Source organism: Sphingomonas faeni, assembly GCF_024273235.1.
Classification (GTDB): Bacteria; Pseudomonadota; Alphaproteobacteria; order Sphingomonadales; family Sphingomonadaceae; genus Sphingomonas; species Sphingomonas faeni_A.
In genome coordinates, this window is the sequence record NZ_JANBVH010000015.1 from 56,724 (window position 1) to 107,173 (window position 50,450).

Annotated in this window: 54 protein-coding genes and 2 tRNA genes (1 of these 56 only partly in view); 31 read left to right on the forward strand and 25 right to left on the reverse strand. The window is 66.9% G+C overall.

Annotated features, from left to right (window positions below; translation table 11 throughout):
* The 6 genes from NLI89_RS10045 to NLI89_RS10070 all read left to right on the forward strand — a co-directional run.
* Nucleotides 1-92, forward strand: the final stretch of a protein-coding gene (locus NLI89_RS10045) for a nuclear transport factor 2 family protein (RefSeq protein ID WP_254686931.1). 457 nt of this gene lie to the left of the window's left edge; 92 of the gene's 549 nt are visible here — the last part of the coding sequence; its start codon lies off the left edge, out of view; its stop codon occupies nt 90-92.
* Nucleotides 93-198: 106 nt separating this feature from the next.
* Entirely contained in the window at nt 199-687 is a 489-nt protein-coding gene (locus NLI89_RS10050) for a DUF6644 family protein (protein WP_254686932.1), read from the forward strand.
* 28 nt (nt 688-715) lie between these two features.
* Nucleotides 716-1,231 carry a DUF6644 family protein gene (locus NLI89_RS10055; protein ID WP_254686933.1) on the forward strand — a complete coding sequence of 172 codons (516 nt, stop codon included), beginning with the start codon at nt 716-718 and terminating at the stop codon, nt 1,229-1,231.
* A gap of 161 nt (nt 1,232-1,392) precedes the next feature.
* On the forward strand, nt 1,393-2,343 hold the full coding sequence (locus NLI89_RS10060; RefSeq protein ID WP_254686934.1) for a VOC family protein: 951 nt from the start codon (nt 1,393-1,395) through the stop codon (nt 2,341-2,343).
* A 91-nt stretch (nt 2,344-2,434) separates the two neighbouring features.
* Nucleotides 2,435-3,259: an SDR family oxidoreductase gene (locus tag NLI89_RS10065; protein ID WP_254686935.1), complete on the forward strand. Its 825-nt coding sequence runs from the start codon at nt 2,435-2,437 to the stop codon at nt 3,257-3,259.
* Nucleotides 3,256-3,744, forward strand: coding sequence for a nuclear transport factor 2 family protein (locus NLI89_RS10070; protein ID WP_254686936.1), 489 nt, complete (start codon nt 3,256-3,258; stop codon nt 3,742-3,744). The genes NLI89_RS10065 and NLI89_RS10070 overlap by 4 nt, the downstream gene beginning before the upstream one ends.
* An 18-nt stretch (nt 3,745-3,762) precedes the next feature.
* On the opposite strand, the gene NLI89_RS10075 is transcribed toward NLI89_RS10070, so the two are convergent.
* The 4 genes from NLI89_RS10075 to NLI89_RS10090 form a co-directional block, all read right to left on the reverse strand.
* On the reverse strand, nt 3,763-4,971 hold the full coding sequence (locus NLI89_RS10075; protein WP_254686937.1) for an MFS transporter: 1,209 nt from the start codon (nt 4,969-4,971) through the stop codon (nt 3,763-3,765).
* Between the two features lie 163 nt (nt 4,972-5,134).
* Nucleotides 5,135-5,899, reverse strand: coding sequence for an SDR family NAD(P)-dependent oxidoreductase (locus NLI89_RS10080; RefSeq protein ID WP_254686938.1), 765 nt, complete (start codon nt 5,897-5,899; stop codon nt 5,135-5,137).
* Nucleotides 5,896-7,212, reverse strand: a complete 1,317-nt coding sequence (hisD, locus tag NLI89_RS10085; protein WP_254686939.1) for a histidinol dehydrogenase — start codon at nt 7,210-7,212, stop codon at nt 5,896-5,898. Before hisD ends, NLI89_RS10080 begins: the two co-directional genes overlap by 4 nt.
* A gap of 50 nt (nt 7,213-7,262) precedes the next feature.
* Nucleotides 7,263-8,252, reverse strand: a complete 990-nt coding sequence (locus NLI89_RS10090; RefSeq protein WP_254686940.1) for a fumarylacetoacetate hydrolase family protein — start codon at nt 8,250-8,252, stop codon at nt 7,263-7,265.
* A gap of 270 nt (nt 8,253-8,522) precedes the next feature.
* Between NLI89_RS10090 and NLI89_RS10095 the strand changes: the two genes are divergently transcribed.
* From NLI89_RS10095 to NLI89_RS10105, 3 genes are read left to right on the forward strand one after another with little or no spacing between them, the layout of a single operon-like run.
* A complete protein-coding gene (locus NLI89_RS10095; RefSeq protein ID WP_368077264.1) occupies nt 8,523-8,885 on the forward strand; it encodes a DUF6152 family protein in 363 nt (120 codons plus the stop codon).
* 13 nt (nt 8,886-8,898) lie between these two features.
* A complete protein-coding gene (locus NLI89_RS10100) occupies nt 8,899-9,849 on the forward strand; it encodes a hypothetical protein (protein ID WP_254686942.1) in 951 nt (316 codons plus the stop codon).
* A gap of 36 nt (nt 9,850-9,885) precedes the next feature.
* Nucleotides 9,886-10,422: a nuclear transport factor 2 family protein gene (locus tag NLI89_RS10105; protein ID WP_254686943.1), complete on the forward strand. Its 537-nt coding sequence runs from the start codon at nt 9,886-9,888 to the stop codon at nt 10,420-10,422.
* A 490-nt stretch (nt 10,423-10,912) separates the two neighbouring features.
* Here NLI89_RS10105 and NLI89_RS10110 read toward each other — a convergent pair whose 3' ends face one another.
* The 5 genes from NLI89_RS10110 to NLI89_RS10130 form a co-directional block, all read right to left on the reverse strand.
* Complete coding sequence (locus tag NLI89_RS10110; protein ID WP_254686944.1) at nt 10,913-13,255, reverse strand: TonB-dependent receptor; 2,343 nt, start codon at nt 13,253-13,255, stop codon at nt 10,913-10,915.
* Nucleotides 13,256-13,565: 310 nt separating this feature from the next.
* A tRNA-Thr gene (locus NLI89_RS10115) sits at nt 13,566-13,641 on the reverse strand.
* A gap of 67 nt (nt 13,642-13,708) precedes the next feature.
* A complete protein-coding gene (locus NLI89_RS10120) occupies nt 13,709-14,608 on the reverse strand; it encodes a hypothetical protein (RefSeq protein ID WP_254686945.1) in 900 nt (299 codons plus the stop codon).
* Complete coding sequence (locus NLI89_RS10125) at nt 14,605-15,201, reverse strand: DNA-3-methyladenine glycosylase I (RefSeq protein WP_254686946.1); 597 nt, start codon at nt 15,199-15,201, stop codon at nt 14,605-14,607. Before NLI89_RS10125 ends, NLI89_RS10120 begins: the two co-directional genes overlap by 4 nt.
* 4 nt (nt 15,202-15,205) lie before the next feature.
* Nucleotides 15,206-16,507, reverse strand: coding sequence for a replication-associated recombination protein A (locus NLI89_RS10130; protein WP_254686947.1), 1,302 nt, complete (start codon nt 16,505-16,507; stop codon nt 15,206-15,208).
* A gap of 378 nt (nt 16,508-16,885) precedes the next feature.
* Here NLI89_RS10130 and NLI89_RS21880 point away from each other — a divergent pair, with 378 nt between their 5' ends.
* The 3 genes from NLI89_RS21880 to NLI89_RS10140 are packed head-to-tail and all read left to right on the forward strand — an operon-like array spanning nt 16,886 to nt 17,756.
* Nucleotides 16,886-17,035 (forward strand): hypothetical protein, encoded by a 150-nt coding sequence (locus NLI89_RS21880; protein WP_368077265.1) that lies wholly within the window; start codon nt 16,886-16,888, stop codon nt 17,033-17,035.
* 8 nt (nt 17,036-17,043) lie between these two features.
* The gene (locus NLI89_RS10135) at nt 17,044-17,469 is read left to right on the forward strand and encodes a PadR family transcriptional regulator (RefSeq protein WP_368077266.1); all 426 of its coding nucleotides are present in this window, start codon (nt 17,044-17,046) and stop codon (nt 17,467-17,469) included.
* Entirely contained in the window at nt 17,466-17,756 is a 291-nt protein-coding gene (locus NLI89_RS10140; protein WP_254686948.1) for a DUF2218 domain-containing protein, read from the forward strand. Before NLI89_RS10135 ends, NLI89_RS10140 begins: the two co-directional genes overlap by 4 nt.
* Nucleotides 17,757-17,889: 133 nt before the next feature.
* On the opposite strand, the gene NLI89_RS10145 is transcribed toward NLI89_RS10140, so the two are convergent.
* A complete protein-coding gene (locus NLI89_RS10145; RefSeq protein ID WP_254686979.1) occupies nt 17,890-19,041 on the reverse strand; it encodes a glycosyltransferase family 4 protein in 1,152 nt (383 codons plus the stop codon).
* 103 nt (nt 19,042-19,144) lie between these two features.
* On the opposite strand from NLI89_RS10145, the gene radA reads away from it, so the two are divergent.
* From radA to NLI89_RS10180, 7 genes are all read left to right on the forward strand, one after another.
* Nucleotides 19,145-20,515 (forward strand): DNA repair protein RadA, encoded by a 1,371-nt coding sequence (gene radA / locus NLI89_RS10150; RefSeq protein ID WP_132897587.1) that lies wholly within the window; start codon nt 19,145-19,147, stop codon nt 20,513-20,515.
* A 427-nt stretch (nt 20,516-20,942) separates the two neighbouring features.
* Nucleotides 20,943-21,275 (forward strand): hypothetical protein, encoded by a 333-nt coding sequence (locus NLI89_RS10155; protein WP_439144505.1) that lies wholly within the window; start codon nt 20,943-20,945, stop codon nt 21,273-21,275.
* Nucleotides 21,276-21,278: 3 nt separating this feature from the next.
* On the forward strand, nt 21,279-21,884 hold the full coding sequence (locus NLI89_RS10160; protein WP_254686950.1) for a YkgJ family cysteine cluster protein: 606 nt from the start codon (nt 21,279-21,281) through the stop codon (nt 21,882-21,884).
* Nucleotides 21,885-21,943: 59 nt separating this feature from the next.
* The gene (locus NLI89_RS10165) at nt 21,944-22,525 is read left to right on the forward strand and encodes a CvpA family protein (RefSeq protein ID WP_254686951.1); all 582 of its coding nucleotides are present in this window, start codon (nt 21,944-21,946) and stop codon (nt 22,523-22,525) included.
* Nucleotides 22,522-22,965, forward strand: a complete 444-nt coding sequence (locus NLI89_RS10170; RefSeq protein WP_254686952.1) for an iron-sulfur cluster assembly scaffold protein — start codon at nt 22,522-22,524, stop codon at nt 22,963-22,965. Before NLI89_RS10165 ends, NLI89_RS10170 begins: the two co-directional genes overlap by 4 nt.
* A complete protein-coding gene (locus tag NLI89_RS10175) occupies nt 22,965-24,725 on the forward strand; it encodes a cation:proton antiporter domain-containing protein (protein ID WP_254686953.1) in 1,761 nt (586 codons plus the stop codon). Before NLI89_RS10170 ends, NLI89_RS10175 begins: the two co-directional genes overlap by 1 nt.
* Complete coding sequence (locus tag NLI89_RS10180) at nt 24,722-25,051, forward strand: DUF423 domain-containing protein (protein ID WP_254686954.1); 330 nt, start codon at nt 24,722-24,724, stop codon at nt 25,049-25,051. The genes NLI89_RS10175 and NLI89_RS10180 overlap by 4 nt, the downstream gene beginning before the upstream one ends.
* Nucleotides 25,052-25,178: 127 nt before the next feature.
* Here NLI89_RS10180 and NLI89_RS10185 read toward each other — a convergent pair whose 3' ends face one another.
* From NLI89_RS10185 to NLI89_RS10195, 3 genes are read right to left on the reverse strand one after another with little or no spacing between them, the layout of a single operon-like run.
* Nucleotides 25,179-25,319 (reverse strand): DUF2256 domain-containing protein, encoded by a 141-nt coding sequence (locus NLI89_RS10185; protein WP_132739257.1) that lies wholly within the window; start codon nt 25,317-25,319, stop codon nt 25,179-25,181.
* Nucleotides 25,319-26,419 (reverse strand): 3-dehydroquinate synthase, encoded by a 1,101-nt coding sequence (aroB, locus tag NLI89_RS10190; protein WP_254686955.1) that lies wholly within the window; start codon nt 26,417-26,419, stop codon nt 25,319-25,321. The genes NLI89_RS10185 and aroB overlap by 1 nt, the downstream gene beginning before the upstream one ends.
* On the reverse strand, nt 26,416-26,979 hold the full coding sequence (locus NLI89_RS10195; protein WP_254686956.1) for a shikimate kinase: 564 nt from the start codon (nt 26,977-26,979) through the stop codon (nt 26,416-26,418). The genes aroB and NLI89_RS10195 overlap by 4 nt, the downstream gene beginning before the upstream one ends.
* A gap of 93 nt (nt 26,980-27,072) precedes the next feature.
* Between NLI89_RS10195 and NLI89_RS21740 the strand changes: the two genes are divergently transcribed.
* The 4 genes from NLI89_RS21740 to NLI89_RS10210 are packed head-to-tail and all read left to right on the forward strand — an operon-like array spanning nt 27,073 to nt 30,941.
* On the forward strand, nt 27,073-27,207 hold the full coding sequence (locus tag NLI89_RS21740; protein ID WP_267904487.1) for a hypothetical protein: 135 nt from the start codon (nt 27,073-27,075) through the stop codon (nt 27,205-27,207).
* A complete protein-coding gene (locus NLI89_RS10200) occupies nt 27,191-29,044 on the forward strand; it encodes a hypothetical protein (protein ID WP_368077267.1) in 1,854 nt (617 codons plus the stop codon). The genes NLI89_RS21740 and NLI89_RS10200 overlap by 17 nt, the downstream gene beginning before the upstream one ends.
* Before the next feature lie 19 nt (nt 29,045-29,063).
* Nucleotides 29,064-29,984 carry a tyrosine-type recombinase/integrase gene (locus tag NLI89_RS10205; protein WP_368077268.1) on the forward strand — a complete coding sequence of 307 codons (921 nt, stop codon included), beginning with the start codon at nt 29,064-29,066 and terminating at the stop codon, nt 29,982-29,984.
* Between the two features lie 9 nt (nt 29,985-29,993).
* Entirely contained in the window at nt 29,994-30,941 is a 948-nt protein-coding gene (locus tag NLI89_RS10210; RefSeq protein ID WP_254686957.1) for an acetyl-CoA carboxylase carboxyltransferase subunit alpha, read from the forward strand.
* 68 nt (nt 30,942-31,009) lie between these two features.
* Here the strand turns inward: NLI89_RS10210 and NLI89_RS10215 are convergent, their stop codons facing one another.
* Together NLI89_RS10215 and NLI89_RS10220 are read right to left on the reverse strand one after the other, a co-directional pair.
* Nucleotides 31,010-31,192: a Flp family type IVb pilin gene (locus NLI89_RS10215; protein WP_254686958.1), complete on the reverse strand. Its 183-nt coding sequence runs from the start codon at nt 31,190-31,192 to the stop codon at nt 31,010-31,012.
* A 126-nt stretch (nt 31,193-31,318) separates the two neighbouring features.
* Nucleotides 31,319-31,528 carry a Flp family type IVb pilin gene (locus NLI89_RS10220; protein ID WP_254686959.1) on the reverse strand — a complete coding sequence of 70 codons (210 nt, stop codon included), beginning with the start codon at nt 31,526-31,528 and terminating at the stop codon, nt 31,319-31,321.
* Between the two features lie 31 nt (nt 31,529-31,559).
* Between NLI89_RS10220 and NLI89_RS10225 the strand changes: the two genes are divergently transcribed.
* Nucleotides 31,560-31,988: a (deoxy)nucleoside triphosphate pyrophosphohydrolase gene (locus NLI89_RS10225; protein ID WP_254686960.1), complete on the forward strand. Its 429-nt coding sequence runs from the start codon at nt 31,560-31,562 to the stop codon at nt 31,986-31,988.
* Nucleotides 31,989-32,391: 403 nt separating this feature from the next.
* On the opposite strand, the gene NLI89_RS10230 is transcribed toward NLI89_RS10225, so the two are convergent.
* From NLI89_RS10230 to NLI89_RS10255, 6 genes are all read right to left on the reverse strand, one after another.
* Nucleotides 32,392-32,535, reverse strand: a complete 144-nt coding sequence (locus NLI89_RS10230) for a hypothetical protein (RefSeq protein WP_254686961.1) — start codon at nt 32,533-32,535, stop codon at nt 32,392-32,394.
* 208 nt (nt 32,536-32,743) lie between these two features.
* Nucleotides 32,744-33,622: a hypothetical protein gene (locus NLI89_RS10235; RefSeq protein WP_254686962.1), complete on the reverse strand. Its 879-nt coding sequence runs from the start codon at nt 33,620-33,622 to the stop codon at nt 32,744-32,746.
* 36 nt (nt 33,623-33,658) lie between these two features.
* Complete coding sequence (locus tag NLI89_RS10240; RefSeq protein ID WP_254686963.1) at nt 33,659-33,964, reverse strand: hypothetical protein; 306 nt, start codon at nt 33,962-33,964, stop codon at nt 33,659-33,661.
* The gene (locus NLI89_RS10245) at nt 33,961-35,511 is read right to left on the reverse strand and encodes a PAS domain S-box protein (RefSeq protein WP_254686964.1); all 1,551 of its coding nucleotides are present in this window, start codon (nt 35,509-35,511) and stop codon (nt 33,961-33,963) included. Before NLI89_RS10245 ends, NLI89_RS10240 begins: the two co-directional genes overlap by 4 nt.
* Before the next feature lie 4 nt (nt 35,512-35,515).
* Nucleotides 35,516-35,881: a CsbD family protein gene (locus tag NLI89_RS10250; RefSeq protein ID WP_254686965.1), complete on the reverse strand. Its 366-nt coding sequence runs from the start codon at nt 35,879-35,881 to the stop codon at nt 35,516-35,518.
* 216 nt (nt 35,882-36,097) lie between these two features.
* The gene (locus NLI89_RS10255; protein WP_254686966.1) at nt 36,098-37,450 is read right to left on the reverse strand and encodes an MFS transporter; all 1,353 of its coding nucleotides are present in this window, start codon (nt 37,448-37,450) and stop codon (nt 36,098-36,100) included.
* A 352-nt stretch (nt 37,451-37,802) separates the two neighbouring features.
* Between NLI89_RS10255 and NLI89_RS10260 the strand changes: the two genes are divergently transcribed.
* On the forward strand, nt 37,803-39,056 hold the full coding sequence (locus tag NLI89_RS10260; protein ID WP_254686967.1) for an arsenic transporter: 1,254 nt from the start codon (nt 37,803-37,805) through the stop codon (nt 39,054-39,056).
* A gap of 61 nt (nt 39,057-39,117) precedes the next feature.
* Here the strand turns inward: NLI89_RS10260 and NLI89_RS10265 are convergent.
* Nucleotides 39,118-39,191 (reverse strand) — tRNA-Cys (locus NLI89_RS10265).
* Between the two features lie 195 nt (nt 39,192-39,386).
* Here NLI89_RS10265 and NLI89_RS10270 point away from each other — a divergent pair.
* The 6 genes from NLI89_RS10270 to NLI89_RS10295 all read left to right on the forward strand — a co-directional run bounded on the left by NLI89_RS10270 (nt 39,387) and on the right by NLI89_RS10295 (nt 48,765).
* Nucleotides 39,387-40,415 carry a helix-turn-helix domain-containing protein gene (locus NLI89_RS10270; RefSeq protein WP_254686968.1) on the forward strand — a complete coding sequence of 343 codons (1,029 nt, stop codon included), beginning with the start codon at nt 39,387-39,389 and terminating at the stop codon, nt 40,413-40,415.
* A gap of 347 nt (nt 40,416-40,762) precedes the next feature.
* Entirely contained in the window at nt 40,763-41,422 is a 660-nt protein-coding gene (locus NLI89_RS10275; protein WP_254686982.1) for a protein-L-isoaspartate O-methyltransferase family protein, read from the forward strand.
* A gap of 5 nt (nt 41,423-41,427) precedes the next feature.
* Nucleotides 41,428-42,960, forward strand: a complete 1,533-nt coding sequence (locus NLI89_RS10280; protein ID WP_254686969.1) for a TolC family outer membrane protein — start codon at nt 41,428-41,430, stop codon at nt 42,958-42,960.
* Between the two features lie 35 nt (nt 42,961-42,995).
* Nucleotides 42,996-43,607: a DUF2497 domain-containing protein gene (locus NLI89_RS10285; protein ID WP_254686970.1), complete on the forward strand. Its 612-nt coding sequence runs from the start codon at nt 42,996-42,998 to the stop codon at nt 43,605-43,607.
* Between the two features lie 136 nt (nt 43,608-43,743).
* Nucleotides 43,744-46,689: a valine--tRNA ligase gene (locus NLI89_RS10290; protein WP_254686971.1), complete on the forward strand. Its 2,946-nt coding sequence runs from the start codon at nt 43,744-43,746 to the stop codon at nt 46,687-46,689.
* Nucleotides 46,690-47,250: 561 nt separating this feature from the next.
* A complete protein-coding gene (locus NLI89_RS10295; protein WP_439144504.1) occupies nt 47,251-48,765 on the forward strand; it encodes an MATE family efflux transporter in 1,515 nt (504 codons plus the stop codon).
* 126 nt (nt 48,766-48,891) lie between these two features.
* Here NLI89_RS10295 and NLI89_RS10300 read toward each other — a convergent pair whose 3' ends face one another.
* The 3 genes from NLI89_RS10300 to NLI89_RS10310 form a co-directional block, all read right to left on the reverse strand.
* Nucleotides 48,892-49,656, reverse strand: a complete 765-nt coding sequence (locus tag NLI89_RS10300) for an NYN domain-containing protein (protein ID WP_254686972.1) — start codon at nt 49,654-49,656, stop codon at nt 48,892-48,894.
* A 10-nt stretch (nt 49,657-49,666) separates the two neighbouring features.
* Nucleotides 49,667-50,047: a DoxX family protein gene (locus tag NLI89_RS10305; protein WP_254686973.1), complete on the reverse strand. Its 381-nt coding sequence runs from the start codon at nt 50,045-50,047 to the stop codon at nt 49,667-49,669.
* Nucleotides 50,048-50,278: 231 nt separating this feature from the next.
* The coding region (locus tag NLI89_RS10310) for a GreA/GreB family elongation factor (protein ID WP_254686984.1) at nt 50,279-50,450 on the reverse strand (172 nt) is incomplete at its 5' end.

Below are 50,450 nucleotides of genomic sequence, written 5' to 3' on the forward strand. Positions count from 1 at the left end.
ATTGGGATGTCGGCACGCCGACCATGCCGTCGCCCGGCGCCGGTACGCTGACCATGCCGTCTCCGGGCGCCGGCGCGCCGCCCAGCCAGTAGCGCGGCACGCCCGCGGCAGCGCGTCGGTCATCAAGCGAGGCTGGGGGCTTTCCGGAGGAGGCGTTCCGGGATTCCCTGGCACGCGCAAGTCTTAGGATAGCAGATCATGTCACTCCAATCGTTTGCCAGTCATCTGTACGGCACGCCGATCAGCACGGCGATCCGCGAGACCAGCTGGATCATCCCGGCGGTGCAGAGCGTCCACATCATCGCGATCGCGGGCGTGGTCGGCGCGGCGATCGTGATGGACCTGCGGCTGGCGGGCGTGCTGGCGACCGACGAGACGCCGCGCGCGGTCGTGAAGCGGCATCTGCCGTGGATGTGGTCGTCGCTGGCGCTGTTGCTGACGAGCGGGTTCGTGCTCGGTCTCGGCGAGCCGTACCGCGTGCTGATGAACGCGGTGTTCTGGGTCAAGATGGCGCTAGTGCTGACCGGTTTCACGCTGACGTTGCTGTTCCGCTACCCGATCCTCCACCCCGACTACCGGATCGAGCATGCGCGCGCCGCCGCGCTGATCAAGCCGCTCGCCTGGGCGTCGCTCGCGATCTGGGTGGTCGTGGTCTTCTGCGGTCGCTGGATCGCCTACTATCAATGATTCCCGCTATTTTTCCGGAGACGATGCCATGATGCCGGACACTGCGCCGCCCAACGCGCTGATGCAGATGCTGTACGAGTCGACGATCGGGACGACGATCCGCGAGAGCGCGACGCTGTTCCCGTGGATCGAGAGCGTCCACGTGCTGATGATCGCGGCGGTGGTCGGCACGATCGCGATCGTCGACCTGCGGCTGATCGGGGTGGCGTCGCACCGTCGCGGCGCGCGCCAGCTGATCCTCGACATGCTGCCCTTCACCTGGGTCGCGTTCGTGCTGGCGGTGATCTCGGGGACGTTGCTCTTCCTGTCGAACGCGACCGGCTATTTCCAGAGCATGCCGTTCCGCTTCAAGCTGCTGACAATCCTGATCGCGGGCATCAACATGGCGATCTTCCACATCACCGCGTACCGCAAGATCGGCGACTGGGACGACCAGCTGCCGACGCCGCGCGCCGCCAAGATCGCCGGGTTCAGCTCGCTGACGCTGTGGCTGGTGATCGTCTTCCTCGGCCGCTGGATCGGATATTCCTACCCGCTGGCCTGAAGGCCGACGGGCGCATATAGGTTGACCATTCCGATCAAATATGACTATGTAGTTCAATAAATGCACGGCGTGGAAACGGTCGCATGTGTCGCCGTTCACGCCCGAACATCAATATCCCGCCCGCTCGAAATGAAGCGGCGGGACCGCGGAGTGGATGATCGATGAGCATCGCGAAAGCAGTCGACGTGGCCTATGTGCGCTTCAGCGCGCCGGACCTCGCGAAGATGCAGAACTTCCTGCTGGATTTCGGCATGGTCGACTCGGTGGCCGAGCAGGCGCCGGATCGCCTGTACATGCGCGGCACCGGTCGTGCGCCGTTCGTGCATGCGACCGAACTCGGCGAACCGGGCTTCAAGGCGCTGGGGATCTGGGTGCGCGATCGCGCCGATCTCGAGGCGCTGGCGGCGCATGACGGAGCCGCGGTCGAGCCTCTCGATGCACCCGGCGGCGGGCTCGTCGTTCGGCTCACCGACCCGGACGGTTTCCTGATCGAGGCGGTCGCCGAGCAGGAGACGCTGCCGCAGGTCGAGCGCACTTTGCCGTATCCGATGCCGTGGAACCATGCCGGCGAACATCCGCGCATCGGCAGCTTCCGTCGCGTCCGGCAGGGGGCGTCGCACGTCCAGCGGCTCGGTCACTGCGTGCTCGGCGTCTCCAATTTCCGGCAGTCCGAGCAATGGTACAAGGCGCGGTTCGGATTCGTCACCTCGGACGAGATCCAGCCCGAGCCGGGTGTCGCGATCGGTGCCTTCATGCGCGCGGACCGCGGCGACGAGCCGTGCGATCACCATACTATATTCCTGTTCGAGCCGCCCAAGGGCCTGCCAGAATTCATGCACTCGGCGTTCGAGGTGGCGGATGTCGATGACCTGATGGCCGGGCACGACTTCCTGATCCAGGCGGGCTGGCATCAGCATTGGGGCGTCGGGCGTCACATCCTCGGTAGCCAGATCTTCGATTACTGGAATGATCCCTGGGGTCATGAGATCGAGCACTGGACCGATGGCGACCAGCTGCGCACGGCCGACGGCGGCGGGATCGCGGGTCTCGACCAGTTGCTCGGCGGGCAGTGGGGACCACCCAACCCGGTGCTCGAGACGCTCGGAAAATAACGCGCAGCGCCGTGGCGGGGCTTTGGTCTCGCGGCGGCGCGGTCGTCATACTGCGCCCGTGACGGGCCATTCTTCATAAAGGACTGCCGCCATGCCGGTCGTATTGATTACCGGTTGCAGCTCGGGCTTCGGCGAGGCGATGGCCGTTGCGTTTGCCGAGCGCGGCTATCAGGTCGTCGCGACGATGCGTCGTCCGGAGGGTGCTTCGGCGCGGCTCAAGGCGCTGGCGAGCGCGAAGCCGACCGATGTCGCGATCGCGCCGCTCGACGTCACCGACGCCGCGATGCGGCAGGCGACGATCGAATTCGTGGTGTCGCAGTTCGGGCGGATCGACGTTCTCGTCAACAATGCCGGCGTCGGCGCGCGCGGTTCGGTCGAGGATACCCCCGACAGCCAGTGGCGCGCGATGTTCGAAACGAACCTGTTCGGCCCGCTCGACCTGATCCGGCTCGTGCTGCCGATCATGCGCGCGCAGGGCGCGGGGCGGATCATCAACGTGACGTCCGTTGCGGCGCTGATGAAAACGCCGTTCATGGGCGCCTATTGCGCGAGCAAGCATGCGCTCGACACTGCGACCGCGGCGCTCAACATCGAAACGCGGAGCTTCGGCGTGCAGGTGGTCAGCGTCATGCCCGGACCGTTCCAGACAGCCTTGCCGCAAAAGTCGCTCGATCGCGTGGCGAGTGCGCCGTACGCGGCGGCGGCGGGGGCGTTCAATCGCAACTTCGATGGGCTGGAGGCCAAGGCGCCCGAGGACATCACGCCGGTGGTGACCGCGGTGCTGGCGGCGGCGACCGATGCCGAGCCGATGCTGCGCTATACCGCGGGCGCCGAGGTCGTGCCGATCCTGCCGCCGATCCTCCAGGCGCTTGCGCCGATGGAGAAGATCGGCCTGCATCTGACCGGGCAGGGGTGACTTTAGGCCCCGATCGCCGCGCGCTCCTGCTCGGCGCGGCGGCGTTGGTGCCGTTACCCGCCTTGGCGATCCCGTCCGCCACGCGGTTCGATCGCGCCGCCTATGATCGCTACATCGGTCTTATGAATGCAGGCGACCTGCGTTTCGTCGATTATTATGCGGACGACATCCGGTTCGTGATGAACATCCGTGGCCGCGCCGCCGTGCTCGAATTCTATGCGCGCCAGCGACCTTACGTGAAGGAGCGGCTCGACGTGACGTTCTTCTGTTCGGACCGCACCGGGGCGGCGGCCGAAGTGCGGAGCGAGGTGCGGTGCATCAAGGACTGCGCGGACACGACGATCTTCGGGCGTCGGCTGAAGGCCGGCGAGGTCCAGACGATCCGCGGCTGCCTGCTCTATGGGCTGGATGCGCGGGGGCTGATCGCCGAGATCAAAGGGCCCCCGCCGGAAATCCTGCAACCCTGGCGGGTCGCCGCATCCTAACGCGACGATAGGTCGGCCTCAGCCTATCGTCGCTGCCTCCGTGCGCGACGATCCGCGGAAGCGGCTGGCGAGCGCGATCGCCGCTGCGACGAGGCACAGGATACCGAGGATCTGCAACGTCGCCGGCAGGTTGCCGCCATTGTGGCCGCGCATGAACGCGACCGCCTGGCTGCTCAGCGGCTGGCCGAGCCACCAGCCGCTCATGAACATCCCCGTGCCGCGACCGCGGACCTCGAACGGCAGCCGGCCCATCGCCGAGACGACCAGCGCCGGCAGCAGCATGCCCGAGCCGATCTGGTTGACGACCAGCCACGTCGTGAACAGCTGCGGCGTCGGCGAATAGTTCATCAGCACGTACGACACGCCGAGCAGGCCGAACGCGATCAGCAGCTGGGTCGGGGTGACGAAGCGCGCGGTGAACTGGCGATAGAGCAAAGTTCCGCCCGCGACGGCCAGTCCGGCGAGGCCGCTGTAGAGACCCAGCGCGCTCGTCGAACTGATGTTGTAATATTCGCTCAGCATCGTGCTGACCTGGATCTGCATCGTGAAGAACATCGTGCCGCCGAAGATCGCGACCAGCGAGATCGGCAGGATCGTGCCCCATGGGAAGCGGGCATCCGACGCGGCGAATTCCTCGATCGGCTCGTCGCTCTTGCGCGGTTCCCAGGTCCAGAGGAGCAGGGCGATCGCGAAGACGATGCTGACGCCGTACGACGCGAAGGCGCCGCGCCAGCCGAAGCTGCCGAGCGCGCCGCCGAGCAGTGCGAGGAAGATCGACGACAGCGAGGCGACCGCGGTCTGGTTGGCGAGCCATTTCTCTCGGTCGCGGCCGTGGAAATAGTCGCCAATCAGCGTGGTGCTGGAGATCACGACCAGCGCCTCCATCGCGCCGAGCACGACGCGGCTGATGATGATCGCGGTCAGGCTTTCGAGGAAGATCGGCAGGACGCCGACGATCGAGTAGATCACCAGGGCGCCGATGCACGTCTTACGCCGACCGAAGAAGTCGACGACGATGCCGGCGACGGGCGAGAGCACCGCGACGCACAGCGCCGGCAGGGTCAGCATGAGCGGGATCAGATATTCGACGCCGGGGACGTTGCGGTAGTGCGCCGTCATCGCGGGGAGGATCGGGACGAGCACGATAAGGCCCATGACCGCCATCGTGATCGGCAGGAGCAGCAATATGCCCTGTAGAGTGCCGGCCTGGCGTTCAGCGGTGATCATAGGCGTGCCTTCCCTCGACGAGGCCGGACGTCGGGCCAGATCGCAAGCCCTGGAGCGCGATCGAGCAGAATCCTGCCATTTGCATCGGGTTGGATTAGGTTGGGCGACCTGCGCGAGTTAGGTGTAAATACTCGGCCCCTAGGTCGGAGGCAGGCGGCAGAGGTCAGTCCGCGGTCCAGCCGCCATCGACGACCAGGCTGGTGCCGGTCATCATCGCCGACGCGTCCGATGCCAGGAACAGGACTGCGCCCATCAGGTCCGTCACTTGTCCGAGACGGCCGAGCTTGATCTTCTGGAGCACGCTCGACTTGAACGCTTCGTCCTCGAAATACGGCTTGGTCAGCGGCGTCTCGATGAAAGTCGGCGCTATCGTGTTGGAGCGGATGCGGTGTTTCGCGAGATCGAGCGCGAAGGCCTTGTTCATGCCCTCCAGCGCCCATTTCGATGCGCAGTACAGCGACCGGTTGATCCCGCCGACATGACCCATCTGCGATCCCATGTGGATCAGCGACCCGGCCACGCCGTCCTCGATCATCTTTCGAGCGACCGCTTGTGCGACGAAGAAGCTGCTCTTCACGTTCAGATCGAGCACCGCGTCGAAATCAGCCTCGGCGACGTCGATCATCGACATCGGCCGGTTGGTGCCGGCATTGTTGACGAGGATGTCGAATGCGGGTCGCTCGGCAAAGAAGTGCGCGACCGCATCGAGATCGGTCACGTCGAGCCGAGCCGCGACCGCCCGACCACCCGCAGCGACGATCTCCAAGGCGGCTGCCTCGATCTCGTCGAGGCTGCGGGCGACCAGAGTCACTTCGGCCTGCGCCTCTGCCAATGCAGCCGCGCTGGCCAGCCCGATGCCCCGGCCCGCGCCCGTCACCACGGCACGGCGGCCATCGAGCCGGAAACTGGGTGTGACGGGGAGGGTCAACGGGGTTCCACCTTTCCGGCATAGGGCACGTTGCGGCCGCCATAGCGGCGTACCCGGATATTGGCCTGTTCGCCATGCCCGGCAAAGCCCTCCAGCGCGCAGAGCCGGCTGCAATATTCGCCGATCATCGCCGAGGCCTCGTCGGTCAGCACGCGCTGATAGGTGCAGGTCTTGAGGAATTTCCCGACCCACAGCCCGCCGGTGTAGCGTGCCGCCTTCTTGGTCGGCAGCGTGTGGTTGGTGCCGATCACCTTGTCGCCATATGCGACATTGGTGCGGGCGCCGAGGAACAGCGCGCCGTAGTTGGTCATGTGATGCAGGAAATAGTCGGGGTTGCGGGTCATGACCTGGACGTGCTCGGAGGCGATCTCGTCGGCGATGCGGACCATCTCGGCATCGTCCTCCGCGACGATCACCTCGCCGAAGCTGTCCCAGGCGCGGCGGGCGTACTCCGCGGTCGGCAGGATCAGCAGGAGCCGCTCGATCTCGCGCATTGTATCCTCGGCGAGCTTCCGGCTGGTGGTGAGCAGGATCGCCGGGCTGTCGGGGCCGTGTTCGGCCTGGCCAAGCAAGTCGGTCGCGGCGAGCTCGCCATCGCAGCCGATCTCGTCGGCGATGACCAAAGTCTCGGTCGGGCCGGCGAACAGATCGATGCCGACGCGACCGAACAGCTGGCGCTTGGCTTCGGCGACGAACGCGTTGCCGGGGCCGACGAGGATATCGACCGGCGCGATCGACTGCGTCCCGAGCCCCATCGCGGCGACCGCCTGGATCCCGCCGAGACAGTAGATTTCGTCCGCGCCCGCCATCGCCTGCGCGGCGACGATCGCCGGCGCGGGCTTGCCGTTGAACGGGGGGGCGCAGGTCACGACGCGGGGAACGCCGGCGACCTTGGCGGTGATGACGGACATGTGCGCGGAGGCGAGCAGCGGGTATTTGCCACCCGGCACGTAGCAGCCCGCGGCATTGAGCGGCAGGTTCTTGTGGCCAAGCACGATGCCCGGCAGCGTCTCGACCTCGACGTCGGTCATGCTGGCGCGCTGGATCTGCGCGAAATTGCGGACCTGCGCCTGCGCGAACTCGATGTCCTTGAGGTCCTGCCCGGAGAGTTGGTCGAGACAGTCCTGGATCTCGCGCGGGGTCAGCAGATAGCTGTCGCGATCCCAGGCATCGAACTTGATCGAGAGATCGCGGACCGCCGCATCGCCGCGCGTCTCGATATCCGCGAGGATGCCCTCGACGGTGTCCCGGACCTGGCGATTGGTTTCGGCCTTGGCCTCCGCGGTCGCGCCGCGCTTCAGATAAATCGCCATGCGAACCTCCTTGATACTATTTGAACTCTGCTGGCCGATGCTGACCCCGGCTAGCCGATGTCGGCCCGGACATAGCTTTGCTCGATCGCACCGAAGATCGATCGTCCGGCGGTGTCGAACATCTCGATGCGGACGCGGTCGCCGAACTTCAGATACGGCGTCCGCGGTGCGCCCTCGTCGACGAGCTCGATCGCGCGGCGTTCGGCGATGCAGGCCGAGCCCACCTCGCGGAAATTCTCGTTCGAGATGGTGCCGGTGCCGATCAGCGTTCCCGCCGCCAGATTGCGCGTGCGCGCGGCGTGGGCGATCAGCTCGCCGAACGAGAAGCCCATGGCGCCGCAATGCGGATGGCCGAACGGCTGATCGTTCCAGTGCACGTGGAGCGGCAGGTGGACACGCCCATCGCGCCACGCATCGCCCAGTTCGTCGGGCGTCACCGCCACCGGCCCGAACGTGGTCGCGCCCTTGGACTGGAGAAAGCCGAAGCCGGTCTTCAGATCCTTGGCCGCGAGCGCGCGCAGGCTGGTGTCGTTGGCCAATGTCAGCAACCGGATGTGGCTTTCGGCCTGCGCGACGGTCGTCCCCATCGGCACCCGGTCGAGGATGACCACGAGCTCGGCCTCGAAATCCATGCCATCGTCTTCGGAAGGCAGGGGGACATCGTCGCAGGCGCCGATCAGGTCGTCGCCCGCACCCTGGTACATCAGCGGTACGCTGCGCTTTTCGGGCGGCGGATCGAGGCCGAACACCTTCTCCAGTAGATCGCCGTGCGAGTGGAACGCCGAGGCGTCGAGCCACTGCCAGGCGCGCGGCAACGGTGCGGCGAGCCTGCGCGGTTCGAGCGCGATCGCGCCGGGCGCGGTGCCGGCGTTGAGCGCGGCGTAGAGCTGCTCCAGCGCGTCGGCGACCAGATCCCATTTCTCGATCGCGGTCTGGAGCGTCGGGGTGATCGCAGTTGCCGCTACGGACCGCGTCAGATCGCGGGATACGACGTGCAGCACGCCGTCGGGCGAACCATCCTTGAGTGTTGCGAGCTTCATCGCCGGCGCTGTCGCGTGCGCGCCCGACGAGAGTTAGGTGCAAAGATTCCAGGCGCTTCGGTTCGCCCGTGCGGGGCGTCCATAGCGGCAATTCTAGCACCTAACTCGCTTGGTCGCCTTGGTCTAAACCGCGGCAACGCTTTGGCTGTGTGCTGCCAGCGAGGATATGCTGTAGCGTCGGCATATCGAGAACTTCGAAAGGTGACTGCGGTGAAAGTGCTGAGTTCAACTCGTGTTTCGGCTGTATTGGCGGCGTCGTTACTTGCCGTAGTGGCAATTCCAGTGGCCGCACATCATTCAGCAGCGCCGTTCGACATGACCCGGAAGATCAGCATCAGCGGCACGGTCGAGAAGTGGGTGTGGTCCAACCCGCACTCGTGGCTGTACATCCGGACCACCAAGCCCGGCGGCGCGCAGGAAATCTGGGGTTTCGAGGCCGGCAGCGCCGGGATGCTCGCGCGCAGCGGCTGGAACTCGGGCGACATGAAAACCGGCGACAAGGTGACCGTCACCGCCAGCCCGAGCCGTAACGGACGGCCCGTGGGGCTGATCAGCGAGGTCAAGCTGGCCAACGGCAAGGTGCTGGGCGCCGGCTTCGGTGCACCGCCTCCCGGCGTTGCTCCGGGTAACTGATCGGGGGATGATCATGAAGTATCACACAGCATTGCTGGCGGCGTTCCTGGGGTCGGCGATGATGACGCTGCCGTTGGCTGTGTCCGCGCAGGCCGGTCCTCCTCCGGGCCCGGGTTCAGGTCCGGGCCCAGGTCCGGGTGGGGCGCAGGATCGTCCGATCGAGATCCCGATGCAGGCGCCTTCGCCGAACACGATGCAGCCACCGTCGACCGCGCTTGGATCGAAATGGTCCGATGTCACCAAGCTGCCCGATTTCTTCACCGGCAACTGGCAGAGCGTCACGTCGTTCCTGGACCGCGAGCCGAAGACACCGCTGACCCCGAAGGCGAAGGCCTATGCGGACACGTTCAAGCCGATCACCGACATTCCGTTTGCGGGTGCAGGCTGCAAGACGCCGGGCATGCCGACGATCCAGCGCCTCGGCTCGCCGCTGAAGTTCTTCTTCGAGCCGGGCATGATCGCGATCTATATCGAAAACAGCAGCATGACGCGGTTCATCAAGGTCAACGGCAAGCACGCCGCCCGCCCGAACCCGAGCTATCTGGGTGACTCGATCGGCCATTTCGAGGGCAACGAGTTCGTCGTCGAAAGCATCGCCTTCGCCGACGACATTCTGTTCCAGTACACCAATTTCCCCGGCAAGGGCACGAGCCGCTTCGTCCTGCCGATCGAGTCGGTGTTCGGTCCGCATGGTCCGAACCTGAAGATGGTCGAGCGGATGAAGCTGCTCGATCCCGACACGATGGAGATCAAGCTGACGATCTACGACGATACCGTCTGGACCGAGCCCTATGTCGCCAACACGCAGATCTTCAAGCGGAACCGCGGCGATGCCGGCCTGCCGGCCGAATGGGTCTGTGGATCGGGCGCCGATCCGCTCGAGTTCGATCCGGCGACCAACGAGTCGGTGATGCAGGATCCGGCCGAAGTGCTCAAGAAACTCCAGGCAAAAGACGCGAAGTAACGCGCGGATCGCCGTCAATCAGGTGGGGAATTTACGATGAAATATATGGCTGGATTGGCCGTCGTCTGCGCTTTGGCGACGGCGGGCATGGCGAGTGCGCAGGGTCCTGTGGCGAGTGCGCCGGCCGGCGGTTTCAAGCCGACGGTCGAGGACTGGATGGGCGTCAACGCCGCGGTCGACAATTACACGCTCGGGCTCGAGCGGCAGGACATGGCGCGGTTCGACAAGGCGTTCTGGCCCGAGGCGACGATCGTCGCGCAGCCCGAGCCGGGCAAGAGCTTCACGATGCCGTACCGCGCCGCGGCGATGCCACCGCCAGCCCCACCCGGCGGCGGGCCGCTGCCCAACGCGATCGGCAACGGTAACCCGCCCTGGCATCTGTCGCTGAGCCATCACTTCGAGTTCCAGAGCCCGACGCGGGCGACGCAATACGGCTACTTCGTGAGCGTCTATCCCGACCTGAAGACGAAGACGACGATCGTCGGCCTGCCCGGGCATTACGAGGACGTTCTCGAAAAGCGCAACGGCGAGTGGCGTATCCTCCAGCGTACGACGGTGATCGGCGGCAAATAGGCGCCAACACCGGACGTTTTCGACGACCGGTTTGAAGGGACACAGCGCCGGGACTGCAACGCGTGGCGACACGCAGTGCAGTCCCGGCGTTTTTCGTCGTCTCGCTCCGGGGGGCGTCGCGGACGGTGACGGAGGTCGCGTCAGAAGTCCCGCCGGACTGCTCGATGCCGACATGATGGTCGCGCCTGCAAATGGCGGCGGGCGGGGAGTTCGGGCTTCGCCATCCAGCTCGGCTGGAGAGATCTATCCTGGTCCGTCATGCCGGAATTGTTCGCGCATCCACGGTACCGTTAAATCGAGAGATTGCGGTTTGTGGAACGGTGGACCCCGGAACGCGTCCGGGGTGACGGAGCGATCGTGACCCGCAACGGCGGGGTCGGACTCCACCGCGCTCGATACGCGCTGCACGATCGGCGATTATCAGCGCACAAACGCAAACGGGCAGCGACCAGGGGATACCCGATCGCTGCCCGTCCGCTGCGTCGTTGCCTCAGTATCGGAAGGTGACGATCATGCCGAACGTGCGCGGATCGCTGAGCGCCGAGCGGTCGGTGCTGACCTGGAGCGGACCGCCGGGCGTCGTGCTCGGCGTGACGCTGCCGATCGCCCAGCCGTCGGGCAGGAACCGGTTGTCGGTCAGGTTGCGGACATAGCCGGTGATCGAGAATTGCGGGTTGATGATCAACGTCGCGTTGAAGTCGGCGAGTGCCTGCGACTTGACGCGGCCATAGGGGCCGGCACCGAGTTCCGCCCATTCCTCGGTCAGGCGCGAGCGGTCGTGCGCGGTGAAGAAACGGACCACGCCGCGCAGCGCCAGGGTGGCGTCGCCGCCCAGCGGAATACGGTGGTCATAGGCCACGTTGCCCTGGAGGGGCGGCACGCCCGACACCTTCTGGGTCGAGTAATATTTCTTGTAGATGCCGAAATCGCCGTAGCGGGCATTCGTGTACGACGCATTCAGGCTGAACGTGCCGTTCGCCCAGGGCCGCGCCTGAACCTCCAGTTCCGCACCATAGGATTTCAGCGGTACCGTGATGGTCGCAAATGTCGGGTTGCCGGGATTCTCGGGCGTGAGGTTGATCTGCGCAGTCTGGTATCCGGCGTAATCGTAATAGAACAACGCGCCGTTGATCTGCAGGCGATCGTTGAGGAACCGGTTCTTCGACCCGACCTCATAGGCGGTCAACGTCTCGGCCTGCAGGGTCTGGACCACCGGCTGGAAGTCCTGGCCGGTCGTCAGGGTGATGTCGCCCGGCGAGAACCCGGTCGAGATCGACGCGTACAGCAGATTTCTCGGTGCGACGTCGTGCTCGATACGCGCCTTGTAGGTAAAGTTGTTGAATTTCCGCACGCCCTCGTCGCCGCGCAGGTACGCCGTCGTGCCGAGGACGCTGGTGTAATCCTGGGTCACGGCGACCTTGGTATAATCATACCGGACGCCGGCGGTCAGGCGGGTGGTGGGCGCGAAGGCATAGATACCCTCGGCAAAGACGCCGATCGCGGTCGTCGCCTTGTCGGTGACGTCCTTGTAGAGGAACCGGTTCAGGTCGAGGTTGAACAGGTTGTTCTCGGTGCGAAGCGTGTTCCGGTAGTACATCGCCCCGGTCTGCCAGCTGATCTTCGAATCGTTCGGCGTGCTGTGGATCCGCAGTTCGTGCGTCACGAACTTGTCGTCCGGCGTGAGAATCGTCTGGTCCGCGTTGAAGACCGTGCCGCGCGCGACGATCGTCGCGTTCTGGTACCAGGTGCGGACCGCCGGGATGTAGGTGATCTCGACTGGACCGAGGTCGAGTTTGAAATTCGCCCAATATTGGCGGAAGTGGTTCTTGCCGGTGCCGACGTCCTGCGGCGTGTAGATGAAGTCGGTCGGCGAATCGCCTTGCCGGATCGAGACGCCGCCGGAATGCGTCACGTTGAACTCTTGCGCATAGCCGATCAGGGCGGAGAAATTGTCGGTCGGCGTGAACAGCGCCTTCACGCGGAAGGCTTCGCTGGAGACGGCGCCACCCTCGGCCGAATAATAGCCGTCGCGCTTGTAGAGATTGCCCGACGCGCGGATCGCCAGCTTGTCGGTGATGATCGGGATGTTCACGTCGCCGGTCAGGTGGCGAAGCGCGAAGTTACCGACTTCGCCGGTTCCTGCCATGCTGATCGCGGAGGCATCGGGCGCGCCGGTCTGGATCGCGACGACGCCGGACGTGGCGCTGCGTCCGTACAATGTCCCCTGTGGCCCGCGGAGCACTTCGACCCGGTCGATATCGTAGTTGCCGCCGATGCCGTTATAGACGTCGTCGACATAGATGGCGGCGGTCGACGAGGTCGACGTCGCGCTGCCACCGGCGCCCGAATTGGGCTGGACGCCGCGAATGACCAGGCCTGCCGCCGGATTGTCCGTGCCGCTGCCCTGCGACGTCGCGACGGTGGCGGCGGCGCCGCCGACCACGCCCGGCACGTCCTCGAGGATGTTTTTGAGTTCGTAGCGGCCCTGGCGAAGCATTTCCGCGCCTGGCCGCACGGTGATCGCCGCGGCGGTCTTCTGCGCGGTGTTGAACCGGCGCTCCGCGGTGACGATGATGTCCTGAAGCGCCGAAGCATCGGCCGGCGCCTGATCCGCCGCGGGTGCTTGATCTGCGCCCGCCGCCGGCACGGCCTGGGGGCTGGCAGCGGCTGCCGGAACCGATGCGTCCTGCGGAGTTGTGGCCGTCGCTTCGGTCGAGGCCGCGACATCCTGGGCGAACACGGGCTGGCTGAACACGGGCTGGGCGGACACGGGCGTGGTGGCGGCCGCACATACCAGCAACGATGTCGACAGAAGTAAATTGAACTTGTGCATTACGTTCCTCCCCAACTGCCCAATTTTACTTGGGTCGGTTACTTGGTCGTGCAATTGGCTTGGCCGGGCTCTTAATGGCATGCAGATCAAACTGACTGTATCGACGGTCGTCAGGCCGAGTTCATGGTTCTCGTACTCCCGTTGAATTCGTCGAGATCCACATTGAACGCCGGACGTCGCCGCCGATATTGACCATTAACAGGCTTGTGGTGGCCAGCTAGGTGTCTGAATTCGCCTTGGAGGACGGGCGGGTGGACGGTCGGACGGCTGGGTGATCGACGCGATGCTGGTCGAGACACGAATGCGAGGGTGGTGCCGGTTGCAGGAATCGAACCCGCGACATCCAGTTTACAAAACTGGCGCTCTACCAACTGAGCTAAACCGGCCCAACGCGTGCCGCCTTCAGGCGGCGACCCCGTGTGTGCGGCGACACCCTGCGCGGCACCCAATGCGTCAGGAAACGCCGAAGGTCCAGCCCTCGGTGCGTGCGATATGGGGAGTCATCGCGGTCGGTGACCAGAGTTCGGGGCGGTGCGCGTTGGCGCGCAGCCAGGCCGCGGTCAGGATCGCGTCGGTCGCGTGATCGTCGTAGCGCGCGAGCGGCAGGTGAGGGGCGCTGCCGAGGCCTGCCAATGCGGCGTCCAATGCTACGGCGTCGCGCATCTTGCTGAGGCCCTTGCGGATACCGGCGGCGCGTGCCGCGATCGTGGTATAGATTTCGACGATCGCCGGGCCGTCCTCAGGGTGAGGATCGAACGGCCATACGGGAATGCGGCCCGCCAGCCGGTGGAGCACGCGCATCCCGGTCAGGCTCGACTTGCCGACCTGTGCCGCGCCGACCAGGTTGAAGCAGCTCGTCGGCGACAGGCCCATCGCGCGCTGGCCGATCTCGCAGGCGCGCATCCGGCCTGCGCCACCGGGGAACAGGTCGCCGCAATCGCGATGCTGGCGGAAATGGCGGCGGATCTCGGCGTCCTGCAAAAGGCTCGACGCGGCAAAATGGGGATCGTCGACCGACGTCGACTCGACCATCGCCCATAGGGCACGCGCATCCTCGGGACTGTCCTGCCAACCAGGGAAATAGCTGCCCTCGTCGACGAACGGCAACGCCGGCGACAGATCGAGCCCGATCAGAGTCGCCGAACCGTGCTGCTGTAGCAGCCAGTCGAGGATGTCGCCCCGCGACCACGCCGAAGCCTCGGGCGGCGTCACCAGCGCGGGGGCGGCAGTGCCGGTCGAGCAGACCGCCACCGTGATTCCCTTGTGACGATGGCCCTGCGCGCCCGACCAGTCGACCGCGGCGAATCGATCGAACCTTGGGACGTCCGTGGGTGCAGTAGGCGTAGCGGTCACGACGCGGCGGCACCTCGTCGAAAACACCGTTCCTCGTGATCGTCGACCAGGCCGCAGGCCTGCATCCAGGCATAGACGATCACCGGCCCGACGAAGCTGAAGCCGCGCTGCTTGAGGGCGGCGGACAATGCCTCGGATGCGGGCGAGCGGGTGAGTGCCTTCCGGCCGTCGCCGACCACCGGCGTCCCGTCGACGAAGCTCCAGGCGAACGCGGCGAATTCCTCGCCGGCCGCTTGCATCGCGAGGTATGCGCGGGCGTTGCCGATCGTCGCGCGGATTTTCGCACGCGAGCGGACGATCCCGGCATTGCCCACGAGCCGCTCGACATCGTCGTCGTCGAACCGGGCGACGATGTCGGGGTCGAATTCGGCGAAGGCGGTCCGGAACGCGTCGCGCTTGCGCAGGATCGTGATCCAGGCGAGTCCCGCCTGGAACCCGTCGAGCATCAGCTTTTCCCAAAGCGCGCGAGAGTCGTACTCGGGAACGCCCCATTCCGCGTCGTGATAGGCGGCGAGCAGGGGATCGTTCTGTGCCCAGCCGCAGCGGGTATGTTCGGCGGTCGACGCATCGATGGCTGGATGATCGTGGGACATGTCGTCAGCGACCCGCATCGCGCTTCGCCGACCAATAGGCCAGGCGCTTCCTTATATCCCGCTCGAAGCCGCGCTCGTTCGGGGCGTACAGCGGCTCCGGGTTCGAGGCCGCGATCTCGTCGGGGAAGAACTCCTGGCCCGAGAACGCATCCGGGTGATCGTGATCATACGCGTAGCCCTTATGGTAGCCGAGTTCCTTCATCAGCGCGGTCGGCGCGTTGAGGATGTGCTTGGGCGGCGGCAGCGATCCGGTTTTCTTGGCGAGCGCGGTGGCGCGGTCGAACGCCAGATAGGATGCGTTCGATTTCGGCGCAGTGGCGACATAGTTGATCGCCTGCGCCAGGAACAGGCGCCCTTCCGGCAGGCCGACCCGCTCGAATGCCTGCCATGCGGTCATCACCTGGATCATCGCGTTGGGATCGGCCATGCCGACATCCTCCGACGCGGCGCAGGCGAGCCGTCGGAAGATGACCGCGGGATCCTCCCCGCCGGCCAGCATCCGCGCCGCCCAGTACAGCGCCGCATCGACACCGCTTCCCCTCAGGCTCTTGTGGAAGCAGCTGAGCAGGTTGAAATGCTCTTCCTTGCCCTTGTCGTACAGCGGTGCGCGCGACTGTGCGAACGCCGCCAGCTCGGCGGTGGTCAGCGGTGCGTCGGCCGCCATCGAAAACAGGTCTTCGCAAAGCCCGAGCAGATAGCGCGCGTCGCCGTCTGCCATCGCGATCAGCGCGTCGCGGGCGCCTGGATCGAGCGGGAGCGGCCGATCGAAATGGCGTTCGGCACGCGCGATGACCTGGTCCAGGTGTTCGACGTCCAGGCGATTGAGGGTGAACACCTTCGCCCGCGACAAGAGGGCCGACACCAGGCTGAAGCTCGGATTCTCGGTGGTGGCCCCGATCAGCACGAACGTGCCGTCCTCGATCGCCGGCAGCATCGCATCCTGTACTGGTCGCGAGAAGCGGTGCAGCTCGTCGATGAACACCGCGGTCGATTTGCCGGTATCCTCGCGCAGCACCGCGGCTGCGGCAATCGCCTTTCGCAGGTCGACGATTCCGGTCGATACCGCCGACAGCTGGGAGAATTCATACCCCGCCTCGGCCGCGATCAGCCGCGCGATCGTCGTCTTGCCGACGCCGGGCGGACCCCACAGGACGAACGACGACAGCCGCTTGCCGCGGAGCATGCGGCCCAGCGGACCATCGGGGCCGAGGAGATGGTCCTGGCCGATGACCTCCGAGATAGCGGCGGGGCGCAGTTCCTCGGCGAGCGGACGGGCGACGGCGCGTGCGAACAGGGAGCCGGTCACGGCCGTTGCCTCGCCATAATCCGAGAAAAGACGGCAATCGTACGGTTTCGATGGGACGCGTAGTCGGGGGCGGCGGGTTCGAAGCCCGCGAAGAGATCGGCCATGTGCGGAAGATAGGGGTGGGGGGGCGGTTTGCCCATCCGTACTCCTTCTCGGCCAACGCATCGTCCTTCCCCCGCAGGCGGGCATCCATACTGGCCGGCGGCAATCCACGCTCACCCGGTACGAGGGTATGGGTCCCCGCCTCCGCGGAGATGACGGACGAGAAAAAGCGAATCTTTTCACACCCACCCCTTGAACTGAAAACACTCTGCGATATATCTCAGCTCATGAACGAAGATATATCGGAGAACACTCAAATGCGTTTTGGTATGGGATATGGAGCCTGGACCGGCGGTCCGCGGGCCGACGGCGAAGGCCGGGGGCGGCCGGGACATGACGGTCACGGTCGGCACGGACATGGGCACGGGCACGGGCATCGCGGCGGCCCTGGTGGTCGGCGGCGCTTGTTCGACGGCGGCGAATTGAAGCTGGTCATGCTGAAGCTGATCGCGGACGCGCCGCGCCATGGCTACGACCTGATCCGCGAGATCGAAGGGCTGACCGGCGGTGGCTATGCGCCGAGCCCGGGCGTCGTCTATCCGACGCTCAGCATGCTCGACGAAATGGGGCTGATCGAGGAGCAGCAGTCGGAAGGCGCGAAGAAGCGCTTTGCGGCGAGCGACGAGGGGCGCGCGCACCTGGCCGAGAACGCGGCCGTGGTGGACGGTCTGTTCGCGCGGTTGGCAGCAGTGGGGGCGGAGTCCGAGCGGACCGATGGTGCGCCGATCCGGCGGGCGATGGGAAATCTTCGGCAGGTGCTCCAGCACCGGCTGATGCGCGAGGACGTCAACGAGGATACGCTGCACGACGTCGCGGCGCTGCTCGACGAGGCTGCGCAGAAGATCGAGCGCTTGAAGTGAGCGTCTCGGTCGCACGTGTGCCGACGCATTCGGCCAGCAAGTATCTCCAGCAGCTTGCCAAGCATTGGAGCCACAAGATGGAGGTCACCTTCTCGGAGGAGGAGGGCCGCATCGCCTTCCCGAACGGCGCGGTGCTGGAGATGCGCGCGGACAGCGAAACGCTAGACGTCGCGCTGACGGTGCCGGAGGGCGAGGACGTCGAGCGGATGCGCGGGGTGGTGTCGAGCCACCTCGACCGGTTCGCCTTCCGCGAGGCGCCGCTGACGTTCGACTGGACGACGGCCTGAGGGCGCAACCTGCTCCCCTCCCTGGAAGGGAGGGGTTGGGGGTGGGTAGGCCGGTTTGAGCCACCAAGCCCAGGATTCGCGGAACCCGACCCACCCCCAACCCCTCCCTTCCAGGGAGGGGAGCAGTCGCGAGCTACGCCCCCCGCCGCGCCATTACCTCCACATACGTGTCCAGCACCGTCTGGTTGATCGTATCCCACAAATACCCGGCAGCCTTGTCGTGCCCGGCCCATCCCATTGTCTCGCGCAGGCCCGGCTCGGACACGATCCGCGCGATCGCATCCGCATATCCGGCGATATCCGTCGGCGGCACCAGGAATCCGGTCACCCCGTCGTCGACCAGCCCGACCGCACCCGACGCGCGTGCGGCTACGACCGGAACGCCGGCCGCCATCGCTTCGAGCGTCACGTTGCCGAACGTCTCGGTCACGCTCGGGTTGAAGAACACGTCCATCGACGCGACCGCGCGGCCGAGATCGTCGCCCGACTGGAACCCCGCGAACACCGCACCCGGCACATGGCCCGCGAACCAGTCGCGCGCGGGACCCTCGCCGATCACCAGCACCTTGTGCGGCACGCCGCGCTGCTCGAGCGTCCGGATCACGTCGGCGAAGACGTCGAGCCCCTTCTCCTTCACCAGCCGCCCGAGAAACCCGACCGCGACCTCGCCGTCCGCAATCCCCCGCGCGCGCCGCCATTCGAGATCGCGGCGCGTCGGCGTGAAGCGATCATGGTTCACGCCGCGCGACCAGATCGCGGTCGGCGTCGTCACGCCCCAGCTGCGGACGATCTCCGCCATGCCGCGCCCCGGCACCAGCACCGCGTCGACCCGGTTGTAGAAGCGCGTCAGGATCTTCACCATGATCGGCTCGAAGAACGCCATCCGGTAATAGCGGAAATACGTCTCGAACCGCGTGTGCAGCGACGCGACCGTGGCGATGCCGTTGCGCCGCCCGTAACTGATCGCGCGATGGCCGAGGAAATCGGGCGCCGATACGTGGACGATATTCGGCGCGAACGCATCGAGATCGCGCCGGATCGCGGCGGGCAGCCCGCGCGCCATCTTGTATTCGCCGCGCCCTGCGGGAAGCGGCAACGACGGCACCGCGACCAGATCGCCGGTCGGCGGGAAGGCCGGCTTGGCGTTGGTCGGCGAATAGACCCGCACCGCGACGCCCTTCGACAGCAAGTGGCCGACCAGCAGATTCAGCGCCTGATTTGCGCCATCGCGAACGTAATTATAGTTACCGCTGAACACGGCAACGCGCAGATCGGTGGCGTGCATCGTCGCGCGGATAACGCCGTGCGCCGACAAGCGCCACTGAATCTGTAACATACGCTAGTCGTCGGCCATTGATGTTCCCGTATCGTTCTCGTACATCGGCCGTATGGCGAAACCCCAGAAGCGTTACGTGTGTCAGTCCTGCGGATCGGTGTCGCACCGCTGGGCGGGGCAATGCGCGGATTGCAACGAGTGGAACACGCTGGTCGAGGAGGCGAACACCGCCGCCACGCCGTTCCATTCGAAGCATAATCTCCAGACCGGCGGCCGTGCGATCCAGCTCGTCGGTCTCGATGCGGAGATCAAGCTGCCCGACCGGATGGCGACGGGCATCGCCGAACTCGACCGCGCGCTGGGCGGCGGCTTCGTCGAGGGTTCGGCGACGCTGATCGGCGGCGATCCCGGGATCGGCAAGTCGACGCTGCTGCTCCAGGCGGCGGCGAAGATGGCGCTGGCGGGGCAGTCGGTCGCGTATGTATCGGGGGAGGAAGCGGCGGATCAGGTCCGGTTGCGAGCGCGCCGGCTCGGGCTCGGCAACGCGCCGGTGCAGCTCGCGGCGGCAACGTCGACGCGTGACATCCTGACGACCTTGCAGACGAAACCGCCGGCGATGCTGGTGATCGATTCGATCCAGACGATGCACTCCGACCTGATCGAGGGCGCGCCGGGGACGGTCAGCCAGGTGCGGGCATCGGCGCAGGAGCTGATCCGGTTCGCCAAGGAGCGCGGCACCGCGGTGGTGCTGGTCGGGCATGTGACCAAGGACGGCTCGATCGCCGGCCCGCGCGTGCTGGAGCACATGGTCGACACGGTGCTGAGCTTCGAGGGCGAGCGCAGCCACCAATACCGCATCCTCCGCGCGATCAAGAACCGCTTCGGCGGGACCGACGAGATCGGCGTCTTCTCGATGCAGACCGAGGGGCTGGCGGAGGTCGGCAACCCGTCGTCGCTGTTCCTGACGCACCGCGACGATGCGATGACCGGGGCGACGGTGTTCCCGGCGCTGGAGGGGACTCGGCCGGTGCTGGTCGAGATCCAGGCGCTGACCGTGCGGCTCGCTTCAGGCGCGACCCCGCGGCGTGCGGTGGTCGGCTGGGATTCGGGACGGCTGGCGATGATCCTCGCGGTGCTCGAGGCGCGGTGCGGGCTGAGCTTTTCCAACGCCGAAGTGTATTTGAACATCGCGGGCGGCTACCGCGTGCAGGACCCCGCGGCGGATCTGGCGGTGGCGGCGGCGCTGATCTCGGCGATGTCGGAACGGCCGGTGCCGGTCGACGCGGTGGCGTTCGGCGAGGTCGCGCTGTCGGGCGAGATCCGCCCGGTCGCGCATGGCCCGCTGCGGTTGAAGGAAGCGAGCAAGCTCGGCTTCGAACGTGCGCTGGTGCCCGCGTCGATGACGGGGGAGAAGAGCGGGATGAAGCTCTCGGGGTTCAAGACGCTGGCGTCGTTCGTCGATCACATGATGGGGCGGGGGTAGTCGCGGGCGTTATTGAGGCGGGCATCCCGCTCCGACCAGGCAAAGGTTGTTTCCCCGCGAAGGCGGGGATCCAGACTAGGCTCCCGCCTTCGCGGGAGAACAGGGTGGAGGGTAGCGACTGTGCGGCACCGGGCGCACTTTTACGTTGGGCCTTTACGACGGGGCCTTACGATAGGGATAGCTGCAGTTCGTTACCAACGTCCCAGCTAAGCACCACCCCGGCGGAGGCCGGGGCCCAGTTGGGGGACGCTGCTGGCGACCGCTGCGGTTAATTACCGCGACCTTTCCAACTGGGCCCCGGCCTCCGCCGGGGTGGGGTGGTGAGGGCCGTTGTCCTTCATCGGTCGATCGATCAAGCACGTAACGGCATCCCCAGCCCGCAAATCCAAGACAACCCGAACGCATGGCCTCTCGTGACAGCCATGCTATGGCCACCCGCATGGCGAACACGAAAAGCAATACCGGTACCGTCGAGGTCGACGGCACCCGATACGACTGGCACCTCCAGCGCGAGCCGCAACACACGGATGCCGATGGCTGGAAGGGCATGACGATCTCGCTCCTGCAGGACGACGCCAAGCGCGAAGCCCTGCTCGAATTCCCCGCGCCGAAACGCCTGTTGAAGGGCCTGCCGCGCGGGCGGCTCCAGATCGACGACGCGACGATCGCTCGCGGGGTACGGGCAGCGTTGGCGGCGGGGTGGGAGCCGATGTCGCGCGGCAAGCCGATGGTCTTCACGGTGGATTCCGAAGGGAATTGAACCGTGGATCGGCGTGACACCCCGACCCCGACGGACACGCGCGCGCAGACGCAGCCCCAAGCCGATCTCGAAACCACGCTGCTGGGGCCGGTCCTGCCGGATCGGAGCTGCGGGGATTGCACCGCGTGCTGCACCGAACTGACGGTAGATACGCCGGAGTTCGCCAAACCCGCGGGAACGCCGTGCGTCCACCTGTCCGGCCAGGGCTGCGGTATTCACGCCGTCCGGCCGCGCATCTGCCGAACCTGGTTCTGCGCCTGGCGACGGGTTGCCAGCCTTCCCGACGAAGCGCGACCAGACCGGTCCGGGCTGCTCGTCTCGCTCAATTTCGTCAGCCAACCGCAGAATTGCCTCGAAGGCGTCTCGATCAACGTCCGTGTCCTCGCGGGCAGTGACGCGATCGCGAATGGCATGGCGGCGATCGTCTTGGACAACGTATGCGACCAGCTGGTCCCGGTCTGGTTCAGCGACGGGTCGAAGAAAATGTTGATGCATCCCGACAATGACGTCGCTCGCTTCGTCCTCTCCGGAGAGGCTGCACCCCCGCATTTGCAGGACGAAGTCGCCGCATGGCGCGAACGCTACGGTGTGTTCGGCTTGAACCGCTAGGACGCGTCGGTCGCAGCATGCACTAGCGGTTCGGCCCCTGCGTCCCTATTCCAGAGCGCATGAACCTCACTGCCCTAGACATCGTCGTCCTGATCGCCGTCGCCGGGTCCGCGGTGCTGGGGCTGGTCCGCGGGTTCGTGACCGAAGTGCTGTCGATGTTCGCCTGGGTGGCGATGGTCGCGATGCTCAAGCTGTTCCACATACCGCTCGCCGCCGCGCTGTCGCCGGTGGTCGGCACGGTCGGCGGCGCTGCGGTGCTCGCGTTCGCGATCATCACCGGGGTGACGTATATCGGCGGGCGGCTGGTCGCCAATGCGATCGGTGCGCGGACGCGGACCTCGATCCTGGGCCCGGTCGACCGCGCGCTTGGCTTCGGGTTCGGCGCGCTGAAGGGCCTGATCCTCGCCAGCCTCGTCTTCCTGCTCGCGACGCTCGTCATCGACACGATGGGCGGCGGAGCCTCGCGCCGGCCCGGCTGGATGACGACGTCGCGCACCTATCCGCTGCTCAACGCGACCAGCGCGAGCATCGCCGATTTCGTCGACCGCCGCCGTCGTGGCAAACCCGTCTTCGGCGCAACCACCCCGCCTTCCAGATCCGACCCTTCCCGATCCGAAAACGCAAGCGAGCCGAAGTCATGAGCGCTCCCCTCTACAATGCCGAGATCCTGCGCCTCGCCGCGACGATCCCGCACCACGAACGCCTCCCCGAGCCGATGGCGACCGCCGAGAAACGCTCGCCGATCTGCGGGAGCCGGGTGACGGTCGACGTCGCGGTGGACGATTCGGGCCGCGTCAGCGAGGTCGGCCTGCTGGTCCGCGCCTGCGCGCTCGGCCAAGCGTCGTCGTCGCTGCTCGCCGCCAATATCCTCGGCCGCACCCCCGCCGAACTCGCCGCGACGCGCGATGCGCTGACGGCATGGCTTGCGCGCGAGGGCGATGCGCCTGATTGGCCGGGGATGGACATCTTTACCCCCGCGCTCGACTACACCGCGCGCCACCCCTCGATCCGGCTGGCGTTCGAAGCCGCCGCCGAGGCTGCCGCAGAGGCCGCCGACACCGCTGCAAAGGCGAAAGTCTGATGGCGGAGGCGTCGCCGTCGCTGTTGCGGGACGGTGTCGTACTGCTCGGGTTCGGCCTCATGTTCGTGCTGCTGTTCCGGCGGCTCGGGCTGGGTGCGACGCTGGGGTATCTGGTCGCGGGCGCGGTCGTCGGGCCGCATGTGCTTGGCCTCGTCGGCGATGCGGAGTCGAAGCTCGGGTTCGCCGAACTCGGCATCACGTTGCTGTTGTTCATCGTCGGGCTCGAACTCAATCCGTCGCGCCTGTGGCGGATGAAGCACGAGATCTTCGGGCTCGGGCTGCTCCAGGTCGCGATCTGTGGGCTCGCGATCACCGCGATCGTCTGGATCGGTGCGAAGTTCTCGCTGCCCGCCGCGCTCGCGCTCGGCCTCCCGCTGGCGCTGTCGTCGACCGCGCAGGTGCTGCCGATGCTGCGCTCGTCGGGCCGGATGCGGACGCCGTTCGGTGAACGCGCCTTCTCGATCCTGCTGTTCCAGGACCTTTCGATCGTGCCGCTGATCACGATCGTCGCGGCGATGAGCCGGAACCCGGCGGATGCCAACGCGCCGCCGGGGTGGCTGCTGGCGATCTATACGGTGCTCGCGGTCGGCGGCTTGATCATCGCCGGGCGCTTCCTGCTCCGCCCGTTCTTCCGCCTGATCGGCAATCTCGGCGAGCGCGAGATGTTCGTATTTGCGGGTCTCTTCACGGTGATCGCCAGCGCCGCGATCATGGAATGGCTCGGGCTTTCGACCGCGCTCGGCGCGTTCATCGCCGGCGTCATGCTCGCGGACAGTCCGTATCGGCATGAGCTGGAGGCCGATGTCGAGCCGTTCCGTTCGATCCTGCTCGGGCTGTTCTTTCTCGCGGTCGGCATGGTGCTCGACCTAAATGCGATCGCCGAGCGGCCGGTGTTCGTGGTGGCGATGGCGGCGGCGCTGATCCTGACCAAGACCAGCGTGATCATGCTGATCGGCATGGCGTTCAAGATGACGTGGCGGCAGGCGTTCGCGCTTGGGCTGCTGCTGAGCCAGGGCGGCGAGTTCGGCTTCGTGCTGTTCGCGCAGGCGCAGGCGGGGCTGCTGATCGAACCGCAGGCGGCGAGCCTGTTCGGCGCGATCATCACGCTGTCGATGGCGACCACGCCGTTCCTGATGGGGATCACCAAGCGCTTCCGCACCGAGCCGATCGCCAAGGACCAGGAGCGGGACGGCCCCAAGGTCGACGGCGCGAATGCGATCATCGTCGGCTATGGACGGTTCGGCCAGACGGTCGGCCAGATGCTGCTCGCGCAGGACATCCCGGTCACGCTGATCGACACCGATATCGAGATGATCGACATCGCCGGCGAGTTCGGCGCGAAGGTCTATTACGGCGACGGCACGCGGCTCGACCTGTTGCGCCAGGCGGGCGCGGCCGATGCGGAGATCATCTGTTTCTGCATGGACGGCGATCAGCTCGATCCGGACACGATTGAAGGCGTGCACGAGGCGTTCCCGAAGGCGGCGATCTACGTCCGTGCGTTCGATCGTCGCGCGCTGGTGAAGTTGAAGAACACGTCGGCGACCGCGGTCGTGCGCGAGGTGCTCGAATCGGCGGTGAAGATGGCGCGGCTGGCATTGCGCGGGCTCGACGTCGCGCCCGCCGATATCGATCGCGCGGAGGAGATATACCGGTCGCGCGACAAGGAGCGGTTGCAGTTGCAGATCGATTCCGGCGACATGCGCGCGGCGCGGGCCGAGACTGCCAAGCGGTTTCCCTGGGGGAATGATTCGCAATGATTATCGTTGTTCTTGCAGCCTTGTCGGGCGCGATCGCGGTCGCGGCGGGGGCGTTCGGCGCACACGGCGCGATTGGCTCGGCGGCGGAATGGTTGAAGACCGGGGCGCAGTACCAGCTCGTCCATGTGGTCGCGGCGCTGGTCGCGGTTCGGATGGAGACGCGTGGGCCGGCGTGGCTGTTCGTGGTCGGTGCGGCGATCTTTGCGCTGACATTGTATGCGATGGCGCTGGGTGCGCCGCGCTGGTTCGGCGCGATCACGCCGATTGGTGGGGCGCTGTTGATCGGTGGGTGGCTGTGGCTGGCGTGGAGTGCGAGCCGCCCCTGATCCTCCCCTGCAAGGGGAGGTGGCTGGCGGAGCCAGACGGAGGGGTAACGCCCTCTCGATGGCGCAATACCCCTCCGTCAGTCCTGCGGACTGCCACCTCCCCTTGCAGGGGAGGATTGAAACGGGGCTATCGCTTTTTCCGGCAGGCGTCGGAGCAGTAGATCACGCTGTCCCAGTCGCGCGCCCATTTTTTCCGCCACGTGAACGGCCGCTCGCACGCCGGACAGACCTTGGTCGGCAGGTTCTGCTTGGCGATCCCGTTGGGCATCAGCGGGGCTGCGCGTCTAGGAACGCCTCGACGTCGGCGAGGTCGACGGTCTTGTCGAGATACGTCCGGCCGATCCCGCGCGCGAGCAGGAAGGGCAGCGTGCCGGCCGCCATCTTCTTGTCGTGCCGCATGTGATCGACGAGCCGCGCGCCGCTCGCGCCGACACCGGCCGCCGCCAGCCCGTCCGGCAATCCCGCGTCACGCCAATGCGCGGCAACACGCTGCGCGTCCTGACCCGAACAGATCCCCTGCGATGCCGAGAACCCGAACGCCAGCGCACACCCCGCGGCCACACCCTCGCCGTGGATCAGCGCCTGCGAGAACCCGGTCTCGGCTTCCAATGCATGCCCGAACGTATGCCCGAGATTGAGCAGCGCACGCGTCCCGTTGGTCTCATGCTCGTCCGCCGCAACGATCCGCGCCTTTGCCGAAACGCTGTGTGCGATCGCGTATTCGCGCAGGCCGATGTCACCGCCCAGCAACGCGGCGCCATTCGCCTCGCACCATTCGAAGAACGCGAAATCATCGATCAGGCCGTATTTCACGACCTCGGCATAGCCGGCGCGCAACTCGCGGATCGGCAGCGTGTCGAGCACCTGCGGGTCGATCAGCACCATCACCGGCTGGTGAAACGCGCCGATCAGATTCTTGCCGGCGCGGGTGTTGATCGCGGTCTTCCCGCCGACCGAACTGTCGACCTGCGCGAGCAAACTCGTCGGGATCTGCACGAAGTTGCACCCGCGCTTGAGGATCGAGCATGCGAACCCGACGAGATCGCCGATCACGCCGCCGCCCAGCGCCACGACATGATCGCCGCGCTCGACCCCGAGTTCGAGCAGCCGGTCGCAGAGCATTTCCAGCGTAGCCCAGCTCTTGCTGCCTTCACCAGGCGCGAGAACGATCGCCTCGGACGCGATACCGGCCGCCGTCAGCGAGGCTTGCAACGTCGCGAGGTGGACGGACAAATTCTCGTCGGTGACGATTGCCACGCGGCGCTTCCCCGCGAGCGGCGCGAGATAGTCGCCGGCCTTCGCAAGAATCCCCGCTTCGATATGGATGGGATAGGTCCGCGCGCCCAGTTCAACGGTAACGGTCTTCATCGGCCAAGCGCCCTCAGGATTGCGGCGACGGTCGCTTCGTGCGGCGTCTTGTTGCTGACAATATGGATGTGCGCCTGCGCGTAGATCGGGTTGCGGACGCGCGCCAGTTCGGCGAGCACTTTCCCCGCGTCGCGGTTGCGCAGCAGCGGGCGGCTGTCGCGGCGGCCGACACGCTCGACCAGAATGTCCGGATGCGCGCTGAGCCACACCGAGATCGCGTCGCGCAGGATCAGCGTGCGCGTGTCGTCGTTGATGAACGCGCCGCCGCCGGTCGCGATGACCTTCGGCGTGCCGTCGATCAGCCGCGCGATCACCCGGCGCTCACCGTCGCGAAAATACTCTTCGCCGTATTTGGCGAAGATCTCGGTGACGGTCATGCCGGACGCGGCCTCGATCTCGTGATCGGCATCGACGAACGGCAGGTTCATGCGCAGCGCGAGGCGCCGGCCGACCGTGGTCTTGCCGACGCCCATCAGCCCGACAAGCACGATCGGCCGGTCGATCGGGGCAGGGGCGGAACCGCCTGAGGGCCCGCCTGAGGGGTTGTGGCTTTGCAACATCGTGAGGGGCGCTATACAGCGGCACCGCGCGAGGGCAAAAGCTCTTGCCGCCTGTTTTGTCCACTACCCCGTCCACTACAAGGTTACGCCGTCATGTCCCGTTTCATCGTCTCGGTCGTCGTCGTTCTTGTCGTGGTGGTCGGCGGCCTGTTCCTGCTGGCCGGTCGTGCGACCGAGCGTCCGCAGAGCCGCGTCGAGAAGGCCGTGACGCTTGCGAACCTCTCTTAAGGCAACCCTGACGGCGGCGGTTGCCGTCGGAGCCCTGGTCGCGCTGGCACCGGCGATCGGGCAGGACCGTCCCGAATCGATCCTGCCGCCGGGGTTCGGCGAGCCGACGCCCACGCCTGCGCCGCGTCCGGCCCCTCCAGCCGGCACGCAGCCTGCACGTCCGGCAACGCCAGGTGGGACGCAAACGCCGCAATCGCCGCAATCGCCGACACCGGGGCAACCGCTGCCGCCGAGCGCGATGATCCAGCCGCTGCCGGCGACCACGCCCGAAACCGCGTTGCCCGTGCCCGCCGTGACGCCGGCCCCGGTCGATCCGGCGGTGCTCGCGCGCTACGAGATGCCCGAATTCGCGCGTCGTTCGCTCGCGACGGTCGGCCCGGTGACCCCGAGCCAGGGCGGGCTGGAGGCCGACGCGTTCGGCGATGCCGACGGCCAATATGTCGAGACGCTGATGCGCCGGCTGACCGCGCCGCTGCCGTCGCGCTGGATGTCGATCCTGCTCCGGCGCGCGCTGGTGTCGCGCGTCGATACGCCGAGCCGCACCAACGGCGCGGACTTCGCAGCCGAGCGCGCCTGGCTGTTGCTGCGGATGGGCGAATCGGTCGCGGCTCGCGCAGTCACGCAGGGCGTCGATACCGACAACTACACGCCGAAGCTGTATCAGGTCGCGATGAACGCCTCGCTGGCGACGGGCGATCCCGCCGGGTTCTGCCCGCTCGTCCCCGGTGCGATGCGCTATGCGCCGGCGCGGGGCTGGACGATGGCGCAAGCCATGTGCGCCGGGCTGTCGGGCAATCCCGCGCAGGCGACCCCGCTGATCGCGACCGCCAAGCGCCGCAACGTCGCCAGCGGCATCGACATGCTGCTTGCGCAGAAGGTCGTCGGTGCCGGCGCGCAGGGGCGCCAGGCGGTGACGATCGAATGGGATGGTATCGACCAGCTGACCGCATGGCGGTTCGGCCTGGCGATGGCGACCGGCGTCGCGGTGCCGGACGAGCTGTATGCGAGCGCCGGGCCTCAGGTTCGCTATTGGCAGGCGCTCTCGCCGTCGGTTCCGCTCGGGGCTCGGCTGGCGCCTGCGGAGTCTGCGGCAGGGCAGGGGGTGCTCTCCAGCGCCGCGCTGGTCGATCTCTACGCCGCCGCCTCGACCGACGACGATACGCAAAGCACGGCGACGGCGACCGCCAACGATCTCCAGACCGCCTATGCCGATCGCAGTCCGGATGCGCGGCTGAATGCGTTGCGCCAATTGTGGGGCGGGGCGGCCACGCGGCCGTCCTACGCGCGGCTCGTGCTGACCGCGCGGGCGGCGGCGCGGATGAACCCGACGCTGGCGAAGGCCGAGGCGGACCATCTGGTCGCGTCGATGCTGTCCGCGGGGCTCGACCGCACCGCCGCGCGGTGGCTCGGCACAGTGCCGGCAGGTGGCGACGCCTGGGCGATGATCATGCTCAGCGATCCCGACGCGTATCGCCGGCTCAGCTATTCCGACCTCGCCTCCTATTCGGGCGGCGAGGGCGATTCGGCGTTGAAGCAGCGCATGTTGTTCGCGGGGCTCGCAGGGCTAGGGCGACTCAACTCCGGCGATATCGAGCGCGCTGCGCAGTCGCTCGGTGTCCGGATTGGTGCGGACAATGCCTGGACCCGCGCGCTCGACCGGGCCGCGCGCGCCGGTCAGCCGGGGACGGTCGTCGTGCTCGCCGCGATCGGCATGCAGGCGTCCGGCTGGAAGGATATTCCACCCGAGGCGCTGTACCGGATCGTCGGCGCGCTGCGCGCCGTGGGACTCGACGGCGAAGCGCGAATGATCGCCGCCGAGGCGATAGCGAGGGCGTGACCACGCCGGGTGCCAGGGCGTGACCCACGCGTCGGACCGCGCGCTGATCGACCGGTTCCTGGAGATGATGGCCGCGGAAGCAGGAGCTGCGGCCAACACAGTCGCCGCCTATCGCAGCGACCTGACGCTCGCCTCGCAGGCGCTCGACGGCGGGTTGGTCGATGCCGATGTCGATACGCTGGCGAAACTGGCGGGTGGCTGGTCGGCTTTGTCCCGTTCGACGGTCGGGCGAAAATCGGCCTCGCTGCGCCGCTTCTTCGCGTTCCTCGCCGACGAAGGCCACCGCGCCGACGATCCCGGCAAGGCGCTGCCCCGTCCCGGTACCGCACGCACCTTGCCCAAGGTGCTGAGCCACGCCGATATCGACCGGCTGTTCGCGGCGATCGCCGAACGCGCCGCGCGCGATCCGCTTGATCCCAACGACCTGCGGCTCTCGGCGTTGTTCGAGCTGCTCTACGGCTCCGGCCTGCGCGCGACCGAACTCGTCAGTCTGCCGCGCAATGCGGTCCATCCCGATCGTCCGTTCCTGATCCTGCGCGGCAAGGGCGGGCGCGAGCGGCTCGTCCCCATTTCCGACCGCGCGCGCGCCGCGGTGGCGGTCTGGCGCACCCATGTCGCGGCGGATCGCCTGTGGCTCTTTCCCTCGGGCAAGGGCCATCTGTCGCGCATCCGCCTGTACCAACTCGTCAAGGCGCTCGCCGCCGAGGCCGGCATCCCGCCCGATCGCGTCAGCCCGCACGTCTTGCGCCACGCCTTCGCCACGCATTTGCTCGCGGGCGGCGCCGATCTGCGCGCGCTGCAATCGATGCTCGGCCACGCCGATATCGCGACTACCGAGATCTACACGCACGTCGATTCGAGCCGCCTCGTCGAACTCGTCAACACGCGGCACCCGCTGGCAGACTGCCACCTCGTTGACGCGGACGCGCCCGCGCCGTAACCGCCGCCTATGCCAAGCTTCCTCGACTTCGAGAAACCGATCGCCGAACTCCAGGGCCGGATCGACGAACTCCGCGATACCGCCGCCGAAGGCAGCGTCGACCTCGCCGCCGACATCGCCCGTCTGCAGGCGAAGTCCGACAAGCTGCTGAAGGATACCTTCGCGCGGCTGACCCCGTGGCAGAAGACGCAGGTCGCGCGCCATCCGGAACGCCCGCACTTCAAGGATTACGTCGCCGCGTTGTTCGAAGAGTTCGTCCCGCTGGCGGGCGACCGCGCGTTCGGCGACGACCAGGCGATCCTCGGCGGCTTCGCGACCTTCCGGGGCCGGAAAATCATGGTGCTCGGCCATGAGAAGGGCGACGACACCGCCAGCCGCCTCCGCCATAATTTCGGCATGGGGAAGCCCGAAGGGTATCGCAAGGCGATCCGCCTCGTCGAACTCGCCAACCGATTCGGCCTGCCGATCGTCACTTTGGTCGACACCTCAGGCGCGTTCCCCGGCATCCAGGCCGAAGAGCGCGGCCAGGCCGAGGCGATCGCGCGCTCCACGGAAGCCTGCCTCAACGCCGGCGTCCCGATCATCGCGGCGATCGTCGGCGAAGGCGGCTCGGGCGGCGCGGTCGCGCTCGCGGCGGGCAACCGCGTGCTGATGTTCGAACATGCGGTCTATTCGGTGATCAGCCCCGAAGGCTGCGCTTCGATCCTGTGGCGCACCGCGGACAAGGCACCCGAGGCGGCCGAAGCGATGCGCATCACCGCGCAGGACCTGAAGGCGTTCGGCGTGATCGACGACATCGTCGCCGAACCGCTGGGTGGCGCACACCGTGACCGGGTCGCGGCGATCGAGGCGCTGGGCGACGCGCTGTCGTCGGCGCTCGACGATCTCGTGACGCTTGCGCCGGCCGACCTGCGTAAGGATCGCCAGGCCAAGTTCCTGAAGATGGGCCGCCTCTGAGCCCCTGAACGAAAAAGGGCGGCGAAACAGAGTTTCGCCGCCCAATCTGGTTCGTGATCTTTTACTGATCAGGTTGCGGCAGCCGTCGAACCGTTCAGCTTGGTCGAGACGTTGTTGAACGTCTTGTTCAGGCTGTTGCCCAGGCCCTGCATCGCGGCGATCGCGGCTACGGCGATCAGCGCGGCGATGAGGCCGTACTCGATTGCGGTCGCACCCTTGCTGTTCTTGAAAAACTTGCGGATCGTTGTCATTCCGGTCTCCATACTTCGATTTGTCTAGTGTCACCCGGCTGGACCGGACGGGCCGGATCAGCAATTCGAGGGATACAAGTGGTGAGTTGAGAAAGGTTTAAGGCGGCCTCAGTTTTCTGCCGGGGCCTATCGAGCGCCAGCGACCCTGGTTTCGACATAGGTCCACATGCGGGTCGTCGAACCGGCCAGACCGGTCAGTCCGACGATCATGGCGATCACGACGAAGGCGAGGATCAGGCCATATTCGACCGCGGTGGCGCCGCGGGATTCGCGCAGCGCACGCGCCATTGTTCGGAGCAGGAACGGCGGGATCGTCGCAGGGTATTTTGGCCTCATCGGGCACGTCTAGTCGCAAGGAACTTAAGGGATGACCAACGACCGGCTCGATTTTGCCGCGCCTCTGCTGTTGCCCGTGGTTGCCGCGGCGCTCGTCGATATCGACGGGCGCGTCCTTTTGCAGCAACGGCCGGAGGGGAGGTCGCTTGCCGGGCTCTGGGAGTTCCCCGGCGGCAAGGTGGAGCCCGGTGAAACGCCCGAGGCGGCGTTGATCCGTGAGCTCGAGGAGGAACTGGCGATCGCCGTGCCGCAAGCCTGCCTCGCGCCCGCCGCGTTCGCCAGCGCGCCGTTGGGCGAGCGTCACCTGCTGTTGCTGCTCTACGTGACGCGCAAATGGAGCGGCGTGCCACGCGCACTCGAAGCGACGGCGCTGCGATGGGTCAGGCCGGCGGACATGCACGCGCTGCCGATGCCGCCCGCGGATCGTCCGTTGATCGGCCTGCTCGACGCGCTGATCTGATTGGGATCTGATTGGGATCTGATTGGCCGGCGATCGAACTGGATCGGTTAGTGACTAGAATCGCACAGGATTTGCGTCCGATCGAACGGGTCGTTGGTTGAGCCGGAGGTATGTCGGCCGGCCATCAACCTTTGGCTCGTCACCAAGGCAGGTCGGCATACTTCATGTTCAAATTCTGCTTGATATCGCGCTCCGACAGGCGCATGCAGAAAGCTACTGGCGTACGTCCCCAAGACCGTATCCAGTTGCCTGGACTGCGGCTCGCGCGCGTTATTCCCTTTTCTCGAGCGAGCCGTTTCCGGCACCTCCCCACAGCGCAACATGCCACGCCAGAGTGTCCGGCTTCGATCGCCCTGATCCTTGGCTTTTCATGTAGATCGATAGGCACGCAGTCACATGCCGCCTAAGCGACGGCGGCTCGATCTGCCGCCGCCAGTGCGTCCGCAAGCAAGGCCGCGATCAACGTCTCGTGCTGTGCGTCGGCCAGGTGCAAGGCCTGGGCTATGGCCTCGCGCAACGACGCCCGTTCGGTCTGGGCACTGTCCATTACGATTTTCCTGATTGTAGGGGGCCGGACACTTCGACCCGTGCTCCGTCCATAAAAAGGGGGCCGCCAAAGCCGGCAGCCCCCTTCTCGACGATCTTAACCCGATTCCTGGCGATCGGTCCTCGACCGGGGCGCTCGGAGAGACGACCCGGTGTCGGCGCTGTCCCGGCAGTGGAAGCGAGCAGTCTCGACAGTCTCAGATGCGGCCTTAGACGCGGCGACGTGCTGCGGCGGTAGCACCGAAGCCAGCGGCTGCGGCACCGATCAGCAACGCGATCACGACCATGAAGGACGTCCCGGCAGCGGCACCGGCGGCTGCGTCGGTGGCCGACTTGGCGGTCTCGATCGTGTCGTTCTTGGTCTTCACGAACTGTGCCTTGGCGCGCGTCACCTGGGCCTGGGCCTCGGGGCGGCTGATCTTGCGCTGGGCGGCGACGATGTCGACGATCCGGCTTTCGGCCTGCGCACCGTCCTGGCCACCGCGGGCAAGCGCCGGCAGCTGCTTGGCGATTTCCTTCTGCGCCTGCTCGGGCGTCATCAGGGCGGGATCCGACGGCGCGTCCGACAGATACTCGGCAGCTTCCTCGCGGACGTCGGTCACGTCGACATTCGCGACGTCGGCGACCTTGGGTGCTGCGGCGCCGATGCCCGTGCCAGCTGCGGAAGCGACCGAGCCGACGGTGCGGAATGCACCACCGATGATGCCGCCGACCGCCGAGGTGAGCAGGTACAGGGTGAGGATCAGCGTGACGCCCCACACGACCAGGCCGTGGACCAGGCCGTCGAAACGATCATGGACGCCGGCGACGCGTGCCGCGGCATAACCGCCAGCGCCAAGCGCGATGACCGTCGTGATCACCCAATAGATGCCCGCGCCGATGCCAAAACCGGCCGCCCCCGGCGTGGTGCCCTCGACCGGATCGACGAGGCTGAGACCAATGCCGGTCCCGAGGATGCCGAGCACGAGCTGGACCGCGATCGCGAGCACGACGCCCGCGAAGATCGCACCCCAGGATACGCGCGTCGGGGTTTTCGCATAGCGAACGTCATCGACCGGCAGGCCGCCGGGCGTCAGATGGGTAGCCATAAATACTCCTGTTATAAAAGCTGTCGAACGACGGCGTCAGTCTGCGCCGTTCTCGTCGATGTGGTTTCCGCGCTTCACCGGAGGCGTGACGGGCTTTCGCGCCTCGTCCTTGCCGTTGCGGTCGGCGTCGTTTTCGGCATCGCCGTCCGGCTGTTCGCCGAGCGGCTCGCCGATGATCTTGCCGATCGCATCCTGCACCGATTCCCGGGCCTGGCGAACGCGTGCACGCTCCTCGGCGGGGGTGCCGTCCCTATCTTGCGGCGCCCCGTCCTGGAACGACCCGTCCTTGAACGACCCGTCCTTGAACAAAGCGTCTGGCTTGAGATCTTTTGCGCGGGTCATGCCGTCGCCTCCAGGGAATGTGCACCGGTGCGCGCCGTCGGCACCGGCATGGAATCGCCATCAAAGCCGCGTGCGCGCGCCCATGCGGCGGCGGCGTTGCGACGGTTGACGCCGATCTTCGAATAGATCCGTGCGACGTGGTTGCGCACGGTGTTGCCGGATACGTCGAGCGCACGCGCGATCGACTTGTCGTCGAGCCCGCGACAGATCAGCGCCAGCACCTCGCGCTCGCGCTGCGTCAGTTCGTCCAGCCCGACGCCCATCGGCTCGACCTGCGGCGTACGGATCCGCGCGAGCTTCTCCATGATCGAGCGGCTGAGCCAGCTCGTGTCCTTCATCACCGCCTCGATCGCGTGGACCAGTTCGCGCTCCGACGCCTTGCGCGTACTGATGTCGCGCATCGCCCACAGCACGCAGGCTTCGTCGCCGAGCATGATCGGTTCGGTCGACACGATGCAGTCGATGACCTCGCCGTCCTTGAGACGGAGACGGACCTCGCGGTCGCGGATCGGCGTGCCCGCCTCGATCTCGCCTTCCATCGCCTCGCGCAGCGCCGGGGTTTCCCACAGGTCGACCTCGTCGAGCGGTCGCCCGACGATTTCGTCCGCGGAATAGCCCGTCAGCGCGGTGAAGGCCTCGTTCACGTCGCACAGCCGGTGGCCGTCGAGCGCACCGATCGCCAGCGCCACGGGTGCGAGCGAGAAGGTCCGCGTGAACCGCTCCTCGCTCTGGCGAAGCGCCTGCTCCGCCTTCCGCCGCGGTTCGAGATCGGCGAAGGTGAACAGCATGCACGGCTGCCCGCTCATGTCGATCGGCTGGCCGGCGACGATGACCAGCTTGGTCGCGCCGCCGGGAAGGTCCAGCTCGGCCTCCATCTGCGGGATGGTGCGACCCTCTTTCAGGCGTTCCTTGGCGAGGTCGCGCTTGTCGGCGCGCGCCAGCACGTCGATATCGTAGACACTGCCCGCCAGGATCGCGTCGCGGTCGTGCCCGGTCATGTCGATGAAGCCCTGGTTGACCTTCACGAAACGAAGGTCGCACAGACGGGCAATGATCGCCGGCGCCGGATTGGCGTTGAACGACTGTTCGAACCGGTCCTCCGCCTCGAACCGTGCCGACACGTCCTGGATGATCAGGACGAGGCATTCCGGCTCTTCCACCTCGTTGGTGAGGACGAGGCTACGGACCTGGTGGACCCAGCGTGGCTCCCGCTCGCCCGCGACCGCGACCTCGACGACCACTTGCGAGAACGCCTCGCCCGACACCACCCGCTCGATCGGATAGTCGGCGTCGTTCAGCTTGTGGTTGTTGCGATACCGCAGCTGGAACCGCTGGCGGTAATCGTCGACCGTGCTGCCGAGATCCTCGACCGACTCGACCCCGTGCATCCCGAGCGCCGCATGATTGGCCCACAGGATCGCCTGGTCGGGGTCGATGAGAATCACGCCCTCGTTCAGCCCCGCGATGATCTGGCGCAGGTGGCGCAGATCGGCGGAGTCGCGGAGCGACTTGAGGGCGGGCGCCAAGGGGGTGGGGTCCGTAGCCACGGGATCAGTCGCGCCGACCGTGCACGAGCCAGGCGATGCCATAGCCGACCGCGGCCGCACCGAGCGCCCACAAGATGGGGGCGTCCTGCGCCGAAGCCTGGGCCGATGCGGCACCGCGACGGGCGACCTCGGCGGCGCGCTCGCCGGCGTCGCGGGCTTCGCTGCCGATCTTCTCGGCCAGCTCGGGTGCGCCATCGACCGCGTCGTTGATCGCCGACTTGGCGCGACCGTACAGATTCTGTGCGCCACCGGCGACCTGATCGACGACGCCGTCGACCTGCCAGTCGCGGCTGTTCACGGTGTCGCCGATAGCCTTCTCGACCTTGCCGCCGACATAGCGGGCGCCGCCCTGAAACTCGTCCTTGTTCATGATCGTATTCCTTTCAGAAATCACGTCTCGCATCGCGTGACCGCGATCGGCCGCATCGAAAGCGTGCTCGTTACGCCACCGTTGCAACCGGACTGGACGCATAAACTGCCGTCTAAGCGCTTGGTTCCTGGTAGTTTTGTGCCTGCATCTAGTCGGTATGTACCACGTCGGGACAGGTGGGCCGGGACGCTGGCAGGCGTCATCCGCGACCCGTTTTCACGCAGCCGTTTTCGCCCGGTCCTTCGTCTCCGGCATCGCGATCAGGTACAGCGCCAGCCCAAGGCCGGCGACGGTGGCGAGCGTCAGGAACCCGGCCGTGTAGCCCGACCAGACGATGATCGACCCGGCGAGCGTCGCGGACAGCGCGGCGCCGAGGCCCTGCACGCTGGCCACCGCGCCCTGGCTCACGTTGAACCGGCCGGTGCCCTTGGTCAGATCGGCGATCACCACCGGGAACAGCGCACCGAAGATGCCTGCGCCGATGCCGTCGAGCGCCTGCACACCGACCAGCCACCACGGATTGTCCGACACGGTGTACAGCGCGCCGCGCGCCGCGAGGAACCCGAACGCGATCAGGAACAGCGGCTTGGTGCCCCATTTCTCGGTATTGCGGCCGACCACGATCGCGACCGGCACCATGACGAGCTGCGCGGCGACGATGCAGGCGGCGGTCAGCGAGGTCGCCTGGTCCTTGCCGACGGTGCGCGAGAGCAGCTGGCTGACCGATGTCAGCATCGCCGCGTTGGCGAGGTGGAAGAGGAAGGCGGTGACCGCGAAGATCATCAGCGGCTTGTTCTCGATCAGCATCTTCCAGCCGCTCGGTTCCTCGCAATCGTCCTCGGGCTCGCAATCCAGGCCGCGCGCGACCGCGTTGTCGATGTCGTCATTGTCGATCCGCGACGCCGTCACGATGCTGGCGACGGTCAGCGCGCCCATCAGCCAGAACACCACGACCGGCCCGAACTGCCATGCGAGTACGCCCGCCAGCGCCGCCGACACCGCGTTGCCGGCATGATTGAACGCTTCGTTGCGGCCGACCCGCTTGGCGAACAGCTTGGGGCCGACCAGCCCGAGCGTGATCGCCGAGATCGCCGGGGCGAACACCGCACCCGCGATGGCGGCGATCGACTGAGTGACGGCGACCGCGGTGAAGCCCGTGACGATCGGCAGCGAGATGCTGCTGAGCGTGACGAGCAATGCCGCGATCATGACGATCCGCGGCTTGTTCCTGCCGCGATCGATCAGGCCGCCGGCGGGGGTCTGCGAGATCAGCCCGACGATCCCGGCGATGGTCAGGATCATGCCGACCGTCGCCTCGTTCCAGCCGTGCGCCGGACCGCGCACCGCGAGAAGATAGATCGCCAGATACGGTCCGAGGCCGTCGCGCACGTCGGCGAGGAAGAAGTTCAGCGCGTCGAGCGTCCTGTTCGGCGTGGACTTTCCGCCTCCCTCGGCACCACCCTTTTTGCCGGCGTCTTCGGCGAAACCGTCACCCGTCGTGCTGGCCATGGCAATTCCCTGAAAGTCGGTGTCGCGGAACCCGGCGCGGTCGGGAAACCCGTCGGCCATCGGATCGCTAAAGCTATCGCCCGGGGGAAAGTTTCCGCGGACTATAAATTTCCGCGGACTATAAATATAGTCGGATCAGATATTCCCCAGTGAAGTCAGAAGCTAAACCGAAACTGAACGGCGCGGTTCAGCGTCGGATCATGAATAAAATGTCACGGAACGATGATCATCCAGCCACGCTATGGGGCGGCGCTCGACCGGGAAGCGTGCGAGGACTTTGGGGCTGGTTTAATGGCAGGAGACGGCGCGCGCCGCGGCCCCAACAAAAGCGGCCCCAACTTGAACGGACTCGATAGGTGAGCACGGCGATGACGAAGACGACCCGGCGGATCGGCGCGCGGAGGCTGGCCGCGTGACATTGCCGGTCTATGCGATCTGGGCGATCTGTTTCGTCGCGACCTTCGGCGTGATCACGCGCCCGTTCAAGCTGCCCGAGGCGGTCTGGGCGGTCGCCGGCGCTGCGCTGCTGCTGGTGTTCGGGCTCATGTCGCCCGGTGCCGCGTGGAGCGCGGTGCTGAAGGGTGGCGACGTCTATCTTTTCCTGATCGGGATGATGCTGTTGTCCGAAGTCGCCCGCGACGAGGGGCTGTTCGACTGGGTCGCCGAGCACGCCGTCCGGCTGGCCAGGGGATCGACCAGCCGGCTGTTCGCGCTGGTCTTCGGCGTCGGGATCGTCGTCACGACCTTCCTGTCGAACGACGCGACCGCGGTGGTGCTGACCCCCGCCGTCTATGCCGCGGCGAAGAGAGCGAAGGCGGATCCGCTGCCGATGCTGTTCGCGTGTGCATTGATCGCCAACGCAGCGAGCTTCGTGCTGCCGATCTCGAACCCTGCGAACTTGGTGCTGTACGGCGGCGCGATGCCGTCGCTGGGCGCGTGGATGGCGTCATTCACGCTGCCGTCGCTGCTGTCGATCGGCGTGACGTTCCTGGTCCTGCGCTGGGTCGAGCGCGAGCGCCTCACGGGCGAGTGCGAGACCGTCGTCGAGACCGGTACGCTGCCCCGGGGCGGGAAGATCGCGCTCGGCGGGATCGTCGCGACCGCCGTGCTGCTGATCGCGGCGTCGGCGCAGGGCCATGATCTCGGCCTGCCGACCTGCCTCGCCGGGATCGCGACGATGGCCGCGATCTGCATCGGTGGCCGCAAGTCGCCGTTCCCGACGCTTCGTTCGGTATCCTGGGCCGTCCTGCCGCTGGTCGCCGGGCTGTTCGTGCTGGTCGAGGCGCTGGCCAGCACCGGCGTGATCGCGATGCTGGCGCGCTGGCTGGCGGCGAGCGCGGCACGATCGCCATCGGTCACCGCCGGCGTGGCGGGCACCATACTGGCGTTCGGATCGAACCTGATGAACAATTTGCCGGCCGGGCTGATCGCCAGCACCACGCTCCAGCAGGCGCATGTCCCGCAGATCGTCACCGACGGCTTGCTGATCGGCGTGGACCTGGGGCCCAACCTGTCGATCACCGGTTCGCTCGCGACCATCCTGTGGCTGACCGCGATCCGTCGCGAAGGCGAGGACGTCGGTTTCTGGCGCTTCCTGAAGGTCGGCGCGCTGGTGATGCCGCCCGCGCTGTTCGCGGCACTCGGCGCGCGGTTGTTGCTCGGGTAAGGTACTGCTGGGGTAAGGGATCGTTCGAACGCGTGTGTCGCAGTCACGCGTGACTGGAAATTGGAGGCCCGACCGGGAATCGAACCCGGGTGCGAGGATTTGCAGTCCTCTACGTCACCACTCCGCCATCGGGCCCCGATGCGTGAAGGCGGCGCAAATGCTTCGTTTTGTCGTCGCGGTCAACCGTCAGTTGAGGGCGGGAGGGCGATTATTCTCTGGCGGCTGGTGTGCGTCAACGACGGGACGGTATCAACCCAGATCGAGACTCGCGCCGGACTGGTTCCTTCCCTAAGGTCGCGGTAACGATAAACTGACTTGGGGGCAGGTCGCTTGAGAAAAGATGCGGTTGCGGGCGGGACGAACACTGCGGACGTGGAGGAGGCGGTTTTCGCGATGCCGGCCGGCATGGCGATCCGGTACGATCGACCGGCCGCCGCGCTCGCCGACTTCATCACCGGCTATCACGTCTATCGCTCGAGCGCGGCACCGGGCGGGGAGGGGCAGGTCGACTGGTTCCTGCCGGCGACCGCCAATGTCCGGATCGCGATCGATGCCGGCCCGATCGCGGTATCGATCGGTCGGCGGACCTATGATCCACTGCCCGCCGCCAGCCTGTTCGGGCCGACCAGCCAGGCGCTGAAGGCGACGACCCACGGCGGCGTGATGATCGGCTTCGGTATCAGCGCGCTCGGCTGGGCGAGGCTGATGCGCCGGCCTGCGGGCGATTTCCGCAATCGGATCGTGCCGCTGGAAGACGTGCTCGGCCGCGGGTTCACGAACCGCCTCGTCGCCGCGCTTCAGGCGGCGACGGACGATGCGGCGGTCGCGCCCATTCTCGATGCGCTGCTGCTCGAGCGGCTTGGGCCCCCGCATGCCGACGCCCCGGCGATCCGGGGGCTGATGGAGGTGCTGGCGACCGATGGCCCCGCCGACATGGCCTCGGCGGCGGCGCGGCTCGACATGCCGTCGCATGCGCTGCGCAGGCTTTCGATTCGCCATTTCGGGTTTCCGCCCAAGATGCTGCTGATGCGGGCGCGGTTCCTGCGGTCGCTGCTGCGGTTGATGGCGGCGGGCGACGCGGCCGATTATTCGATGATCGACGACAGTTATTTCGATGCGTCGCATTTCCTGCGCGATTCGGGGACGTTCCTGGGCATGACGCCGCGGCGTTTCATGGCGCTGACCAAGCCGTTTCTCGAAGCGAGCCTGCGCGCGCGCAACGCCGTGCTGGGATCGCCGACCCAGGCGTTGCACGACATCGCCACGGCGCCGGCGAAGACGGACTCGATGGGGGCCGTCAGGGCGACGACGTCGAGCCGCGCGATTTCTACCGGCGACGCTGCCGGTATTTCCTGCTAGAACCATCGGCAGAGGTAGTGCTCAGGTCTTCCGCGTGCACCCTCGGCGCCCCGCCCGCGGCATCTCGGTGTCACACGGGCGGGCGGGGTGCCTTCACCGCACATCCTTCACCGCACACAGTGTAGTTTATTGACCGATCGGTCCGCGCATTGCGTGCTTCGGGCACCATGCCGGGCGGAATCCGATCAACCCGCGCTTGGCGTGGCGGCGGTCGCGCGATATCAGGTCGATACGCAACAAGTGTATTGCACAACTAAAACAGTTGTGCGACAGGATGGCCCATGACGACGACAACTCTCGATACTCCCTCGCTCGCAGCCGAGACGCATGACATCGGCGGGACCGCCATGTCCTCCGCACCCGCTACGTTCGACGCGATGCGCCACGCGATGGTCGCGAGCCAGCTCCGGACCAACGCGGTCAACGACCAGCGCGTCGTCGCGGCGATGGCACGGGTGCCGCGCGAGCAGTTCATGCCCCAGGACGTCCGCGCGATCGCCTATCGCGACACGGCGATCCCGCTCGGCGGCGGTCGATATGCCAACCTGCCGATGGCGACCGGCCGGCTGCTGACCGAGGCGTATCTGACCGCGACCGACCGCGTGCTGCTGATCGGTGCGGCGACCGGCTATACCGCCGCGGTGCTGAGCGAGATCGTGCGCTCGGTCGTCGCCGTCGAGAGCGATCCCGCCCTGCTGGCGATCGCGCGCACTGCGCTCGCCGGGGTCGGGAACGTCGAGCTGGTTGAGGGCGCGTTCCAGGACGGTCACGCCGCCGCGGCCCCCTATGACGTGCTGATCGTCGACGGCGCGATCGAGTCGGTGCCCGACGCGCTGATCGCGCAGGTTCGCCCCGATGGCCGCGTGACCGCCGGCATCGCCGAGCGCGGGCTGACCCGGTTGGCGTCGGGACGCAAGACCGAGGGCGGGTTCGCGCTGGTCGCGTTCGTCGATGTCGAATGCGTCGTGTTGCCGGGCTTCGAAACCCCCAAACCCTTCAGGTTCTGAGCTTTATGACCTTGCGCACCGCTCGTTACCGCCGCTTGCTCGCGAGTGTTGCGCTGATGTACATCGCTGCACCAGCGAGCGCGGAGACGCTGCGCGAGGCGCTGGCCAAGGCCTATACCACCAACCCGATCATCACCGGCCAGCGCGCCACGTTGCGCGCGACCGACGAGAACGTGCCGATCGCGCGTGCCGCCGGGCTTCCGTCCGCCAATGCGACCGGCGACTACACAGAATTCGTCGTGACCGCAGCGAACAGCTTCATCGCCCTGCCGCGCCAGGCCGTCGCGCGCGCCAACGTGTCGGTGCCGCTGTACCAGGGCGGCCAGGTCCGCAATTCGGTCGCCGCCGCCAAGACCCGCGTCGAGGCCGGGCGCGCGACGCTGCGCGGCACCGAGGCGGATCTGTTCACCAACGTCGTCGCCGCGTACATGGACGTGATCCGCGACGAGGCGATCGTCGGCCTCAACACGCAGAACGTGCGCGTCCTCGACGTCAACCTGCAGGCCAGCCGCGATCGGTTCCAGGTCGGCGACCTCACCCGCACCGACGTCGCGCAGTCCGAAGCGCGCCTCGCGCTCGCCCGTGCGCAGCTCCAGTCGGCGGAGGCGCAGCTGATCTCCAGCCGCGAGAATTACATCCGGTACGTCGGCACGCCCGCCGGGACGCTCGAAACGCCGCCCACCTTGCCGCATCTGCCCGACAGCCCCGCGTCGGCGGTAACCGTCGCGATCGAGAACAACCCGGTCCTGATCGCCGCCGCCAAGGAGCGCGACGCGACCCGCTACGACGTCGGCGTCGCCCGCGCGAGCCGCCTGCCGCAGATCAGCGCAACCGGTGCCGCCAGCTACACCAATTATCTCGGCTCGATCTCGACCGCCGATGGCAGCGCCAGTACGGTTCCCAATGTGAACAAGGCGGTCCAGGCCGGGCTGTCGCTGACCCTGCCGCTGTTCCAGGGCGGCCGCCCCGCCGCGCAGGTCCGCCAGGCCGAGGCGTTCCAGAGCCGCGCGATCGAGAACGTCACCGCGACCGAACGCAACGTGATCTCGCAGGCGCGCTCCGCCTATGCCGTGTGGCGCTCGTCCGAGCAGGTGATCCAGTCGTCCGAAACCGCGGTCAACGCGAACAAGCTGAGCCTCGAAGGCGTCCGTGCCGAGAACAGCGTCGGCACGCGCACGATCCTCGACATCCTCAACGCCGAGCAGGAATTGCTCAACAGCCAGGTGACTCTCGTCACCGCGCGCCGCGATGCGTATGTCGCGGGCTTCGCGTTGCTGGCGGCAATGGGACAGGCGGAGGCGCGCGATCTCGGGCTCGACGGCGGCGTGCTCTACGATCCGGTCGCCAACTATCAGCGCGTCCACCACAAGATCTGGGATTTCGGCGGCGACGGCGAGCCCGTTCCGGTCGGTACCCGCACCGCGCAGTCGCCCGCCCAGGATGCCCGCGTCGCCCCGCAACGCGATCCGTTGCTCGATACGCCGGTTGACAGGAACCCCGCCTTGACGACAGGTAGGGATGCGCCGAGCCGCCAATAGGGGTGTGCGCGGCTACGGGGTTTGGGATGGTCCGGATGGGGGACGTGAACGGCGAGCCGTCGATGGAGGAAATCCTCTCGTCGATCAAACGCATCATCGCCGAAGAGGGCGACACGCCCGGCCGGTCGCGCCGCCCTGCGCGCACGACGTCCGCGCCCGTCGACCAGGACGTGTCCCATCGTGAATTGGGTCACCGCGATCCGGGCCACCGCGATCCGGCCTATCGTGATTCCGGCTATCTCGACGACGGGATCGACGACGACGAAGTTCTCGAACTGAGCGATCCGATGCCGATGGTTGACCGCACGCCCCGCCCGCCGAAATCGCCGGTGCTGACCTCCGTCGATGCCGCACCCGAGCCGCGGCACCCCGAGTCGCGCCAGCCAACCGCCAAGCCGCAGCCCGCCGCGGAAACGACCGCCGAGCCGATCGTCTCGCGCCACACCGCGGCTGCAACGCGCGCGCCGCTCGAAGCGTTGACGCGGATGATGGTAAAACCCGAAACCGGCAATGACGGCACGCTCGAGGGCCTGGTGCGCGAAATGCTCCGCCCGATGCTGCGCGAATGGATCGACGCGAACCTCCCCAACATGGTCGAGGACATGGTCTCGCGCGAGATCGCCAAGATCATGAACCAGCAGCCCTGACCTTAGACTGCCCCCCTCCCTGAAAGGGAGGGGCCGGGGGTGGGTAGGCCGGTTGTCGCGCCGCGACGCCAATTCCAGACCCCGACACGCTCCCCAAGGCTGGCCTAGCCCCGACACGCTCGCTAAGGCTCTGTGCATGAGCGAGCTTCCCAAAACCTTCGACCCCGCCTCCATCGAATCGCGCTGGTATGCGCATTGGGAGGCCAGCGGCCAGTTCCGTCCCGATCGTCCGAACGCCGAGCCGTGGACGATCGTCAACCCGCCGCCCAACGTCACCGGCTCGCTGCACATCGGCCACGCACTCGACAACACGCTGCAGGACATCCTCACGCGCCACGCGCGGCTGAAGGGCAAGGATGCGCTCTGGGTGGTCGGCACCGATCACGCCGGCATCGCGACGCAGATGGTGGTCGAGCGCCAGATGGGCGCGCTCAATCCCCCGCAGAAGCGCACCGATTTCTCACGCGAGGAGTTCGTCGCCAAGGTCTGGGACTGGAAGCAGGAGAGCGGCGGCGAGATCACGCAGCAGCTCCGCCGGCTCGGCTGCTCGATGGACTGGGCGAACGAGCGCTTCACGATGGACGAAGGCTTCTCGAAGGCCGTCCTGAAAGTGTTCGTCGACCTCCACAAGCAGGGCCTGCTGTACCGCGACAAGCGCCTGGTGAACTGGGATCCGGGCCTCGGCACCGCGATCAGCGACCTCGAGGTCGAGACGCGCGAGATCAAGGGCAGCTTCTGGCACCTCCGCTATCCGCTCGAGGATGGTTCGGGCTTCATCGAGGTTGCGACCACGCGGCCCGAGACGATGCTCGCCGACATGGCGGTCGCGGTGAACGGGGCGGACGAACGCTACACTGCGCTGATCGGCAAGCAGGTGAAGCTGCCGATCACCGGCCGGCTGATCCCGATCATCGCCGACGACCATGCCGATCCGGAGCTCGGGTCGGGCGCGGTGAAGATCACCCCGGGGCACGACTTCAATGATTTCGAAGTCGGCAAGCGGGCAGGGATGGCCGCCGGGTCGATGCTCAACATGCTCGATGCGAAGGCGCGCGTCGTGCAGGTGTCCGATGGGCTGATCCCGGAAGAGCTGCTCGGGCTGACGACCGCGGAGGCGCGCAAAGCCGTCGTCGCACGCCTGAAGGCCGAAGGCTTCCTGATCCCGCACGTCGACAAGGACGGCGAGGAGCACGACGCCGAACCGCGCACGATCCAGACGCCGTATGGCGACCGCTCGGGCGTGGTGATCGAGCCGTGGCTGACCGACCAATGGTATGTCGACGCGAAGACCCTCGCGCAGCCCGCGATCGAGGCGGTGCGGACCGGGGCGATCGATATCGTCCCGAAGACCTGGGAGAAGACGTTCTTCAACTGGATGGACAATATCCAGCCCTGGTGCGTGTCGCGGCAGCTGTGGTGGGGGCACCAGATCCCCGCGTGGTTCGGGCCGCGATTAGAAGGGAACGACCTCGCTCATCGCTTTGACGATATTCTTGATGGCGGCTCCGCTCGAAAACCATTTGTAGCGGAGACCCCCGAGGCTGCGCTTGCCCTTGCGCGCGATTATTACGGCGAGAATTTCATTGTCGGCATCGACAGCGATGAAAAGCGGCAGATTAATCGGCTGGTTTTGTCGAAGGAGGGGGAGCCACGTCGAATTTGGCTAACCCGCGACCCCGACGTGCTGGACACCTGGTTTTCCAGCGCCCTCTGGCCCTTCGCCACACTCGGCTGGCCCGAGGCGGCCACCGTTCCCTCTCCCCTTCGGGGAGAGGGCCAGGGTGAGGGGCAGCCAAGCAGTGCCGCGCCCGGAACTGCCCCTCACCCCAACCCTCTCCCCGCAGGGGAGAGGGAGCAGAGGCAGAAGCAGCTCGGCGGCCGCTATCCGAACGACGTGCTGATTTCCGGCTTCGACATCCTGTTCTTCTGGAACGCGCGGATGATGATGCAGGGGCTGCACTTCATGAAGGACGTGCCGTTCCGCACGCTCTACCTGCACGGCCTGGTCCGCGCGGCGGATGGCGCGAAGATGTCGAAGTCGAAGGGCAACGTCGTCAATCCGCTCGGCCTGATCGACCAATATGGCGCCGACGCGCTGCGCTTCTTCATGGCGGCGATGGAGAGCCAGGGCCGCGACATCAAGATGGATGAAAAGCGCGTCGAGGGCTATCGCAACTTCGCGACAAAGCTGTGGAACGCCGCGCGGTTCGCGCAGGCTAACGGTATCGTCGCGAGCACGACGCTCGAGGCACCGCGCGCGGAGCTGGCGGTCAACAAATGGATCATCGCCGAGACGATCGCGACCGTCCAGACGGTCGATCTCGCGCTCGCCGACTACCGCTTCGACGGCGCCGCCAACGCGATCTACCAGTTCGCGTGGAGCCGCTTCTGCGACTGGTATCTCGAACTCATCAAGCCGCAGATGGTCGGCGACGAGCGTGGTGTCATCGACGATGAGTCTAAGGCCGTAGCGGGCTGGGTGCTCGACCAGATCCTGGTGCTGCTCCACCCGTTCATGCCGTTCATCACCGAGGAACTCTGGCACGCGATGGGCGCTCGCGAGCACGACCTGATCGTCGCGCAGTGGCCGATGGCGGACGCGCGGTCGCTGGATCCCGAGGCGAGCAGGGAAGTCGACTGGCTGATCCGCCTGGTTCAGGAAATCCGCACCGCGCGGAATGAGTTGAACGTCCCGCCGGGCGCGCGCCTGCCGCTCCACGTTCGCGATGCGAATGCGGCGACGTTGGCGCGGCTCGAACGCCAGGCCCCCGCGCTCGCGCGCCTCGCCCGCGTGACGCATGCGGACGGTGAAGCCACCGGCGGCGCGGCGCAGGTCGTGGTCGACGAGGCGACCTTCGTCCTGCCGCTCGAAGGCGTGATCGACCTCGATTCCGAACGCGCCCGCCTGACCAAGGCGATCGCGGCCGCGGAGAAGGAGCGCGATGCGCTGTCGGGGCGTCTCGGCAACGCCAGCTTCGTCGAACGCGCCAAGCCCGAAGCGGTGGAAAAGGCTAAGGCCGACCACGCCGACAAGGCCGCCGAAGCCGCCCGGTTGCACGCCGCACTCGGACGCCTGGGGTAATCTTCTCCCCTTCCGCTTGCGGGAGGGGTCGGGGGAGGGGCGTGCCCCACGGACCGGACGCCAGTACGTACGTCCCGCCCTCCCCTGACCCCTCCCGCAAGCGGGAGGGGAATGCGTCCTCGAACACTGCCCTCGCGCCGACCAACCATGCGCCTGCCCGTCCGCCTGCCCGCCCTTCCGTCCGTGCGTCCGTCCCTCCGCCCATCCGTCCCTCCGCCCATCCGTCCGTCCGTCCGTCCGCCTGCCCGTCCGTCCGTCCCTCCGCCCGTCACCCCAGCGAAAGCTGGGGTATCTGGGTGAGTAGATGCAACGGCCACCCGACAACGGGGATACCCCAGCTTTCGCTGGGGTGACGGATCGGTATGCCCCCTCCTGTTCTCCCGCGCAGGCGGGAGCCCAGACTGGGTCCCCGCCTGCGCGGGGAAACATGGTGTGCTTGGTTCTGGGTAGGGGACCGACCGGGCTTGTCCCGACGTTCACTCCGCGGCTAGGCATGCAGCCTGCAAGGGCGCCCGACCGTCCGCCGGTGCAAACCGGAAACCGGCCTGACGGAGAGAGTGTTTGAGCGACCTGCCATCCAACGTCGAGACGCACGTCGACGATCGCGAGCCTACCGGCGCCAAGACCGAAACCCGCCCCCGCGGCAAGCCGGGCCAGCGAGACCTCACCACCGGTCACATCGGTCGCACGTTGCTCGCGTTCGCACTCCCGACGCTGGGCTCGAACATCCTCCAATCGCTCAACGGCTCGATCAACGCGATCTGGGTCGGGCGCTATCTCGGCGAGGGCGCGCTCGCCGCGACGTCGAACGCCAACATCATCATGTTCCTCACCTTTGGCGCGGTGTTCGGGTTCGGCATGGCCGCGACGATCCTGGTCGGCCAGAGCTTCGGCCGCCACGACCTCGAAGGCGCACGCCGGGCGTTCGGCTCCGCAGTCGGCCTGGTCCTCGGCGGCGCGATCGTGATCGCCGCGCTCGGCTGGGTGTTCGCGCCCGAGATCCTCCATCTGCTCGCCACCCCCGGCGACGCCATGCCGCTCGCGCTCGCGTATCTCCGCGTGATCTTCCTAGGGCTGCCCGCGTCGATGATGATGGTCCTCCTCATGATGGGCCTGCGCGGCACCGGCGATTCGATGACGCCCCTCTGGTTCATGCTGCTCAGCGCGCTGCTGGACAGCGGGCTCAACCCGTTGCTGATCGCGGGCATCGGACCGTTCCCGCAGATGGGGATCGCGGGTTCGGCGATGGCGACGCTGATCGCCAGCCACGTCTCGCTGCTCGGGCTGATCGTCTACATCTACAGGCGCGACCTGCCTTTGCGGCTGCGCGGCAACGAACTCCGCTACCTGATCCCCGAACGCGCACTGGCCGGGACGATCGTCCGGAAGGGCCTGCCCATGGGTGCGCAGATGCTCGTCATGTCGACCGCAGGGCTGGCGATGGTCGGGCTGGTCAACCGGCTCGGCGTCGATACCGCGGCGGCCTATGCCGTCTCGCAGCAACTGTGGACCTATATCCAGATGCCCGCGCTGGCGATCGGTGCGGCGGTCAGTTCGATGGCGGCGCAGAATATCGGCGCGGGGCGCTGGGACCGGGTCGGCGACATCACGAAGTACGGCCTGTTGTTCAACGTCGCGTTGACCGGCGCGATGGTCGGCGTGGTGATCCTGTTCGACCGCCCGGTGATGACGTTGTTCATCGGCAGCGACAGCCCGGCGCTGCCGATCGCGCGGCATATCCAGCTGATCGCGAGCTGGAACTTCATCCTGTTCGGCATGACCATGGTGCTGTTCTCGACGGTCCGCGCGAACGGCGCGGTGATCGCGCCGCTGATCGCACTGATCGTCGCACTGTATCCGGTGCGGATCGGCTTTGCGTTGCTGGCGAAGCCGTGGCTCGGGGCGGATGCGCTGTGGTGGAGCTTCCCGCTCGGGTCGCTGGCGACGCTGGCGATCGCGGTCTGGTATTATCGCTACGGCAATTGGCGGAAGGGCGCGCTGGTGGTGCCCGACGATAGCGAGGAACAGGCGCACGGTATGAGCGAGCCGGGTGGGCGGTTACAGCCGACGGGGTGAGCGAAACGCGCTCCCCTCGCTGAAAGGGAGGGGCTGGGGGTGGGTAGGCTCGTTCGTGCCCCAGCGGTTGGGATATGCGGAAGCCGACCCACCCCCGACCCCTCCCTTCCAGGGAGGGGGGAAGGTTTACCGCAGGCGCTTTACGAACGACCGGCCACCTTCGCGACGTTCGTGCTGGAAGTTCGGGATCGTCTCGATCAGGTCCGACAGCCGGTTGAACCCGTAGTTGCGCGCATCGAAGCTCGATCGGTTGCCCGCCAGCTGCCCCAGTTCGGCGACGCTGGCGTACCCCTTCTCGTCGCGCTTCACGGCGTTGTAGGCGTCGATCAGCAGCTTGATGACCTGCTCGTCGATCGGCTGCGCGGTCTTCGGGCGAGCGATCGGCGCCGGTGTCACGGCTTTCTCACCTGCCACGGGGGCCGGCGTCGGCGCAGGCATCGCCTGCGACGTTTCGTTCAGTGCGCCGACGTCGATGAACCGCGTGCAGGCCTGACGGAATCCCTCCGGCGTGCGGCTCGTGCCAAAGCCGTACACCGGGATGCCGTCCTGGCGGATGCGCGTCGCGAGCGGCATGAAATCGCTGTCCGACGACATGATGCCGAAGCCGTCGATGCGGCCGCGAAACAGCAGGTCCATCGCGTCGATCGTCATCTTCATGTCGGTCGCGTTCTTGCCCTTGGTCAGGTCGAACTGCTGCTGCGGCTCGATGCCGTGCTTGATCGACATGTCGCTCCACGCTTTCAGCGCGGGCTTCGACCAGTTGCCGTACACCCGCCGGACGTTGACCGTGCCGAGCTCGGCGAGGACGGTCAGCACCGGGTCGAGGGTCGCGGCGGAGGCATTGTCCGCGTCGATCAGGAGGGCGACGTTGCGCGTTGTGGTATCGATCATGCGCGCAGGATTAGCCGCGCGCGCGCCCCGCGTCCACGCTCCACGCGCCGCCCCCCGCTGCGGCGAGATACAGGAAGACGAAGCAGTAGAGCACCGCCGGCTCGCCGCCATTGGCGATCGGGAAGGGGCCTTGCGGGAAATGCGCGAGGAAATAGGCGACGGCGGACATGCCCGACAGCACAAACGCCACCGGTCGCGTGAACAGGCCGATGATCAGCATGCCGCCGCCGACGACTTCGAGTACGCCGGCGACGTAGAGCAACGGGTTCATCGGCATCGGGAAGGGCGGCAGGCCGAAGAACTTCGAGATGCCGTGGCTGAAGAACACGAGCGCGACGACGATGCGCATGACGCTCAGCAGGCGAGCGGACCAGGTGGCGGGTATCGGCATGGGGGAGTCCTCGGTGTCGTTGCGTTGGCGAAACGTCACACGCGCGCGGGGCGAGGTCAATTTATGTAAATCGAAACGGATCGTTGACGGGGGACCCACGATCCTCCCCCGCCAGGGGGAGGTGGCACCGAAGGTGACGGAGGGGGAGGCAGGCGCAACGATCGTTTCCCTTTCCTCCCCCTCCGTCTGGCAGCGCCAGCCACCTCCCCCTGGCGGGGGAGGATCACGAGGTCAGGGATATTCGATCGCGATTACCTCGTATTCGCGTTCGCCTGCGGGTAGGTCCACCCGGCGAACATCGCCGATCGCCGCGCCGCGCAGGGCGCGCGCGAACGGCGAGTTCCAGCCGATTCTTCCGTTGCTCGCGTCGGTCTCGTCGTCGCCTACCAGCGTCAGAATCCGC

Bases quoted from the DNA above. Each gene is read 5' to 3' on its own strand.
- radA (WP_132897587.1), top strand. From the start codon at position 19,145: ATGGCGAAACCCCAGAAGCGTTACGTGTGTCAGTCCTGCGGATCGGTG.
- NLI89_RS10135 (WP_368077266.1), top strand. From the start codon at position 17,044: ATGCTGAAGCTGATCGCGGACGCGCCGCGCCATGGCTACGACCTGATC.
- NLI89_RS10105 (WP_254686943.1), top strand. From the start codon at position 9,886: ATGAAATATATGGCTGGATTGGCCGTCGTCTGCGCTTTGGCGACGGCG.
- NLI89_RS10055 (WP_254686933.1), top strand. From the start codon at position 716: ATGATGCCGGACACTGCGCCGCCCAACGCGCTGATGCAGATGCTGTAC.
- NLI89_RS10215 (WP_254686958.1), bottom strand. From the start codon at position 31,192: ATGACAACGATCCGCAAGTTTTTCAAGAACAGCAAGGGTGCGACCGCA.
- NLI89_RS10280 (WP_254686969.1), top strand. From the start codon at position 41,428: ATGACCTTGCGCACCGCTCGTTACCGCCGCTTGCTCGCGAGTGTTGCG.
- NLI89_RS10075 (WP_254686937.1), bottom strand. From the start codon at position 4,971: ATGATCACCGCTGAACGCCAGGCCGGCACTCTACAGGGCATATTGCTG.
- NLI89_RS10290 (WP_254686971.1), top strand. From the start codon at position 43,744: ATGAGCGAGCTTCCCAAAACCTTCGACCCCGCCTCCATCGAATCGCGC.
- NLI89_RS10065 (WP_254686935.1), top strand. From the start codon at position 2,435: ATGCCGGTCGTATTGATTACCGGTTGCAGCTCGGGCTTCGGCGAGGCG.
- NLI89_RS10175 (WP_254686953.1), top strand. From the start codon at position 22,965: ATGGCGGAGGCGTCGCCGTCGCTGTTGCGGGACGGTGTCGTACTGCTC.
- NLI89_RS10275 (WP_254686982.1), top strand. From the start codon at position 40,763: ATGTCCTCCGCACCCGCTACGTTCGACGCGATGCGCCACGCGATGGTC.
- NLI89_RS10240 (WP_254686963.1), bottom strand. From the start codon at position 33,964: ATGACCCGCGCAAAAGATCTCAAGCCAGACGCTTTGTTCAAGGACGGG.
- NLI89_RS10210 (WP_254686957.1), top strand. From the start codon at position 29,994: ATGCCAAGCTTCCTCGACTTCGAGAAACCGATCGCCGAACTCCAGGGC.
- NLI89_RS10110 (WP_254686944.1), bottom strand. From the start codon at position 13,255: ATGCACAAGTTCAATTTACTTCTGTCGACATCGTTGCTGGTATGTGCG.
- NLI89_RS10185 (WP_132739257.1), bottom strand. From the start codon at position 25,319: ATGCCCAACGGGATCGCCAAGCAGAACCTGCCGACCAAGGTCTGTCCG.
- NLI89_RS10225 (WP_254686960.1), top strand. From the start codon at position 31,560: ATGACCAACGACCGGCTCGATTTTGCCGCGCCTCTGCTGTTGCCCGTG.
- aroB (WP_254686955.1), bottom strand. From the start codon at position 26,419: ATGAAGACCGTTACCGTTGAACTGGGCGCGCGGACCTATCCCATCCAT.
- NLI89_RS10255 (WP_254686966.1), bottom strand. From the start codon at position 37,450: ATGGCCGACGGGTTTCCCGACCGCGCCGGGTTCCGCGACACCGACTTT.
- NLI89_RS10180 (WP_254686954.1), top strand. From the start codon at position 24,722: ATGATTATCGTTGTTCTTGCAGCCTTGTCGGGCGCGATCGCGGTCGCG.
- NLI89_RS10230 (WP_254686961.1), bottom strand. From the start codon at position 32,535: ATGGACAGTGCCCAGACCGAACGGGCGTCGTTGCGCGAGGCCATAGCC.
- NLI89_RS10285 (WP_254686970.1), top strand. From the start codon at position 42,996: ATGGGGGACGTGAACGGCGAGCCGTCGATGGAGGAAATCCTCTCGTCG.
- NLI89_RS10305 (WP_254686973.1), bottom strand. From the start codon at position 50,047: ATGCCGATACCCGCCACCTGGTCCGCTCGCCTGCTGAGCGTCATGCGC.
- NLI89_RS10195 (WP_254686956.1), bottom strand. From the start codon at position 26,979: ATGTTGCAAAGCCACAACCCCTCAGGCGGGCCCTCAGGCGGTTCCGCC.
- NLI89_RS10220 (WP_254686959.1), bottom strand. From the start codon at position 31,528: ATGAGGCCAAAATACCCTGCGACGATCCCGCCGTTCCTGCTCCGAACA.
- NLI89_RS10060 (WP_254686934.1), top strand. From the start codon at position 1,393: ATGAGCATCGCGAAAGCAGTCGACGTGGCCTATGTGCGCTTCAGCGCG.
- NLI89_RS10100 (WP_254686942.1), top strand. From the start codon at position 8,899: ATGAAGTATCACACAGCATTGCTGGCGGCGTTCCTGGGGTCGGCGATG.
- NLI89_RS10050 (WP_254686932.1), top strand. From the start codon at position 199: ATGTCACTCCAATCGTTTGCCAGTCATCTGTACGGCACGCCGATCAGC.
- NLI89_RS21740 (WP_267904487.1), top strand. From the start codon at position 27,073: ATGTCCCGTTTCATCGTCTCGGTCGTCGTCGTTCTTGTCGTGGTGGTC.
- NLI89_RS10300 (WP_254686972.1), bottom strand. From the start codon at position 49,656: ATGATCGATACCACAACGCGCAACGTCGCCCTCCTGATCGACGCGGAC.
- NLI89_RS10145 (WP_254686979.1), bottom strand. From the start codon at position 19,041: ATGCACGCCACCGATCTGCGCGTTGCCGTGTTCAGCGGTAACTATAAT.
- NLI89_RS10235 (WP_254686962.1), bottom strand. From the start codon at position 33,622: ATGGCTACCCATCTGACGCCCGGCGGCCTGCCGGTCGATGACGTTCGC.
- NLI89_RS21880 (WP_368077265.1), top strand. From the start codon at position 16,886: ATGGAGCCTGGACCGGCGGTCCGCGGGCCGACGGCGAAGGCCGGGGGC.
- NLI89_RS10165 (WP_254686951.1), top strand. From the start codon at position 21,944: ATGAACCTCACTGCCCTAGACATCGTCGTCCTGATCGCCGTCGCCGGG.
- NLI89_RS10125 (WP_254686946.1), bottom strand. From the start codon at position 15,201: ATGTCCCACGATCATCCAGCCATCGATGCGTCGACCGCCGAACATACC.
- NLI89_RS10090 (WP_254686940.1), bottom strand. From the start codon at position 8,252: ATGAAGCTCGCAACACTCAAGGATGGTTCGCCCGACGGCGTGCTGCAC.
- NLI89_RS10250 (WP_254686965.1), bottom strand. From the start codon at position 35,881: ATGAACAAGGACGAGTTTCAGGGCGGCGCCCGCTATGTCGGCGGCAAG.
- NLI89_RS10170 (WP_254686952.1), top strand. From the start codon at position 22,522: ATGAGCGCTCCCCTCTACAATGCCGAGATCCTGCGCCTCGCCGCGACG.
- NLI89_RS10155 (WP_439144505.1), top strand. From the start codon at position 20,943: ATGGCCACCCGCATGGCGAACACGAAAAGCAATACCGGTACCGTCGAG.
- hisD (WP_254686939.1), bottom strand. From the start codon at position 7,212: ATGGCGATTTATCTGAAGCGCGGCGCGACCGCGGAGGCCAAGGCCGAA.